The 57,671-nt window shown below is 71.2% G+C and carries 44 protein-coding genes (1 of these 44 running past the window's edge); 25 read left to right on the top strand and 19 right to left on the bottom strand.

The window, feature by feature from the left end; all coding sequences use genetic code 11:
• The 5 genes from pglX to ABD54_RS01930 form a co-directional block, all read left to right on the top strand.
• Nucleotides 1-2,819: the 3' portion of a BREX-2 system adenine-specific DNA-methyltransferase PglX gene (gene pglX / locus ABD54_RS26885; RefSeq protein ID WP_235431934.1), read on the top strand. The gene continues 910 nt to the left of window position 1, outside the view; the window shows 2,819 of its 3,729 coding nt (coding positions 911-3,729); its start codon lies beyond the left edge, outside the window; its stop codon occupies nt 2,817-2,819.
• 385 nt (nt 2,820-3,204) lie between these two features.
• Nucleotides 3,205-7,053, top strand: coding sequence for a DUF6079 family protein (locus ABD54_RS01945; protein WP_047867701.1), 3,849 nt, complete (start codon nt 3,205-3,207; stop codon nt 7,051-7,053).
• The gene (gene pglZ, locus ABD54_RS01940; RefSeq protein WP_047867700.1) at nt 7,050-9,947 is read left to right on the top strand and encodes a BREX-2 system phosphatase PglZ; all 2,898 of its coding nucleotides are present in this window, start codon (nt 7,050-7,052) and stop codon (nt 9,945-9,947) included. The genes ABD54_RS01945 and pglZ overlap by 4 nt, the downstream gene beginning before the upstream one ends.
• A gap of 2 nt (nt 9,948-9,949) precedes the next feature.
• Nucleotides 9,950-11,275 carry a BREX system ATP-binding protein BrxD gene (gene brxD / locus ABD54_RS01935; RefSeq protein ID WP_047867699.1) on the top strand — a complete coding sequence of 442 codons (1,326 nt, stop codon included), beginning with the start codon at nt 9,950-9,952 and terminating at the stop codon, nt 11,273-11,275.
• Entirely contained in the window at nt 11,272-13,434 is a 2,163-nt protein-coding gene (locus ABD54_RS01930; RefSeq protein ID WP_047867698.1) for a DEAD/DEAH box helicase, read from the top strand. Before brxD ends, ABD54_RS01930 begins: the two co-directional genes overlap by 4 nt.
• Nucleotides 13,435-13,444: 10 nt before the next feature.
• Here ABD54_RS01930 and ABD54_RS01925 read toward each other — a convergent pair whose 3' ends face one another.
• From ABD54_RS01925 to ABD54_RS01905, 5 genes are all read right to left on the bottom strand, one after another.
• Nucleotides 13,445-15,427: an ATP-binding protein gene (locus ABD54_RS01925; protein ID WP_047867697.1), complete on the bottom strand. Its 1,983-nt coding sequence runs from the start codon at nt 15,425-15,427 to the stop codon at nt 13,445-13,447.
• Nucleotides 15,424-15,987, bottom strand: a complete 564-nt coding sequence (locus ABD54_RS27700; RefSeq protein ID WP_152691971.1) for a hypothetical protein — start codon at nt 15,985-15,987, stop codon at nt 15,424-15,426. Before ABD54_RS27700 ends, ABD54_RS01925 begins: the two co-directional genes overlap by 4 nt.
• A complete protein-coding gene (locus tag ABD54_RS01915) occupies nt 15,984-17,033 on the bottom strand; it encodes a hypothetical protein (protein ID WP_152691970.1) in 1,050 nt (349 codons plus the stop codon). The genes ABD54_RS27700 and ABD54_RS01915 overlap by 4 nt, the downstream gene beginning before the upstream one ends.
• A gap of 740 nt (nt 17,034-17,773) precedes the next feature.
• Nucleotides 17,774-19,003 (bottom strand): McrC family protein, encoded by a 1,230-nt coding sequence (locus tag ABD54_RS01910; protein ID WP_053063503.1) that lies wholly within the window; start codon nt 19,001-19,003, stop codon nt 17,774-17,776.
• Nucleotides 19,000-21,087, bottom strand: coding sequence for an McrB family protein (locus tag ABD54_RS01905; protein WP_053063502.1), 2,088 nt, complete (start codon nt 21,085-21,087; stop codon nt 19,000-19,002). The genes ABD54_RS01910 and ABD54_RS01905 overlap by 4 nt, the downstream gene beginning before the upstream one ends.
• Before the next feature lie 226 nt (nt 21,088-21,313).
• On the opposite strand from ABD54_RS01905, the gene ABD54_RS01900 reads away from it, so the two are divergent.
• From ABD54_RS01900 to ABD54_RS28730, 3 genes are read left to right on the top strand one after another with little or no spacing between them, the layout of a single operon-like run.
• Complete coding sequence (locus ABD54_RS01900) at nt 21,314-21,727, top strand: hypothetical protein (protein WP_047867721.1); 414 nt, start codon at nt 21,314-21,316, stop codon at nt 21,725-21,727.
• Nucleotides 21,727-24,120: a caspase family protein gene (locus ABD54_RS29315; protein ID WP_268778165.1), complete on the top strand. Its 2,394-nt coding sequence runs from the start codon at nt 21,727-21,729 to the stop codon at nt 24,118-24,120. The genes ABD54_RS01900 and ABD54_RS29315 overlap by 1 nt, the downstream gene beginning before the upstream one ends.
• The gene (locus tag ABD54_RS28730) at nt 24,087-25,535 is read left to right on the top strand and encodes a DEAD/DEAH box helicase (RefSeq protein ID WP_235431933.1); all 1,449 of its coding nucleotides are present in this window, start codon (nt 24,087-24,089) and stop codon (nt 25,533-25,535) included. Before ABD54_RS29315 ends, ABD54_RS28730 begins: the two co-directional genes overlap by 34 nt.
• A 214-nt stretch (nt 25,536-25,749) precedes the next feature.
• Here ABD54_RS28730 and ABD54_RS01890 read toward each other — a convergent pair whose 3' ends face one another.
• Nucleotides 25,750-26,499: an SDR family NAD(P)-dependent oxidoreductase gene (locus tag ABD54_RS01890; protein ID WP_047867695.1), complete on the bottom strand. Its 750-nt coding sequence runs from the start codon at nt 26,497-26,499 to the stop codon at nt 25,750-25,752.
• Nucleotides 26,500-26,583: 84 nt separating this feature from the next.
• Here ABD54_RS01890 and ABD54_RS01885 point away from each other — a divergent pair, with 84 nt between their 5' ends.
• Entirely contained in the window at nt 26,584-27,201 is a 618-nt protein-coding gene (locus tag ABD54_RS01885) for a TetR/AcrR family transcriptional regulator (RefSeq protein ID WP_152691969.1), read from the top strand.
• A gap of 446 nt (nt 27,202-27,647) precedes the next feature.
• On the opposite strand, the gene ABD54_RS01880 is transcribed toward ABD54_RS01885, so the two are convergent.
• Both ABD54_RS01880 and ABD54_RS01875 read right to left on the bottom strand, forming a co-directional pair.
• Complete coding sequence (locus ABD54_RS01880) at nt 27,648-28,025, bottom strand: nuclear transport factor 2 family protein (RefSeq protein ID WP_047867693.1); 378 nt, start codon at nt 28,023-28,025, stop codon at nt 27,648-27,650.
• Nucleotides 28,022-28,840 carry a DUF1684 domain-containing protein gene (locus tag ABD54_RS01875; RefSeq protein ID WP_047867692.1) on the bottom strand — a complete coding sequence of 273 codons (819 nt, stop codon included), beginning with the start codon at nt 28,838-28,840 and terminating at the stop codon, nt 28,022-28,024. Before ABD54_RS01875 ends, ABD54_RS01880 begins: the two co-directional genes overlap by 4 nt.
• 98 nt (nt 28,841-28,938) lie before the next feature.
• Between ABD54_RS01875 and ABD54_RS01870 the strand changes: the two genes are divergently transcribed.
• Both ABD54_RS01870 and ABD54_RS01865 read left to right on the top strand, forming a co-directional pair.
• Nucleotides 28,939-29,298: an NUDIX domain-containing protein gene (locus ABD54_RS01870; RefSeq protein WP_235431932.1), complete on the top strand. Its 360-nt coding sequence runs from the start codon at nt 28,939-28,941 to the stop codon at nt 29,296-29,298.
• Nucleotides 29,295-29,549: a glutaredoxin domain-containing protein gene (locus ABD54_RS01865; protein ID WP_047867691.1), complete on the top strand. Its 255-nt coding sequence runs from the start codon at nt 29,295-29,297 to the stop codon at nt 29,547-29,549. The genes ABD54_RS01870 and ABD54_RS01865 overlap by 4 nt, the downstream gene beginning before the upstream one ends.
• A gap of 109 nt (nt 29,550-29,658) precedes the next feature.
• On the opposite strand, the gene ABD54_RS01860 is transcribed toward ABD54_RS01865, so the two are convergent.
• Nucleotides 29,659-30,942: an ArgE/DapE family deacylase gene (locus tag ABD54_RS01860; RefSeq protein ID WP_047867690.1), complete on the bottom strand. Its 1,284-nt coding sequence runs from the start codon at nt 30,940-30,942 to the stop codon at nt 29,659-29,661.
• 44 nt (nt 30,943-30,986) lie between these two features.
• Entirely contained in the window at nt 30,987-32,327 is a 1,341-nt protein-coding gene (locus ABD54_RS01855) for an MFS transporter (protein ID WP_047867689.1), read from the bottom strand.
• 132 nt (nt 32,328-32,459) lie between these two features.
• On the opposite strand from ABD54_RS01855, the gene ABD54_RS01850 reads away from it, so the two are divergent.
• Complete coding sequence (locus ABD54_RS01850; protein ID WP_200904024.1) at nt 32,460-33,590, top strand: CdaR family transcriptional regulator; 1,131 nt, start codon at nt 32,460-32,462, stop codon at nt 33,588-33,590.
• 128 nt (nt 33,591-33,718) lie between these two features.
• Here ABD54_RS01850 and ABD54_RS01845 read toward each other — a convergent pair whose 3' ends face one another.
• The gene (locus ABD54_RS01845; RefSeq protein WP_047867687.1) at nt 33,719-33,952 is read right to left on the bottom strand and encodes a (4Fe-4S)-binding protein; all 234 of its coding nucleotides are present in this window, start codon (nt 33,950-33,952) and stop codon (nt 33,719-33,721) included.
• A gap of 265 nt (nt 33,953-34,217) precedes the next feature.
• Between ABD54_RS01845 and ABD54_RS01840 the strand changes: the two genes are divergently transcribed.
• The 7 genes from ABD54_RS01840 (at nt 34,218) to ABD54_RS01810 (ending at nt 42,148) form a co-directional block, all read left to right on the top strand.
• Nucleotides 34,218-34,958 carry a MerR family transcriptional regulator gene (locus ABD54_RS01840; RefSeq protein ID WP_047867686.1) on the top strand — a complete coding sequence of 247 codons (741 nt, stop codon included), beginning with the start codon at nt 34,218-34,220 and terminating at the stop codon, nt 34,956-34,958.
• Nucleotides 34,959-35,084: 126 nt separating this feature from the next.
• On the top strand, nt 35,085-37,013 hold the full coding sequence (locus tag ABD54_RS01835; protein ID WP_047867685.1) for a S9 family peptidase: 1,929 nt from the start codon (nt 35,085-35,087) through the stop codon (nt 37,011-37,013).
• Between the two features lie 474 nt (nt 37,014-37,487).
• A complete protein-coding gene (locus tag ABD54_RS01830) occupies nt 37,488-38,138 on the top strand; it encodes a bifunctional 2-polyprenyl-6-hydroxyphenol methylase/3-demethylubiquinol 3-O-methyltransferase UbiG (protein ID WP_047867684.1) in 651 nt (216 codons plus the stop codon).
• 233 nt (nt 38,139-38,371) lie between these two features.
• Entirely contained in the window at nt 38,372-39,367 is a 996-nt protein-coding gene (locus tag ABD54_RS01825; RefSeq protein WP_235431931.1) for an ABC transporter substrate-binding protein, read from the top strand.
• A complete protein-coding gene (locus ABD54_RS01820) occupies nt 39,367-40,179 on the top strand; it encodes a trans-aconitate 2-methyltransferase (protein ID WP_047867683.1) in 813 nt (270 codons plus the stop codon). The genes ABD54_RS01825 and ABD54_RS01820 overlap by 1 nt, the downstream gene beginning before the upstream one ends.
• Nucleotides 40,176-41,324, top strand: a complete 1,149-nt coding sequence (locus ABD54_RS01815) for an iron ABC transporter permease (RefSeq protein ID WP_082166630.1) — start codon at nt 40,176-40,178, stop codon at nt 41,322-41,324. The genes ABD54_RS01820 and ABD54_RS01815 overlap by 4 nt, the downstream gene beginning before the upstream one ends.
• Nucleotides 41,321-42,148: an ABC transporter ATP-binding protein gene (locus tag ABD54_RS01810; RefSeq protein ID WP_047867682.1), complete on the top strand. Its 828-nt coding sequence runs from the start codon at nt 41,321-41,323 to the stop codon at nt 42,146-42,148. The genes ABD54_RS01815 and ABD54_RS01810 overlap by 4 nt, the downstream gene beginning before the upstream one ends.
• 58 nt (nt 42,149-42,206) lie before the next feature.
• On the opposite strand, the gene ABD54_RS01805 is transcribed toward ABD54_RS01810, so the two are convergent.
• On the bottom strand, nt 42,207-42,686 hold the full coding sequence (locus tag ABD54_RS01805; protein ID WP_047867681.1) for an NUDIX domain-containing protein: 480 nt from the start codon (nt 42,684-42,686) through the stop codon (nt 42,207-42,209).
• A 135-nt stretch (nt 42,687-42,821) separates the two neighbouring features.
• Here ABD54_RS01805 and ABD54_RS01800 point away from each other — a divergent pair, with 135 nt between their 5' ends.
• From ABD54_RS01800 to ABD54_RS01790, 3 genes are all read left to right on the top strand, one after another.
• Nucleotides 42,822-43,118 (top strand): hypothetical protein, encoded by a 297-nt coding sequence (locus ABD54_RS01800; RefSeq protein ID WP_047867680.1) that lies wholly within the window; start codon nt 42,822-42,824, stop codon nt 43,116-43,118.
• 273 nt (nt 43,119-43,391) lie between these two features.
• Complete coding sequence (gene dnaE, locus ABD54_RS01795; RefSeq protein ID WP_053063500.1) at nt 43,392-46,574, top strand: DNA polymerase III subunit alpha; 3,183 nt, start codon at nt 43,392-43,394, stop codon at nt 46,572-46,574.
• Nucleotides 46,575-47,294: 720 nt separating this feature from the next.
• Nucleotides 47,295-47,945, top strand: a complete 651-nt coding sequence (locus ABD54_RS01790; protein ID WP_152691968.1) for a hypothetical protein — start codon at nt 47,295-47,297, stop codon at nt 47,943-47,945.
• A 301-nt stretch (nt 47,946-48,246) separates the two neighbouring features.
• On the opposite strand, the gene ABD54_RS01785 is transcribed toward ABD54_RS01790, so the two are convergent.
• Complete coding sequence (locus ABD54_RS01785; protein ID WP_047867677.1) at nt 48,247-48,915, bottom strand: SWIM zinc finger domain-containing protein; 669 nt, start codon at nt 48,913-48,915, stop codon at nt 48,247-48,249.
• A 357-nt stretch (nt 48,916-49,272) separates the two neighbouring features.
• Between ABD54_RS01785 and ABD54_RS01780 the strand changes: the two genes are divergently transcribed.
• Nucleotides 49,273-49,965: a DUF1028 domain-containing protein gene (locus ABD54_RS01780; RefSeq protein WP_047867676.1), complete on the top strand. Its 693-nt coding sequence runs from the start codon at nt 49,273-49,275 to the stop codon at nt 49,963-49,965.
• A 118-nt stretch (nt 49,966-50,083) separates the two neighbouring features.
• Here the strand turns inward: ABD54_RS01780 and ABD54_RS01775 are convergent, their stop codons facing one another.
• The 5 genes from ABD54_RS01775 to ABD54_RS01755 form a co-directional block, all read right to left on the bottom strand.
• Nucleotides 50,084-50,968, bottom strand: a complete 885-nt coding sequence (locus ABD54_RS01775; protein WP_047867675.1) for an isocitrate lyase/phosphoenolpyruvate mutase family protein — start codon at nt 50,966-50,968, stop codon at nt 50,084-50,086.
• Between the two features lie 99 nt (nt 50,969-51,067).
• On the bottom strand, nt 51,068-51,391 hold the full coding sequence (locus tag ABD54_RS01770; RefSeq protein WP_047867674.1) for an STAS domain-containing protein: 324 nt from the start codon (nt 51,389-51,391) through the stop codon (nt 51,068-51,070).
• The gene (locus tag ABD54_RS01765) at nt 51,388-52,722 is read right to left on the bottom strand and encodes a PP2C family protein-serine/threonine phosphatase (RefSeq protein ID WP_047867673.1); all 1,335 of its coding nucleotides are present in this window, start codon (nt 52,720-52,722) and stop codon (nt 51,388-51,390) included. Before ABD54_RS01765 ends, ABD54_RS01770 begins: the two co-directional genes overlap by 4 nt.
• Complete coding sequence (locus ABD54_RS01760) at nt 52,719-53,531, bottom strand: alpha/beta fold hydrolase (protein ID WP_047867672.1); 813 nt, start codon at nt 53,529-53,531, stop codon at nt 52,719-52,721. The genes ABD54_RS01765 and ABD54_RS01760 overlap by 4 nt, the downstream gene beginning before the upstream one ends.
• Before the next feature lie 208 nt (nt 53,532-53,739).
• Entirely contained in the window at nt 53,740-54,912 is a 1,173-nt protein-coding gene (locus ABD54_RS01755) for an AI-2E family transporter (RefSeq protein ID WP_082166638.1), read from the bottom strand.
• 202 nt (nt 54,913-55,114) lie between these two features.
• On the opposite strand from ABD54_RS01755, the gene ABD54_RS01750 reads away from it, so the two are divergent.
• Nucleotides 55,115-55,804: an SMI1/KNR4 family protein gene (locus ABD54_RS01750; RefSeq protein ID WP_047867671.1), complete on the top strand. Its 690-nt coding sequence runs from the start codon at nt 55,115-55,117 to the stop codon at nt 55,802-55,804.
• Between the two features lie 372 nt (nt 55,805-56,176).
• Here the strand turns inward: ABD54_RS01750 and ABD54_RS01745 are convergent, their stop codons facing one another.
• On the bottom strand, nt 56,177-57,145 hold the full coding sequence (locus tag ABD54_RS01745; RefSeq protein ID WP_047867716.1) for an NAD(P)-dependent alcohol dehydrogenase: 969 nt from the start codon (nt 57,143-57,145) through the stop codon (nt 56,177-56,179).
• A 325-nt stretch (nt 57,146-57,470) separates the two neighbouring features.
• On the opposite strand from ABD54_RS01745, the gene ABD54_RS01740 reads away from it, so the two are divergent.
• Nucleotides 57,471-57,671, top strand: a 201-nt coding sequence (locus tag ABD54_RS01740; protein WP_047867670.1) for a DUF5685 family protein, incomplete at its 3' end; no start/stop codon positions are given.

The following is a 57,671-nucleotide window of genomic DNA, read 5'->3' as shown; positions in this document are numbered from 1 at the left end:
TGCATGGTGTTGACAAAAACCCTTACGCAGTGGCGATCGCGCGCTTCCGCCTTCTCATTGTCGCGATGAAGGAAGGCGGTATCAAAACTCTGAGTGCGAGCAATCCCGAGTGGCCGATCGTTATCGCTACAGGTGACTCACTAATTCATGGTCGTGATGTTCCGGGGGCGAGGGAACAGCTCTTCGCTGTGGGGGAGATTCATCGCTACACAGTTGAAGATTTTTATGAGTATGTAAACCACCATGATCTTCTTGGTGCTCAGAGTTACCATGTAGTTGTTGGCAACCCTCCGTATATAACGGTGAAGGACAGGCGAGAACGAGAAAACTACCGCGAGCGTTACTCTTCGTGCTCTGGCTCCTATGCCCTTTCTGTTCCCTTTGCCGAGCGGTTCTTTAATTTGGCAAAACGTGCTGGCGCAAACGAAGTGGGATCTGGTTTTACTGGTCAGATTACAGCCAACTCATTCATGAAGCGAGAATTTGGCAAGAAGATCATTGAGAATCTGTTTAGAAATGAAGTGCGTCTCACTTATGTGATTGATACATCCGGAGCTTACATTCCTGGGCATGGAACTCCAACGGTAATTTTGGTCGGTAGGAACGAGCCTAATAGCCACAAAGCGATTGTTCGGTCTGTTCGTGGAGTTCGGGGGGAGCCCGGTCAGCCTGCCGTGGCTGCGGATGGTCTGGTTTGGCGAGCGATCGCATCCCAGGTTGACGTGCCTGGCAGTGAGTCTGAATGGGTAAGTGTTGGAGATGTCTCTTGGGAGGACTTTAAGTCTCATCCTTGGAGTCTCTCTGGGGGTGGGGCAGGGGGGCTTGCTAGGAGGATCGAGAATTATTCTTTTGGTACTTTGAAGTCTCGCGTTTATCGAATGGGGTTCTTTGGCGATACGCACGCGGATGACGCATTTTCCATTCCTTCGTCAGGGTTCCTAGGGGATCTCGGCAAGAAGGAGCTTTTTGCCCATCCTGCTCCTCGTGGCGATGAGGTTCGAGATTGGTCGTCCTCGGCCTCGGAATCTTTGATATTTCCATATGACGAAAATCATAACCTCTTGCCCTTCTCCGCTTTGGGGAAGAATTTTTTGCTGAGGTTGTGGGTCTTGCGAACCGAACTTTGGGGTAGGGGGACCTTCGGTGGGGGCACCTATCTCTCTTCGGGTAAGTATTGGTGGGAATGGCACCAACTTCCTAAGGATCGAGGGGCGCATTTTTGGACTATTTCCTTCTCTTCTGTGGCTACTCATAATCACTATGTTATTTCTCGGCATGGTGGCGCGTTTAATCGTTCGGCTCCAGTGATCAAATTGCCGAAGGATGCGACGGAGGAGCAGCACCTAGAGTTGCTGGGGGTGCTGAACTCCTCGACGGCCTGCTTCTGGCTTAAACAGGTTTGTCATAACAAGGGGAGTCAGTCTGGGACTGGCGGATTCATGAATGACGAGTGGGAGGTGTTCTATGAGTTTACCGGAACCAAGCTCCAGAAATTCCCTCTCCCCAGGAGCCTTTCGCTGAGCCGCTCCAAGGAACTCGACTCCCTCGCACAGAAACTCTCTGCCCTCGAACCCTCTGCCGTAGCTGAGGCGGATACTCCCACCGCCGACCGGCTCAAGGCAGCCCACGCCGAGCACACCGCCACCCGTCAGCGGATGGTTGCCCTCCAGGAAGAGCTCGACTGGGACATCTACCACCGCTACGGGCTCATCACCGATGCCCAGCTTGCGGAACTGATCATCCCCGACACTGCCGATGTCCCCTCCGTCAATCTCGGGGAGCGAGCTTTCGAAATCGTCCTCGCTCGTAAGGTAGCGGCCGGGGAAACGACGTCCGTGTGGTTCTCACGCCACGGTTCCACCCCCATCACCGACATTCCCTCTCACTGGCCCGAGGCTTATCGGAATGTCGTGGCCAAGCGCATCGAACTCATAGAGTCCGACAAGAACATCGGCCTGATCGAGCGCCCCGACCACAAACGCCGCTGGCAGTCCGAGCCCTGGGAGAAGAAGCAGAAGGCCGCCCTCAAGTCCTGGCTGCTGGACAAGTGCGAGGACCGGCGTCTGTGGTTCACCACCGACGACCACGGTGACGAGCGCGCCCGTCCGCTCTCCGTGCGTGGGTTGGCCAACCGGGTGCGCGACCTCTTCCCCGAATCGGCCGAGGTCGCCGCGCTCTACGACCCTGACCAGGACTTCTCACAGGTCATCGCCGAGATCGTCACGACCGAGCACGTCCCGTACCTCGCCGCGCTGCGCTACAAGGAATCGGGCCTGCGCAAACGCGCGGACTGGGAGCACGTGTGGGACCTCCAGCGCCAGGAGGACGCCCTCAACGCCGACCTGGAGGAAGGCGAGGCGGAGAAGCGTCTCGACATCCCGGTTCCGCCCAAGTACACCTCGGCGGACTTCCTGAAGACCAGCTACTGGTCCAACCGGGGCAAGCTCGACGTGCCCAAGGAGAGGTTCGTCTCCTACCCCGGGGCCGAGGGCGAATCCGACCCGACCCTTCTCCTGGGCTGGGCGGGCTGGGACCACGCCCAGCAGGCCGACGCGCTGGCCACCCTGGCGCACGAGCGGCTCGAACAGGACGGCTGGGCGGAACAACCGGACAAGATGACCCCGCTGCTGGCCGGGATCGTCGAGCTGCTGCCCTGGGTCAAGCAGTGGCACACCGAGCCCGACGACTACGGAGACACCCCCGCCGACCACGTCGAGGAGGACCTCACCGCTCTGCGCAACTCCACCGGCATCACCGACTCGCAGATGCGGGGGTGGCGGCCCGCTCCCACCGCCCGGGGGCGGCGCAAGAAGGCCTGACCCGCTCCCCACGCCAGTCCTTCGGCTAAAAGTGTGCGGCCCCGCGATGACAACCCGCGGGGCCGCACACCCGTCCCACGGGTGTGTTCCACCCATCCCGCCTGGTGGCGGCTTCCCGGTCGTCTGGCTGCGAGCCAGTCGACCACGGCTGTCCGTACCCCTGGCAGTCTCCCCGGGCCGCAACGGTCAGCGACCTCCCGGCAGCGCCCTCCAACGGGGCCCTCCAACAGGGCCTTCCGGCAGTGCTTTTCGCGCTCTCGGCCGTGTCCCTCTGTCACCACGTCGGCATAGGCTGGAACCCCAGACAACTTCGGGAACCGCGTCCCACCCTCCCCGTGGCCCGCACGTGGTTCACCTCCCCCTGTAGACAGCAGAAAGGTGCACGGTGGCGACTCCTCCCCCTGGACCGGGCAGCGCTGGCAGCGAACGGGTCGGCAACGGCCGGGTCATCAGCGACCTCATCGACATCCCGGAAGCCGTCCATGAGGGCGATCTGGTCGTCAAGCTCACCGAGAGCACCTCGACCCGCCAGGCCCAGGCCATCGACACCTACGTCGTCACCGACCAGCTCGCGGAGTGCTTCGACCAGGCCCTGGAGATCGTCCGCTCCTCGGTCGCCGACGGCAAGTCTCAGGCCGCTTACCTGCACGGCTCCTTCGGCGCGGGTAAGAGCCACTTCCTGTCCGTGCTCTCCGCGGTCCTGGACCACCACCCCGACGCCCGCGGCAAGGAGGGGCTGGCCGACACCGTCGCCAAGCACGACACCTGGCTGGCCGACAAGAAGTTCATCGAGGTCAAGTGCCACCTCATCGACCCTGAGGTCTCCCTGGAGACCAACATCCTGGGCGGCTACGTCCGCCAGGTCCGCGCGGAGTACCCCGAGGCCCCCGTGCCGCCCGTCTACCGGGCCGACGGACTGCTCGCCGACGCGCGCGCCATGCGCGAGCGGGAGGGCGACGAGGCGCTCATCGCCCAGTTGCCGTCGCGCTCCGCCGACTCCGGTGCCAAGGGAACCGCCGGGGACGCCGGTGTCTGGGGCAAGTTCGCCGGTCCCGAACAGTGGACCGCCGAGACCCTCGACCGGGCCTTCGCGGTCCTGCCCGGCACCACCGACGGCGCCGAGCGGTCCCTACGCGAGGAGCTCATCAGCGCGCTGCTCAAGGGGCCCTTCCAGCGCTTCGCCGACACCGTCGGCGACTCCGGCGACGCCTATGTCTCCATCGACGAGGGCCTGTCCATCATCAGCCGCCACGCCAGGGAGCAGCTCGGCTGTGACGCCGTCGTGCTGCTCCTGGACGAGCTGATCCTGCGCTTCACCGCCTTCATCGGCGACGAGGGCCGCATCAACTCCGAGATCCAGAAGATCGCCAAGCTCGTGGAGTCCTCGCGCAGCGAGAGGCCCGCGCCCATCGTCAGCTTCGTGCCGCGCCAGCGCGACCTGCGCGACCTCGTGGGCCTGGGCGGCGGCACCGAGGGCGTCTCGCAGGCCATCAGCTACTGGGACGGGCGCTTCGGCCACATCAAGCTCGCCGACGCCAACCTCACCGAGGTGGTCCGCCACCGCCTCATCAGGCCGCGCGACGCGGAGGCCGCGGCCGAGATCGACGCGGCCTTCGAACGCGTGCTCAACACCCGCGCCGAGGTCCGCGACGCCCTGTTGGACACCGAGGGCGGTGACACCAACACCTGGGAGGACTTCCGCGCCCTCTACCCGTTCAGCCCCGCCCTGCTGCACGTCATGGTGGACCTGTCCGCCGCGCTGCAACGCCAGCGCAGCGCGCTCAGGCTCCTCCTCCTGCTGCTGGTCAGGCACCGCACCACCCTGCCCGTCGGCCAGATGGTGCCGCTCGGCGCGCTCTTCGACGTGCTCTTCGAGGGCGAGGAGCGGCCCTTCAAGGACCACCTCAGCTCCGAGTACGCCAAGATCCGCGCCTTCTACCGCAACAGGGTCCTGCCCTGGCTGCGCAAGCGGCACGAGGCCGACCAGGTCGAGATCGACGACCTCGACGTGCGCTCCCAGTTCCGCCGGGAGGACCTGCTCGTCAAGACCCTGCTGCTGAGCGCACTCACCCCCAACGTGCCCGCCCTGAAGGACCTGACCGCGGGTCGGGCCATCGCCCTCAACCAGGGCATCGTCAAGGCCCGCCGCGCCGGCCAGGACGTGCACACCGTCACCGAGTTCTTCAAGCTCATGGCGGCCCAGTTCGGCGAGGTGCGGGTGGGCGCCCAGAGCAGCGACCCCACCGTCTCCCTCAACCTGCTGCGGGTGGACACCGAGTCGCTCATGCGCAGCGCCTACCCGGCCGCCAACGACCACGCCCTGCGCCAGCTGTTCAAGCGCCTGCTGTGGAAGGAGCTCGGACTCGACGAGGGGGCCGAGCGCACCAACGTGGTCTGGCGGGGCACCCAGCGCACCGTCGAGATCGTCTTCGGCAACGTGCGCTCCACCGACGACATGGGCCGCGAGGAGTTCCAGCCCGTCACCCCCCACGCGGTGCGGACCGTCTTGGACTACCCCTTCGACGAGGGCGACCACAACCCCTCCGAGGACCGCCACCGGGTCCAGAAACTGCGCGAGGAGTTCCCCGAGCCGCCCGCCACCCTGGTGTGGCTGCCCACCTTCCTGTCCCCGGGCAGGCTGGAGGACGCCCGCCGCGTCCTGATGATGGAGTACCTCCTCCAGCCCGACGTCATCGAGGAGAAGGCGCCCGACTGGAGCAGCGACGACCGGCGCGAGGCGCGCGCCCAGCTCGACAACCAGCGCAACCAGCTCACCAACCAGATCAGCGCCCTGCTGCGCGGCGCCTACGGGCTGATCGAGACCGGTCGGGACAACAGTGACTACGGGGCGCCCGCCGAGCCCCACATCGAGCCGCTGACCCCGTCCCTGAACATCCCGCTGGAGGCCGGGAGCCAGTTCCCGGCTGCCCTGGAGCGCATCACCCGCAAGCTCCTGGACCACCTCTACCCCGAGCACCCCGACTTCTCCATCGGCACCGGCAAGACCCCCGTGCGCCGACCCGAGCTGTCCACGGTCCTGAACGCGGTCGAGGCGGCCAAGGCCGAGAAGCTGCACAACTACACCCCGCCCAAGACCGACCTGTCGGCCCTGCGGCGCATCGCCGACCCGCTGGAGATCGCCAAGGTCACCGAGGTGTTCGTGCTGCGCGACGAGTGGGTGCGCAGGCTCGACAGGTACGCGGGCCTGGACCGGGCCGACACCACGAACGTGAGCGTCGCCGACCTCAAGAGGTGGATCCGCGACCGCGAGGACGGCCGTGGCCTGCCCGAGGACGTCGTCGACCTGCTCGTGCAGGTCTACGCCATCCAGAGCGACCGGGCCTGGATCCGCGCGGGCAAGCGCTACACCGACATCGGATTCGGACGGCTCAGCGGCGACATCGTGCTGCGCCGCCAGGAGCTGCCCTCGCAGGAGGACTTCGACCGCGCCAACGAGCGCGCCGCGAAGATCTTCGGCCTCACCCGTCAGCCCGTCCTCAACGCCCGGGCCGTCCAGCGCATGGCCGAACAGCTCAAGGAGCAGGCCGGGCGTTGGCAGGCGGCCTCGGAGAGCCTGCTCAGGGAACTCAACCGGCACACCCGTGTGCTCGGCCTGAACGAACAGGCGCCACGGCTGCGCACGGCCAGGGCCTGCGACGAGCTGCTGAACCGGCTGCGCGGGCTGGCCGACGACACGGCCCTGGTCAGCGCGCTCGGACAGGCCGACCTGCCCGAAGAGGCGTCCGTGTACAAGACCAGCATGGCCGGGGCGGCCAACCTCGCCCAGGCGCTGGACGCCGTCCAGTGGGACATGCTGGACGCCCTCCAACAGATCGCCCAGGGGGGCGGGGACGACTCCGAGCAGGCCGCCCGCATCCTCGCCGACCTCCAGGAGGCCGCGCGTCACAACGAGCACGGCAAGCGCCTGGCCACCGTGCTCAGCGCCACCAACAAGGCCGTCGTCACGCTCCTGGTCAAGACCAAGCCCGGTCGCGGTTCCAACTCCCAGCACCCGGCCCGCGGCAACGGATCCGGCCCAGGCCAGGACCTCACCGGAACCGGCACTGGAAGCGGCACGGAAAAGGACGATCGGACCGAGCCGGAGCCCGTCTCCGACCACTGGGTGCGGATCGACCCCGACACCGACGTCAACGCGGCCGTCGCCGACCTGCGCACCGCACTCGGCATCGCCCCGGGCAAGAGCATCCAGATCACCATCCGGGAGGTCGGATGAGCACCATCACCCACGGCAGCGGACCCGCCCCGGCGGCCCCGGCTCTGGGCCGGGTCACCGAGGAGGCCGTGCTCAGCGCTGTGGAACGGGTGCTGAGGGCCGAACGCAAGCGGGTGTCCAAGGGCCATCCCGCCTCCGCCTCCCGCGCACTCGCCCTGTCCGCGGACCCGCACTGGGACGGGCCCGAGACGCTCACACTCCGGTACGAGGGCACCGACCTCACGGTGCGCGTGGCGGGTGCCGACAGCGTGCTGGCCGCCGTGCGCGCGCTCAGCCTGTCCGGCGGAGCGGACGAGTACCTGGTCCTGCTCACCCCGCGGGAACCCGCCGAGTTCGGCGAGGCCCTGCTGGGCCGCTTCCTGGGCGAGGACGTCCTGCGCCTCAACAGCTGGGAGCTGCTCGCCACCGACCTGCGGATCAGCGGTGTCGACCCCCGGCTGTACTCCCGGAACTGGAGCTGGCTCGCCGACACCCTGCGCGGCATCCGCGCCACCAGGCCGCTGCGCCTGGGCGCGGGCGTGCTCAAACTCGAACAGGCCCTGTCCATCGCCGTCTCCGTCCGCTTCGGCGGCGATCCGGGCGACCAGGTCGACGGGGCCGCGCTCCTGGAGTGGAGCCGCGACCCCAACGCCGTCGCCGCCTTCACCCGTCTGCACGAGGACGAGCGCGAAGCGCTGCGCGACGCCGTGGAGCGAAACCTCGGCGCCGTGCCCCGGGTGCTCTTCCGGCTGCTGGACCGGGGCCAGGTCCTGGACGCCGTCCCCATCGGGCTGGTCCTGTCCGAACTCGCCGACGCGGCCGGGAACGACCAGACCGCCCACACCGCCTGGATCCGCGCCCAGGAGCGCTACTTCGGCGCACACCAGCCCGGAGCCGAGGACACGGCCGACTTCTCCCTGGCCTGTGTCGCCGCCTTGCTGCGCCTGCTCGACGGGCACGACCAGGAACAGGCCGCCGAGACCATCCGCCGCGCCGAGGAGCTCCTCGCCGAGCTCGACGCCGTCCCCGTCGCGCGGGCCAGCCGCCTGCTCGACGCCGGCCTGCACAGCCGCCTCGCCGACCTCGGACACCAGATCACCCTGGCCCTGGGCGGTTCCGACGGCGCGGCGGAGGACTCCCCGCCCCTGCCGCAGGACCTGCGCGAGGTGGAGGCGGCACTGGAACGGCTCCGTGGCCACCGCCGCCACGACCCGGGGGAGGCCGAGGGCCGGGCCGCGCTCGACGCCGTCCGACTCCTGCGCCGCCTGGCGGGCGGGACCGCGCAGCGGCCGCTGGGGGCCGACACCCCCGCCACCGCCCACCAGTGGATCCAGACGCACGTGCACCACACCGGATGGGTGGACCGCGCCGCCTCCGGTATCTGGCACACCGGAACCCAGATCCCCGAACTCCACCAGGCACTGGAGACCCTCTACCGCAGGGTCCGAGCCTGGCGGGGCCTGGTCGACGCCGAGTTCGCCCGGGTGGTCAACCGGTGGAACGGCAACCACGCCCCCAGCGACACCCAGCCGCGCGCCGAGAACCTGCTCGCCCAGTTCGCCCGCCCCCTGGCGGGGGAACGCAAGCCCCTGGTCGTCGTCCTGGACGGGATGAGCGTCGAGGTCGCCGTGCAGCTCGCCGAGGAGGTCAACGCCCGCGGCCGCCTCGCCGAGATCGGCCGCGTCAGCGCGGGGACAGCCGGTCGGGAGGGGGCTCTGGCCACCGTTCCCTCCACCACCAACTGCTCCCGTGCCTCCCTGCTGACCGGCGGCCTCACCGTCGGCAAGCAGGACAAGGAGAGGTCCGGCTTCACCGCCCTGTGGGCCACACCCGCCTTCGGGCGCAGCCGAGCTGTCTTGTACCACCAGCGCGACCTGGAGAGCGGTGCGGGGCTGCACCTGCCGCCGAAGGTGCAGGAGGCGCTCGACGACACCGACACCGTCGTCGGCGTCGTCCTCAACACCATCGACGACGCCCTGGCCAAGGGGCGCGAGGGCAACAGCCAGATCTGGCGGCTGCACCACGTCGGCAAGCTCGGGACGCTGCTGGACGCGGCGGCCCGGGCCGGGCGTCCGGTCGTGCTGACCTCCGACCACGGGCACGTGTGGGACCGCGGTGACGGCGCCAAGACGCAGTCGGGGGAGTCCGCCCGCTACCGCACGGGGGAGGCGGGCACGGGCGAGGTCCTGGCGACCGGGGACCGCGTCCTGCTCGGTGACGGCCGCCTCGTCGTTCCCCACCAGGAGGGCATCCGCTACACCGACCGCAAGGAGGGCTACCACGGCGGTTTCAGCGCCGCCGAGATGGTCATCCCCGTGCTGGTGTTCCTGCCCGCTCCGGACCAGGCGCCCAAGGGTTGGGACCGGCTCACCCCCGCCCGGACGGAGCCTGCGTGGTGGTCCCAGGCACTGGAAGGAGCTTCCACCGGGGCCGCAGCCGCAGCCGCAGCCGCTCAGCCCGCAGGCGTCGCCGGTGCGGACCCGGATGCGCCCGGCAAGGCCAGAGGCACCGCCGGAGGCGGGCGCCCACGCAGGCAGCCCGTGCCCGACCAGACCCCCGCCCTGTTCGGAGACGACGCCCTCGCCCCGCGCACACTGGGCGCCAAGGTGGTCGGGTCGACCCAGTTCGAACTCAGCCGCAAGCGTGTGGCCAAGGCGCCCTCCGCCGAGGAGATCGCCGCCGTCATCGACGCCCTCGCCGCCGTCGACGAGACCCATCCGCGCCTGCCGGTCAGCGCCGTGGCACGGGCCGCGGGCAAGCCCGAGGCGGCCCACCGCGCCGTGCGCTTCGTGAAGATGGTCAGCAAGGTCCTCAACGTGGAGGCCTACCCCGTGCTCACCCTGCCCGACGGGGAGCGCAACGCCGAACTCAACACCGCCCTGCTCCGGCAGCAGTTCCTGAGCGGAGGGAGCTGACCGTGAACACCGTCAGCCCGGTGCGCCGGGAAGAGGTCGTCGGCGCGCTGCGCCGCGGCACCGTGCCCCACGGCGGACTCGATCTGTTCGCCGTCGGACTGCGACGCTTCGAGAGCGTCCTGGACAGGGAACTGGGCACCGTTACCGCCGGAGGCGCGGGCTTCAAGGCGGTGCGCGGCGAGTACGGCTCCGGCAAGACCTTCTTCGTCCGCTGGCTGGGCGAACGCGCCAAACGGGCCAACTTCGCCGTCACCGAGATCCAGATCTCCGAGACCGAGACCCCGCTGCACCGGCTGGAGACCGTCTACCGTCGCCTGACCGAACGCCTCACCACCGCCACCCAGCCGCCCAGTGCGCTGCGCGAGATCGTGGACAACTGGGTCTACGCCCTGGAGGAGGACGTCCTGGCCGCCGGGGAGGTGGACGAGGACGACGAGCAGGCGCTCGACGCGGCAGTCCTGGAGCTGCTGGAGCGGCGCCTGTCCGAGGTCGCTGCCACCAACCCCGGGTTCGCCGCCGCCCTGCGCGGCTACCACCGCGCCCAGGCCAAGGGCGAGGCCGCCATCGCCGAAGCCCTCATCGCCTGGTTGGGAGGGCAGCCCAACGTCGCCTCGGCCGCCAAGCGCTACGCGGGGATCAAGGGCGACCTGGACCACTTCGGTGCCCTGGCCGCGCTCAAGGGGCTGCTCGTGCTGCTGCGCGACTGCGGTCACCCCGGGCTGCTGGTGGTCCTGGACGAGCTGGAGACCCTCCAGCGCGCCCGCACCGACACCCGGGAGAAGGGCCTCAACGCGCTGCGCCAGCTCCTGGACGAGATCGCCAACAACCAATTCCCCGGGCTGTACCTGGTCATCACGGGAACCCCGGCGTTCTTCGACGGGCCCCAGGGCGTCCAGCGCTTGGCCCCCCTGGCCCAGCGGCTGGCCACCGACTTCCTACCCGACCCGAGCCACGACAACCTGCGCGCCGCCCAGGTCCGCCTCACCGGGTTCGACCTGGACAAGCTCCACGACCTGGGGGTGGCGGTTCGGGAGCTGTACGCCGAGGGCGCGGACGACCCGCAGCGCGTGCGCGGCCGGGTGGACGACAGCTACCTGCTGGGATTCGCCGAGGCGGTGGCGGGGGAACTCGGCGGCAAGGTGGGCATCGCGCCGCGGCTGTTCCTGCGCAAACTCGTGGACGTCATGGACCGGGTGGACCAGAACCCCGACTTCGATCCCAGGCGGCACTACAGTCTCACGGTCGGCGGCGGCGAACTCACCGAGGTCGAACGCGGAGCCCACGTGCAGCGGGCCGCCAGTGCCGACGAGGTGGAGCTGGAACTGTGACCGGGGCTCGTGACGGGGTGGAGGAGCCAGGCTCCAGCAGCCTGGACCTGATCCACCCCACATTGGCCCATCACGTCGTCAACACCCTGGGCTGGCCGGGCCTGCGCCCCCTGCAACGCGAGGCGCTGGCCCCGCTCATCGACGGCGACGACGCGGTCCTGCTCGCCCCCACCGCCGGAGGCAAGACCGAGGCGGCCCTGTTCCCGCTGCTCACCGCCATGGCCGGGCGGGCGGGGGACGGGTTGTCGCTGCTGTACGTGTGCCCCATCAAGGCCCTGCTCAACAACCTGCTACCGCGTGTGCAGGCCTACGCCGGGTGGATGGGGCGTACCGCTGAACTCTGGCACGGCGACGTCACCACGGCCGGGCGCCAGCGCATCCTGCGCAACCGCCCCGACATCCTGCTCACCACCCCCGAGTCCCTGGAATCGATGCTGGTGAGCACCAAGGTCGACCACCGGGGTTTCTTCGCGAACCTGCACGCGATCGTGGTGGACGAGGTGCACGCCTTCGCCGGGGACGACCGGGGTTGGCACCTGCTCGCCGTCCTGGAACGGCTGGGGCGGGTGGCCGGACGGCCCGTCCAGCGGGTGGGGTTGTCGGCGACCGTGGGCAACCCCGACGATCTGCTCACCTGGTTACAGGGGTCGATGGCGGGCAGGCGGCCGGGAAGGGTGATCGCGCCCGGGGTGCACCTGCCCCGGCCGGGTGCGGAGCCGGAGGAGCCCCCGCCCGGAGAGGTCGAACTCGACTACGTCGGTTCCCTGACCAACGCCGCCAAGGTCATCGCCGCGCTGCACCGGGGCGAGAAGCGCCTGGTGTTCTGCGACTCGCGCAAGTACGTGGAGGAACTCGGGCACGCGCTGCGCGGACTGGGCGTGACCACCTTCCTGTCCCACGCCTCCCTGGCCCTGGAAGAGCGCCGCCGCGCCGAGGCGGCCTTCACCGAGGCCCGCGACTGCGTCATCGTCGCCACCAGCACCCTGGAACTGGGTATCGACGTCGGCGACCTGGACCGGGTCATCCAGATCAACGCCCCCACCAGCGTCGCCTCCTTCCTCCAGCGCATCGGCCGGACCGGGCGTCGGCGGGGGAGCACCCGCAACTGCCTGTTCCTGGCCGTGGACCAGCCCGGGCTGCTGGACGCGGCCGGACTGCTGCACCTGTGGGGACGGCACTGGGTGGAACCGGTCGTCCCCACCCCCGAGCCCCGGCACATCGTCGCCCAGCAACTGCTGGCGCTTTGCCTGCAGGAACCCGAGGTGGCCGAGAACCTGTGGCCGGAGTGGTGGGGGGACCTGGAACCCTTCCACCGGGGCGCGCCCATCGCCGCCCACCTGGTCCGGGAGGGCTTCATCGACCTGGACGGCGGGCTGATGATGATCGGCCCCGAGGCCGAGAAGCGCTTCGGCCGCCGCCACTTCATGGAGCTGACCAGCGTCTTCACCGCACCGCCGCAGTTCACCGCCCTGCACGGTCGCACCGAGATCGGACGGGTGGACCCGGCGCTGCTGGCCGCCGACGAGGAGCGGACCGGACCGCGCCGCCTGCTGCTGGCCGGGCGCACCTGGGTGGCCACCTGGGTGGACTGGCGCAGGCAGCGGTGCCAGGTGGAGCCGGTCGAGGGCGGCGGCGGCAAGGCCAAGTGGGACTCGGGCGGTCACCTGGGCTCGGTCTTCGAGCTCACCCGGGCCGTGCGCGAGGTGCTGCTGGGCGCCGACCCCAAGGTGAGGCTCACCCAGCGGGCGACCAAGGCGCTGGCCCAGGCGAGGGAGGACCACCTCGACCTGGTGCACCCCGGCGGGTCGGTGATCGTGCGCGGAGTGGGCGGTGACCTGCGCTGGTGGACCTGGGCCGGGGCCAAGGCCAACCTGACCCTGATGGCCACCCTCGGGCCCGCGGCCGACCCCAAGCAGCAGCCGAATGACGCCTGCCTGCGCCTGAACGCCGACCTGGAGCCGCGGACCTGGGCGGCGGCCAAGAGCGCGGCGCAGGAGCGGATCACCCTGCCCGACGTGGGCGTGCGCGCCCTGGACGGGCTCAAGTTCAACGCCGCCCTGCCCAAGCACCTGGCCGAACGCACCCTGTCGGCACGGTTGGCCGACGTCGACGGCGCGAGGGTTCTGCTGAAGGAGCTCACCCGCTTCGTGCAGATGTGAACGAAATGGCTTACTCGCTGCCGAGGTCCTCGACACGTTCGCCTTCGACCGTGTGAATCCGCCTCGGTCCGGGATGCGTGATCGACCTGATACCTGGCTCGTCGTAGGAGACCCATGTGGGTTCTCGGAATGGGGTGAAGCCGTCGGGTAGGTTCGTGTCGAGGACGAAGATCTGGAAAGTCTCTTCTCTCTGCGCGGCCATGCCCTGGATGTGCCTATACATGTTCGTGCTCAGTTCCTGGCGCGGACCTAGCGATTTCTGAGGGCTGTCCAGGATCAGAAAACCGGGAAAGGGGTATCGGGGGCTGGTCAGTGCCTCTGCCTGCAGAGCCAGCCAGTACCCCACGATGAACGGAACCCGGTTTCCCCCGCTGATGCTCACGGCGTCGAACCTCTTGCCGTCGATGTAGGGAAGAAAATCCTTGGAGTAGATAAAGGCCTCTCGTACGTTGGGCGCGGCGAAATCCCTCCGCACCAGCCTGTTGTAGAAGTCCGTCAGATCGTCGAACAGGGTCCTGGACGTCGAATCGAGGTATTCCCAGTACAGACGGAGGCTCCCCATTGCATTCGCCAAATCATCGTCGGCTGTCTCGCAGTCGGTGACGAAACTCTTCGCGTGGTCGGCCGTGGAGATCAAAGCGTCGATCCGTTTGACCTCGGCCTCGGCTTCCGCTAACTGCTCCGCCACTCGGGCAAGTTCCTCCGAACCGGGGAACCCCAGTCGTGAAGTGAGGAGTTCCAGCTCGGCCTCCAACTCGCGGAGCTCCTCCGAGAGCTCGCCGCGGTATCCCCGAAGAGTCTCCTTCTCCCGTTCCCCCTGGAGCAGAAGCAGTCGTATCTCCTCACGTTGGTCGGCCAGTTGGGACTCCTGGGTGGTGGCTTCTCCTGGAATCGCGAGCGGGAGCCGATTCGGGCTGCTGTCGTGCTCTCGCGTACTTCGCCGGGGCTCTTCTTCGGGCACCTCCTGAAGGCACAGTCGGCAGGCCCCTGGTTCGGAGCGATGCTCGTCCAACGCCTGGAGGCACCGGGGGCACTGACTGAATTCGATGGGGGTCAGGAGAACGTTCGCGGTCCTGACGCGGTCCAGTCTGGCCAGCGCGGCCGCCAGCTCCTCAGAGCGGGCACGGCGTCGCTGCTGCGTCTCCTCGAGACGCTCCAGCTCTTCGTCCGCCCTGGCCATGGTGTTCCTGGTAGTGGTGAGCAGGCCACGTAGTGCCACGATCCGGTCATCATGGGCGCCGAGGGAGGAACGCATCCTCTCTGCGGTTCGGAGCAGTTGTTGCCGACGTCGCTCGGCCTCTGAGCGTTCGCTTACAAGGTCGTCTCGGGGAGGCAAGGCAGTGCGCCGCATCAGCGCCTCCACTCCCTGGAGGTGAGCCTTGGCCTGGCGCTGCTTCCCCCTGACCTCGTCGACGACCACCTCAAGGGTTGTGAGGTGTTCATCGACCAGACCGAAGAGCAGCTCGAACACGCGTTTTCGCCGAGGCGTCACCGAGGAGACGTCGTGTCGGGCGATGCTGTGGTCGATCTCGAACTGGGGCACGTGCATGTACTCCCACACGTGCTCGAAAGTCACCCTCCTGCGCCGACCGTTCACGGTGACCTCGATATCCGACGGGATCCCCAGCCACTCCAACAGGGCGGTTCCGATGCCGACCTCATCGTCGCTCGGATCGATCGGATACTCGCCGAGCGCCTCCTGGGATTCCAAGTCGATGACCCCAACGCTTCCAGGTATGTCTACCCGGCGTTCCAACCTGAGCCGATGCTCGCCGGCCACGATGTCCACGAGCACTCGCTGAACTTTCTGTTCCACCACAGGTGTTTTTTGGGCTTTCAGCCCCAGGCCGAACCGGATCAGTTCGATGATCGTGCTCTTGCCCGAACCGGGGGCCCCGATAAGGAGGTTCAGCCCTTTGTGAAAGGTCCTTCGGTCAGGCTCTCTCTTCTCGGTGCGAAGTTCGAGCGCTTCGACCCGGAATAGGATGCTCACGTGATCAGGTCTCCGAAACTGTGTTCTTCGTTCAGGGACAGTCGTTCCCGGATCAACTCGGCGATGCGGTTGCCGCTGAGTCCGTGAGCGGCTTCGGCCACGACGCGGCAGCGGTCGGAAACCGCGGACCACGCGGGTGCGTTCGCCGCTGAGCGTGCGACCTCGGTGCCGTGAATGCTCGGCCGCAAGGTCATTCGGGCTCGTCCGTCGGCGCCTCTGATCAGAAGGGCGCGCCCGAGCAGCGCGCCGACCACGGTGTAGTAGCGCTCGTCCCAGGGGCCGTATCGGTGCCTGCGCACCGGAGCCTCCACGGAACGAGCGTCAGCGTCCTCTGAATGAAGGCGTCGGTCGCGTGGATCGACATTGTCCAGGACCTGTGCGGCGAACAGGGGGTGACGCACCAGGAAGTCGAGCTTGGCCAACTGCCCCAGGCCATCGACATGTCCAGGACCGTTGGGAGCTGCGGCTACGGAACCGACGAGAAGGAGTACCCGCAGCTCGTGGTAATTGCGGTCCTCGAGGAAGTAGGTCCGGTTTCGGGTCGGGGCGGGCTGGCTCATACCTCTTCCCCTTGAGGTCGGTCCATGTCGGGGGACTCGCCGCGGGAAGCGGCGAGCAGGACGCGGTCGGCGTCGAATCGGTACGGAGTGAACCACACGCGGCACTGATCGGAGGCGTCGGCGAGAGCGCCGGTGAGGAGCGGCCGAGTCAACCGGAAGGGAAGCGGGGAAAAATTTTCGAGTGGAAGCCGGGTGGCGTTATGCCACAGCCGCATTCCGAACTCGGACTGACTCACTCCCTCGGCACGCAGGCCGACATGGAGATCGTCGACCTGGTCTTCCAGTTCGTCCGCGAACTCCTGTATTTGAGCATGGTTGCCGGGAGAGTCATCGACCTCCTCCGTGCAGGTCTTGCGCCATCTGACCATCCGGTCTTCGGCCCGCTGGATGGCGTTGGCCTCCAGTCCACCGGCCTCCATTTTCACTGTGACCTTGTGTTCGTAGGGCAGTGGAGGAGCGAGGTAGATCCCAGGTTTGTCCAGGGCCCGCTTGATCACCGTGAGAGCTTGCCCCGTGGTCACGGTGCGCTTTTCGACGGCTTCCTCACCAGGAGTGAGTGTTCGGGCGCCGAAAGAGCGGATCAGCCTGGTCAGTCCCGCGTCCTCTGTGGGTAACTGATCCTCCATGCTCTGTTCGACGTACCCGGTGAGCGCATGCCAGACCGACTCGGCGTGGATCGGCGGATGCCCGAGTCGTTTGAGTACAGGGGCGACGAACCTCAATGGTCCGCTGTGGACAATGTCCCTGCGGCCAGAGAGGTTCGTCTCCAGGGTCAGGGATGTGAGAAAGCGTGCTGAGGATTCGAGTAGATCGGAACCGGGGCTGCACTGGTGCACATGCTTTGATCTTCCTTGGGATTCCTCTTCGCTCAGCCCGGCATCCTTGTGGTACATCATCAGGTACCGAGCCAAGGTGTGGTGCAGGTCGGATCGTGCCTGCGGAGATACGGGGTTCCGAGGACTGGCGTCGGCTTCGTCGTCGAGTTGGCACAAGTCACGGAGGGAACGAGTCTCCGGGAGACTCCGGATGGCGTTGTTGGTCACCATGCGGCACCTGGGTGTCTGCGAGAGCCGACGGTGGTTCCGGTACAGGTGAGGGATGCCGCCGTCGCTCATGAGTGTCGACCAGGTCCACGCCCCCTGGTCGGCGTCGAGGTGTTTCGCGGAGACCAACTGGCACCGTTCACCCTCGACGAGGGCCCAGTCCTCATGGCGTTCGCTGACCAGTGCTCGTTGGGGCGATTTCTCGCCACGGTGCTGTTCGGCAAGGTCCAGGCTGACGAGGACGAGAAGGTCACGGGCCGCGACTCGCGACTGCCAACGGTAACGGTTGAGAGTTCTTGAGCCCGAATCTTCTTCGGAGGGTACGGCAAGGAGGGGGGTCTCGCTCAGAGGTATTCACCCTTTCCCGAGTTCTTCGCCATGTTTCTATCATCCTGCCTCACAGAAAAATCTCTGGGTTCCAGGAAATCTGCTGATCATTCGTGGATTCGAGGTGGTGAAGAACTTCCTGTTCGGGTGCGCCCACGGCTTTGAACAGGGAGGACTCCAGGCGGCAGGTATTTATCGAAAGTAAGTTCGATTAGGTGTCTGTGGGTTTTTGGCCGAATGTGGCCGTATGTAGAGCGAGCCCTTCCTGCTCAGGAGGCATGTCTCAGGTGCATGTGTGAGGGGTCCATCGAGAAAGGGTGGCTCGGGTGCGTATGCCGTCAAAGACCCGGTCGGAGAGGAGCCTCTTGCCTGTGTCTGAGGGCAGCTCCATCGCTCCCAGTGCCTTCGGAGGATTCTCACGAAGGGAGAGCTGCGGTCCTCTGACCTGGGTGGACGACCTCGGCGATGGTCTCGACCTGGGACAGCAGGGTCTCTGGATCGGTATCCAGATTCAGGACATGCTGGTGCACGGTAACGCTCGGATTGCCATGTAGGCGGTGTTGTCCGACCGTGGTCCCCAGGCCCGCCGCGTAGACCAGGTGTCCCTCAGCGAGGCCGAGCCGGGTGCAGTACGCCAGCATCTGGTACAGGTCGCCGGTGTGGCCGCTCTGGTCCCTGGCCCGCTTGTACTTGACGTCCACCACACCGGTCGGACCGGTGGCGCCCGGCGGCTCGTAGACGAGGTCGGGGCGCAGTTGGGCGGTGTGCGCGTGGTCCAGATGGAAGCGCCTGTCCTGGAGCAGGCACCTGCCGCCTCCGCCGCGCAGGGCGTCGGCGAGGGCGCGGGTCACGAAGTCCTCGAACACTTGCCACATGCGCAGGACGAGGCCGTCTGCGCGCACGGCCTGGTTCCCGGAGAACTCGTAGGAACCGGACCGGAGGACGAGTTCCGCCAGCCGGAGCGGGTTCTGAAAGCGGGTGTTCAGCCGACTGGGCCTCCAAACGGGCAACTCCCGGCCGGGCGGCAGAGGCTCCACCCCCTCCAGGCGGATGAGAACTCGTCGCAGGAGGGCGCGTGTACCGGCCCGCGTTCCCGTGGTGCGGAGGAGTTTGCGCGTGGCCGTGAGCAGGATCCGGTTCTCGGCGGTGTCCGTGGTGTGGTCGTCGTAGCGGATCTCCGCGGGCAGGGGCTGGCCGAAGCGGCGGCGGGCCTGGTCGGTGGTCCGCAGGCGACCGCGGAGGACCGGCGCCGCCTCCTCGACGGTCCGGTAGCCCTGGAGGACCCCCTGTCCGAGGGCCCGTTCGCACATGCGGGCGAATGCGTGGGCGACGACGGGAAGCAGGTCGTCGTTCTCGTGGACGTCCACCGCCTCCTGATGCCAACGCATGCCTCCCTGCGCGTAGCCGAGGAGGAAGAACAGGCGCCGGACGGGGAGCTTGGGCGTGATGACCAGGTCGATCACCTCCCCTCGGGAGGTGAGCCGCACGGACCCGACCATCTCGCGGTCGGCGCTGACGCACCAGTACCCCTCGGGCTCCGGTGTCACCGTGACCAGCCGCGAGGCGGTGAGGAGGGCGGCCTGCGCGGTGGTGAGCCGGACGCCCCGCTGCGGCCTGTGCTCGGTCAGCCGCAGGGTGACCGTCACGACCGCTCATCCAGTCGCAGGGCGCTGCGCAGGGAAGCGAGTCCGTACCTGGCCTCCACGTCCGTTCCGTCGCCGTAGTGGTGCTCTTCGAGGAGGGGGAGGATCTGGTGGCGCCACACGCGTTCCAGGCCGGTGGGGGAGGAGTGGATCGACGTTCGCATCAGGTACGACGGGCCGATGCGGAAGTCGCGGTCGTCGATCCGCTCGTTGAGTGCGTCCAGCAGGAGCGCCGGTGTCTCCGGCAGGTCGTGGTGTTCGAGCCATTTCCGCAGCACCGAGGACACGGGCGCGGAGCTCGGATGCAGCTCGGTGAACCAGAAGCGTCGGCGCATCGCGGTGTCGACGAGGGCGATCGAACGGTCCGCGGTGTTCATGGTGCCGATGATGATCAGGTTTCGCGGAAGGTCGAACCCGGCGTCTCCCTCGGACCCGTAGAGCAGCCGGACGGACCTGTTCCGGTACTCCAGCAGGAAGTAGAGCTCTCCGAAGACCTTGGCGAGGTTGCCCCGGTTGATCTCGTCGATGATCAGCACGAACGGCTCCGCCGGGTGTTTGCGCGCGGCGCTGGCGAGCGTGCGCAGGGGGCCGGGGGTGAGGGTGAAACCCGCGGACCGTTCGGCGTCACCGTGGTGGGGCCGGTACCCCTCGAAGAAGTCCTCGTAGGAGTAGGACGGGTGGAACTGCACGAGTTGGGAGTTCTCCGGTCGGTTCCCGGTCAGGTGGCGGGCCAGCTCCTGGGCCAGGTGGGTCTTTCCGGTGCCGGGAGGCCCGTAGAGGACCAACTGGGGTTTGTCGCGGAGCAGGTCGACGCACTCCGCGAGCCAGGCCCCGTCCATGAAGACGCTCCGCGCGAACTCCTCGGTGGGCTCGGGCAGGGCGAACTCCCGCTGCTTCTGGGGACGCTGTCGGGAGCCACCGACCAGGGCCTCCAGCTCCTCGCGGAAACCGGTGAGTTCGAGCAGGTCGCTGTTGGGCGTGCCGATCCGGGAGGCGAGTTCGGCCGACAGGTCCTCGAACAGGTCGAGCGGTGCGGAGCGGGTGTGCCACACGACCTTGCGGACCAGCCTGTGCGGGGCTGAGGGAGTGTCGGTGCCCAGCTCCTCGCCGTCCACCACACCGACGTGGACCTGTCGGCCGACGTTGGTGAGGACCAGGTCCCCGGGCCGCATCTTGGAGACGAAGCTGTGCAGCGCGAAGACGAGGCGTTCGCGCTCCTCGGCCGACCAGTGCTGGTGGAGGTGTTCGACGGTGTCACGGACCACGGCCTCGCCCACGCCCGCGCGCAGCGCGTCGGCTCCGTTCGCGGTCAGGCAGCACACGCCCCGTTCCACCCAGGACGTGTGGGCGGAGCCGTCCCCGTCCGGGTCCGTGCCGCGGACGAGCCAGGCGCGGGCGGGCGGCGGAGCCTCGTCGGCGGCCGTGTCGTCGGCGGAGACCTGTTCGGTGAGCTCGGACCAGGACAGGCGGTGGCTGCCCAGGGTCCAGCCGTTGGGGCCGAGGATGCCGTCAGCGTCCAGCAGTGCGTTCGCCGCAGACTGTTCCCCGTCCGTGAGGTGGGCGCACTCCGGTGTCCGGCCCTCCTCGTCCAGGACGCGGTGCCAGCCCTCGGTGCGTGCCGCCGACAGGTACTGCATCAGCGCCACGGGGTCCAGGCCGCTCACCTCGGCGAGGTCCTGCAGGCCGACCCAGCGTCCCTCCGGGAGCGACTGGAGGACGTTGCCGGCCAGGTCGTAGCTGTCCTTGGCCCTTTTCCACTCGTGGTAGCGGAGCTTGATGAGGGGTTTGAGGTCGGCGTCCTCATCGAGTTCGGCCAGGGTGTGGCGTCCGGCCCCCGTCAGTTCCCAGGTTCCGTCGCCGTCCTTGCGCATCCATCCGGCCTTGACCGCCTCCGTGGCCATCCAGCCCATGTGGGTGAACGGGGTCGTCTTGCCCGAAACGGCGTTCCTCCAGGCCTCCTCCAACCCGGGGTTCGCGCCCAGGACGAGGTTCCAGAGGGTGTTCTTGTGCAGGCCTTCGGGATGCTTGTCCAGTACCTCGAAGAGCGTGCGGGTGATCCTGGCGCTGAGTTCGCTGCGCGATGCCACGAAGGCTGCCTTCCGGGATGCGTGGGTCGGGGGAGAAGTGATGAGCGTACTGGCCGGACCGCCCCGCTGTATGTCCTTTTGTGGGCTTTCGTGTCTGGAGTGGCCGGAAGCGGCCAGAGACGGAAAACCCCGAACGCGCAGAGGCCCCGGTTGGTACAACCTGCGTGGCGGAGTGCCAGCGGGCCGCGACCGAGCGGCCCCCTCCCGCCGAGGGGAGCGTGTGCGGGTGCCTCTTACGGATGGCCTGGTGGCCAGGATCGACTTCCAGGACGACGTCACCGAGGAGGAGGCGGACCGGCACACCCGTGACCTGCTCCTCCTGCTCGAGGACTTGGACGTCGACGAGGTCCGCGCCGCGGAGGGGGACACGGTCCCCGGCACCCGGTCGGCCGACCCCGCGACCCTGGCCGGTGCCGTACTGGTCACCGGGATGCTGCTCAAACCCGTGCTCACCGCGCTCGTCTCCCTCGCCGGAACGTGGCTCGAACAGAGCGGTCAGAAGGCGGTGACGGTCGAGGTCGAGGGGGCCAAGGTCACCGTGCGGGGACCGGTCTCGCCCGGGGACGTGGAGACCTACGTCCGGGCCCTGCGCGCGGGCCCCGGGTCCGCGGCCCCCGGACCGGAGGGCGTCGACGCCTGATGCGCACCGCCATCCTCCTCGGGGTCAACCGCTACGACGACCTGGAGAACCTGCGCTCACCGCACGCCGACGTCGCGGCCCTGCAACGGGTCCTCAGGGACAACGGCCACTACGACCGGGTGGAGGCCCTTCTCGACCCCACCAGAAACGGGGCCATGGAGGTGCTGGAGGAGGCCCTGTCCACGGGACGCCCCGACGACCTGCTGCTCGTGTCCTTCTCCGGGCACGGCGTCAAGGACAAGAGGGGCCGTCTGCACCTGGCGGTCAAGGACACGCGCCGAACACGGCTGGAGACCACGGCGCTCTCCGCGGAGGTGCTCAAACGCCTCCTGGAGGACTCCCGGATGCGGAGCAAGGTACTGCTGCTCGACTGCTGCCACGGCGGCGCCTTCGCCGACGGGTTCGCCACCCGCTCCGCCGAAGACGAACCCCTGGACCTGCAGCGCCAGCTCAGCGACGGTGCGGGCACCTACGTCATCGCCGCGTCAGGCGCTCTGGAACGGGCCAGGGAGGGCGACAACACCCGCGGCGTCCAACCCTCGCCCTTCAGCACATCGGTGGTGCGAGGGCTCGCCGGCGCGGCCCCCGACGCCAACGGCGACGGATGGATCGACGCGGTGGACCTCTACCAGCACGTCCACCGCGAGGTGGACCACGTGGACGGCCAGCGCGTCACCGTCTCCTCCCTGGGAGTGCGCGGGGCGCTGGTGCTGGCCCGCCACACCGGTGCGGCCACGGCGACCGACCTGCCCGGCGGCTCCGGCCCCGGTAGCGCCGCGTCCCACGGGGCCGAGGCCGCACCGGAGGGCGCGGCGCCAAGGCACGCGCCCGGTCCGTCCGCGGGCCGCGGACCGGGCGAGACCGCGGGACGCCCCTCCCCGGGCGCCGCCGGGGGATGGCGCTGGGACTCCTACCTGGACTACCTGCGGGACTGCCTGACACGGCAGAGCGTCCTCCAACAGCTACCGGACGCCACCGGGCGGGACACGGCGGTCTGCGCCATGGGATCGGAGGTCCTCCTCAGCCGCGCGGCGGACCGGTGGGCGCTCACCGGGCGGGCCGAGAGCTTGGCCGGGGAGGCCGTCAAGGAGGGGCGTCCGCTGCGCTACGGCTACCCGACGGTGCTCTTCGACCCCGTCAGCAGCGACCGCCGCGGCACGAAGCCCAAACTCGCCCCCCTGATCGTCATGGACGTGGAACTGGCCCGGGAACACGATGGACCCTTCCTCGTCCCGGTCGGCGAACCGGAGCTCAACCGCGAACTGCTGGTCTCCGTGGCCGATCTCGACGAGGGCGACATCGAGGAACTGGTGGAGTGGTTCGAGGCCGACTGGGACGGGAACGGGGTCGCCGGTCTGGCGGACAAGGCGCGTGCCGTCTGCTCCCGCCTCGGCCTGCCGCGGGTGGACGACCTCGCGGCCGGGGAACTGCGTGACTCCGTGGACGTGCTGCGCGGTGCGCGCCGGGGGGCGCAGAACGCCGCCCTCCTGTACCGGGCCGACCCCGCCGGCGCGGCGGTCAAACAGCTCGTCGGCGACCTCGACCACCGCGAGGGACGGAAGGGCATCCGGATCCAGTCCCTGCCCGGCACGGCCCTGGCCCCGCTGTCCGACCCGCAGCACGCGGTCCGCTCGTGCGAGACCGCCCTGCCCGTGGTAACCGGCCGCAGCAACACCGCCCAGGAGGAGATCCTGGCATCGGCGATGAGCAGGACCCTGACCGTCGCCACCGGCGCGCCGGGCACCGGTAAGAGCGAACTCATCACCTCCGTGGTCACCACCGCCGTCGCCGCGGGCCAGTCCGTCCTGGTCGCCTCCACCAACAACACCGCCGTGGACGAGGTGGTCACGCGCGTCAACCGGATCGGCCCGGAGGCGGACCTGATGGTGCGTACCGGGAACCGGGCCAGGCGTGCAGCCGAACCCGAGATCCTCAACGCGCTGCTCGCGGCCGAGTGGGGACCCGTGGATTCGGCCACCGCGCACGCGCGCCTGAGCGCCCACCAGCGCGGACTGGAGGAGGCCCAGCGTGAGCTGGCGGACGTCGAGGAGACCGAACGGCGCCTGGCGTCGCTGGCCGACGCCCGCGAGCGACAGATCCGGCGCCTGCCCGACGGCGTCACCCCGGCCGATTTCGCGGGGCAGCGGCAGGTGGGCGACTGGGCTCGCAGGACCGGAGCGGCGCTGGAGTCCCGGTGGGCCCGATGGTGGCACCGCTGGCGGGTCCGCAGAGGACTCGGGATCGCCGGTACGGAGCGTGAGCTCGCTGAGGTGCTGGCCTTCCTGGTGATCGAGTGTGAGTGGAGGGAACTGCTCGAACGGAGGAAGGGCGTCCGTCGCCTGAGGAGACGGCTGAGCGTGTGCGCGCACTGCGCGCGGAGCGCCAGAAGGTGAGCAGGGAGTTCCTGCTGGGCCGGTTCGCGCAGTCCCTGGTCCGGGGGAGGGCCGTGATCGAGGATCGGCTGCGCAACCTGGCGTCGGGGGAAAGCGGTTGGAAGGGCATGAAGGCACTGGTACGCGTGGTGCGGGCCTGGGCCACCACCTCCAGGTCGGTGCGCGGGGTCTTCCCGCCGGAGCCGGGTCTGTTCGACCTGGTGGTGGTCGACGAGGCCAGCCAGTGCACCGTCGCGGACCTGGTTCCGCTGCTCTACCGGGCGCGGCGGGCCCTGGTGATCGGTGACCCGCACCAGCTCCAGCCGGTGAGCGCGCTGTCCGCGCAGGATGACCGCAGGCTCCAGGCCGTCCACGGGCTGAGCCGGTCCGAGGGGGAGGAGCGCTCCTTGACCTACACCGGTTCCTCCGCCTACCACGCGGCCGCCTCCGCTCTGGTGGCGGGCGGCGGTGAGGTGCTCTGGCTGGACGAGCACTACCGGTGCCACCCCGATATCGTCGACTCTGTGAACCGGCGCTTCTACGGTGACCGGTTGGCGGTGCGCACCGACACGGCCGCCCTGGCGGCACCGGAGGACCCGGCCGTTCGGTGGATCGATGTCCGCGGGGACTGCGAACGTCCCGAGGGGCGCTCCTGCCGCAACCGGGTCGAGGCGGACGCGGTGGTCGGCCTCCTGCGCGAACTGTGGCGGACGCTGCCCGCCGAGGTGAGTATCGGCGTGGTGTCCCCCTTCGCCGCCCAGGTGCGCCAGATCGAGCGGGCACTGGGTCACGGGGGACTCGAACGCATCAGGGTGGGCACCGCCCACCGTTTCCAGGGTGGGGAGCGCGACGTGGTCGTCGTCTCTCCCGCGGCTGCCACTGGGGTGCACCGGCACAGCGGCCAGTGGGCGCTGCGACAGCAGAACCTGTGGAACGTCGCGGTCACCCGGGCCCGTTCGCGCCTGTACGTCGTCGGTGACCGGCGGTACTGGGCCGAGCAAGGGGGCCTGCTCTCCGACCTGGCCGCCGAGAACGCCCTCGGTCCGGAAAGGACCCTCGACGAGGCCGGGAGCCGGTTGTTCGAGGCCTTGGCCGCTCACGGGGTCCGGGTGAGGGCCCGTCACCGCGTTCGAGGGTACGTCTGCGACCTGTGGTTCGCTGACACGGACGCCGACACGGCCCCGGGCGCTGACACCGACCGGGGGACGGCCGTGATCGTTGACAGTGCCGGTCTCGGCGGTACCCCGTCCCCGGCACCCGGCCGGACCCTCCAGCGGAGCCTTGACAGGGTCGCCCTGTTCACCACCGTCTCCGGGCTGCCTACGGTACGGGTCCCCGCCTGGCGCTGCCTGACCGACCCCGAGGCGGTGGCGGTGGAACTGCTCGGCCGACACGCGGACACCGAAGAGGAACAGGTGTACCCGGTGAGAGCGTGACCGCGTGACGCCGTCCCCTCCATCGAACCGGAGGGGACGGCGTCCGCGTACCTTCGTGGAATCGGCCCCCGGAGCCCGCTGGCCGGTCGGTCGGGAGCGGCCGGGGCGGCACTGCTCTGACGCGCGGGCACCCCGGTCGGTGCGACCCGAGCGGCGGAGTGCCAGCGGGACGCGACCGAGTGGTCCCCTCCTGCCGGCAGAAGGGGACACGTTGTCAGATCTGGTTCTCGCCGCCGTCGACGTACAGGTTGGCGCCCAGGAGGAAGCTGCTGTCCGGGGAGGCGAGGAAGGCCACGGCGGCGGCGACCTCCTCGGGGCGGCCCATCCGGCCGATCGGGAGGTCGGCGACCAGGCCCTCCCGGAAGGCCGCGGCGTTCTGTTCGCCGGCGAGTTCGGTGATGCCGGAGGTGTCGATCGGCCCCGGTGAGATCGCGTTGACCCGGATCCCCCGGTCCTTCAGCTCGTTGGCCCAGGTGCGCGCGAAGGACCGGATCGCGGCCTTGGAGGCCGCGTACGCGCCGAAGGCCGCTTTGCCGCGATCGACGGTGGTGGAGGCGTTCAGGATCACCGAGGCGCCGTCGTTGAGCAGCGGCAGCGCCTTCTGCACGGTGCGGAGCGTGCCCTTGACGTTGACGTCGAAGATGCGGTCGTACTCCTCCTCGGTGGTCTGTTCCAGCGTCGTGAACGAGGCGGTGGCCGCGTTGGCGAACAGCACGTCCAGGCCCCGGCCGCGCTCGCGCACCATGGCGTAGAGCCGGTCCAGGTCGGTCGGATCGGTGATGTCGCCCGGTACCGGGGTGACCGCGGAGCCGATGACCTCGGCGGCCTCGTCCAGTTCGGTCTTGCGCCGCCCGGTGATGAACACGTGCGCGCCCTCGGCCGCCAGCCGCGCCGCGGTGGCCCGGCCGATACCCCGGGTTCCTCCGCCGGTGACGACGGCGGTCCTGTCCTGCAGTCTCTGCATGCTCTGGCCTCCACAGAATTATGTTCCGATCGGAACAGAATGAGGCTACAACACTTCCAGCCCGATCGGTACAGAAGTGGTAGGATGGTTGATGTGGAGGGCATCAAGAGAGCGCCGGTGGGCCGGCCGAGGGGATTCGACGCCGAAGAGGCCCTGGAACGGGCCATGGCGATGTTCTGGGAGCACGGCTACGCCGGTGTCAGCCTGACCGACCTCACCCGGGCCATGGGCATCACCAAGACGAGCATGTACGCGGCCTTCGGCAACAAGGAGGAGCTGTTCCGCAAGGCCCTGGAGCGCTACGCCGAGGGTCCGGCCTCCTACGGCACCCGTGCGCTGGAGGAGCCGACGGCCAGGGAGGTGGCCACGGCATACCTCAACGGCTCGATCGCGGTGTCCACCCGGCCGGACTGCCCTGCCGGATGCCTGGGTGTCCAGGGCTTCCTGGCAGCCAGCCACCTCGGGCCGCCCGCCCGCGACACCCTGAGCGCCTGGCGCGTCGAGAACCTCTCAAGCCTTCGCGACCGGTTCCGGCAGGCCGTCGACGAAGGCGACCTGCCCCCCAGCGCCGATCCGGAAGTGCTCGCCCGCTACCTCATGACCATGGCGAACGGCATCTCCGTCCAGGCCATCAGCGGCGCCGACCGGGACGAACTCCAGCGGATGGCCGACGCCGCCCTGCGCACCTGGCCGCCCCTTTGACCCCTTTCCGGCCCCTGCCCCCGACCGGGTCCACCGGCGGGTGGTGGTGTCCCGAAGGGAGGCGCGGCGGCGATCTCCGCGCAACCCCGTGGTTTCGGCTCCTTCCGTCTGGCCGGGAGGGGGCAGCGCCCGCGTACCTTCGTGGGTCCGATCCCGGATCCAGCCGATCGTCCGGCCGCAGTGCCTCGGGAACGGCAGCGCAGACCCCGTGTGCCGCGTGGACAGGTGTCCGCAACGGCCGCGTTTTCGCAGGTTGTTAAGTGTGAGACCCGCGCACGCGGGGATGGACCGCTGAGGCGGTGACGCGCGTGCTTTCGTCTGCGGTCAGCCCCGCGCACACGGGGACGGTCCCATCCGATTGCCGCTCTCACTGACGGCGCGCCCCCCAACGCCGCGCCACGTACTTGTGCGCCGTGGCGTTGAGGGGTGTGCGCTGTCTGCCGCTGTTAGTCGTCCTGGTCGCCGACGGTGACGAAGTTGGCGTACTCCTCGATGCGCCTGATCCGACCGGCGTCGTCGAAGCCGAAGTAGACCGCGGCGTGGACCTCGCCGCGCGTGCCGTCGGTGGTGGCTACGTGGACCACGTGCTGCTGGAGGACCTCGCCCGGTTGGGAGAGCTGGCGCAGGACGTCGTAGCGCATCGACTCGATGGCCGCGATCTGCCCCTCCATCCCGGCGATGTTCTCCTCGATGGACTGCTCGCCCTTGCCGTCGTTGTGCCAGACGGTGGCCGTCTCGGCGCACATGGCCCGGGCGCTCTTCCAGTCGCGGTTCTCCAGCGCGCGGAGGTAACTGACGGTCTTGTCCTTCAGTTCCCGGCTCATGCGGGCCTTCCTTCCGTGCTGGTGGCGGAGTGGACCAGGGCGCGTTCGCCGGCCTCGACGCGCATCGGCAGGTGATTGCCGGGCGGTGAGAGCGGACAGACGAACACGTCCGGGTTCAGGTGGTGGTGCGAGAGCGTGGCCTTGTTGAAGTCGACCGTCAGGGTGCTGCCGGGTTCCAGCAGCGGCAGCACCAGCCAGCGGCCGATCGTCGGCGTCGAATCGCCGTTGGTCTCGTCGGTGAAGATGACCAGTCGCTGGCCGGGGAAGTCCTGGAGGACGGCCAGGACGTGTTCGGTGCCGTCGACGGTCACGGCCAGGTCGACGGGGGCCGGGATGGCTTCGGTACTGCGCGGGCTGGTCAGCCTCGGCACCTCGATCCGGCGCCCTTCGGGGGCTGCCCGGTACCGGCCGGTGAGGATCCAGGCGGGGTCGTGGGGAAAGGTGTCGACGCCGGTGAGTCCGGTGCGTTCGACGCGGTTCCGGTCCATGACGACCAGGCCGTAGGAGCCGTCCGATCCGCTGGCGAAGCCGATGCGGCCGTCGGGGAATCTCAGGGAGCTGCCGGATGGGACGGGACTCGTCCCGTCGACCGGATCGTCGGCCACCCGCACGCCGTCGGCGGCCTCGGCTGACACGGTCAGGTCGCCCGCTGCGGTGGTGCGCCATCGGCCGGGGACGCCGGGGATCGTGTGGGGACCCGGAGTGGTGATCCTGGCGTTGGCGACGACCCTGGCCTTACCGTCGGCTCCGGCGATCTCCTCCCACCGGTTCCGGCGCCAGGCTTCGTGTTCTACGGGCGTCTTCGGTGTGGTCATGGCGTCACTGTAGCCCCGCCATGCCTTTAGAGCACGGGTTCTTGCGTATTGCGCAAGGAGGTGGCCCGGTCCGCTGCCCGCCGCGCAATGCCGCGAAGGTGCGTGAGTGCGAGGAGGAGCTCGGCGTCCGGGTCCGTCCCTCGGAACTGGAGTTCGCGCACGTGCTCCACAGTCACGGGGACGACGGCTGGGTGCACTTCTTCTTCGTGTGCGGGAGCTGGGACGGCACCGCCACCAACCGCGAACCCCGAAAGCACGCCGAACCCGCGTGGTTCCCCGTCCACCGGCTACCTCGGGACACGGTCGGCTACTGCGCCCGGGCCGTCGCGCACTTCCTGCTCGGCGACCCCTTCTCCCACCACCGGACCCCGACGCCCTTCCCCGCCCGGCACCCGGACCGGGCGGACCGGGGCGTCGGGCACACTGGCGTGGTGACCACCCCAGGGGAGGACGAGTGAACGAGGCCGCGATCCGCGTCTACGGGGCCGACTGGTGCCGGGACTGCCGACGTACCAAGAAGCAGCTGACCGAGCTGGCGGTGCCCTTCGAGTACGTCGACGTCGAGCACGACCCGGCGGCAACGGAGCGGGCCCGGGAGATCTCGGGGCGCACGAACATCCCGGTGGTCGTCTACCCGGACGGGACCCACCACGTCGAACCGGACGACGCGCTGGTCCAGGCCAAGCTCCGCGAACTCTCTCTGCTCTGACGGCGGTGCCGCCCGCGCACGTGCGCGCCCCGCGGTCCGCCTCCGGCCCTGTCCGGGCCCGGTGCGCGTTCCGGGCGCCCGGAACGCGCCTCCCCGGTCGGGCCCGGCATCAGGCGGCCTCCTCCAGGCCGCACCACTGCGCGATGAACAGGGCGATGGACTTGGTGATCCGCCGCACGGACTCCACGTCCACGCGCTCGTCGTACCCGTGGATGGCCTCCGAGACCGGCCCGTAGACCAGCGCGGGGATCCCCTGGTACAGGGCGTACACGCGGCCGTCCAGGTAGCCGGGGGTGGTGAAGGTGCGCAGCTCGTCCTTGAAGACGGTCCGGTGGGCCTGGCGCAACACGTTCTCGGCGTCCGTGCCCTCGGGCAGGACGTAGCCCTCGGCGTAGAAGCCGGTCCGCTCGCCCACGGCCTCGATGGGATTGCCCGCGTCGTCGGTGGTGGTCTCCCGCAGCACCTCCCGGATCTGCTCCCAGGCGTCGTCGGCGCTCACCCCCGGATAGATCGCCGCCCGGACCTGGAGCTCGCACCAGGCGGGGACGCTCGACGGCCAGTCGCCGCCGCTGATGCCGCCGAGGTTGAAGTTGATGGGGTGGTCCAGGTCCTCGAAGTGGGGGTGGCCGCCCCTCTCGTCGTTCCAGCGCTGTTCGAGGACGCGCAGCCGCCCCATCACGTGGTGCGCCGCGTCGATCGCGTTGAACCCCGACGCCATCTCCCTGGGGTGCGTGGGGTGTCCCGCGACCCGCACGGTGAACCAGATGACGCCGACGTTGGCGCGGACCAGCATGTCCTCCTCGGGCTCGGGGATCAGCACGGCGTCGGCGGTGTACCCGCGCTGGACCGTCGCCAGCGCGCCGTTGCCGGTGCACTCCTCCTCCGCCACGGACTGGAAGTGGATGCGCCCGGCGGGGGCGAACCCGGCCGCGCGCACGGCGTCGTAGGCGAACAGGTTGGCCGCCAGCCCCGCCTTCATGTCACCGCTGCCCCGGCCGTGCAGCCAGCCGTCGATGACGGGGGCGTCCCACGGGGAGCGGGACCACTCCCCGACGGGGCCCTCGGGGACCACGTCGATATGGCCGTTGAGGATCAGCGAGCGGCCCCCTCCCTGAGCCGGGGTGTAGGTGCCCACCACGTTCTCGACGCCCTCGTAGGAGACCGTGATCTTCCCCGCGCCGGGGTGGGCGGAGATCTCATCCGGGTCGAGTTCCCACCGGTCCACGGCCAGCCCCCGCCGCTCCATGGCCTCGTGCATCAGGTCCTGCGCCGAGGACTCCCGGGTGCGCAGGGAGGGGTGGCGCACCAGTTCCCGGGTGAAGGCGAGCTGGGCGTCGAAGGCGTCGTCGACCGCCGCTTCGATGCGCGCGACGGCGTCGGGTGCGAGGTTCATGGGGTTCTCCTCCTGCGGGGCTGTGGTCGGTGCGGGCGGGCGGTTCACGCCGCGGTCCGGGCGTCGGCGGCGGCGCGGGCGTCCGCGGCCCTGATCCGCTCGCCGGCCAGGCCGCCGAGCGCGGTGACGGCGCAGATGCCGATGAGGACCAGCACCGCGGGCCAGGACGCGCCGTCGTCCACGGCCAGGAGCGCGGTGGCGATGAGCGGGAGGAACCCGCTGAGGGTTCCGGCGAGGTTGTAGCCCAGGGACACGCCGCTGTAGCGCAGCCGGGGCGGGAAGAGGTCGGCCAGCAGGGTGCCGGTGACGGCGTAGGCCAGGGTGATGAGGCAGATCCCGATGGTCACCGCGGCGGTGATCGCCCACGGGTCGGCGGTGTCGATGAGCCGGAACAGGGGGAACGCGGCCGCGGCGGTGGCCAGGGCGCCGATCACCGTCATCCGGCCGGGGCCGAAGCGTTCGGCCGCGCGCCCGGCGACCAGGGTCGTGGCGATCTGGAAGACGGCGGCGACGAGCGTGGCGTTCACGACCGCCTGGCGGTCGACCTCCAGCACAGTGGAGGCGTAGGAGACCACGAAGGTCGTCATCACGTAGAAGCCGCCGACCCCCAGCAGCGCCGCGGCCACCGCCACGAGCAGGCGGCCCCCGGCCTCGCGGAACAGCGCCAGTGCGGGCACCTTGGCGCGGTCCTCCATCCGCACCAGTTCCTGGAAGACGGGGGACTCCTCCACCTTGAAGCGGATGTAGAGGGCGATGCCCAGCAGCGGGAACGCGGCCAGGAACGGCAGGCGCCACCCCCAGGCGTCGAAGTCGGCCGCGGGCAGCGTCAGCACCGCGGCGAAGGCGGCCGAGGAGATGAGCGTGCCGACCGGCGAGCCGATCTGGACCAGGGCGGCGTAGCGGGCGCGCTGGCGTTCGGGGGCGTGCTCGATGGCGATGGTGATGGCGCCGCCCCATTCGCCGCCCACGGCCAGCCCCTGAAGGAGCCGCAGGACCGCGAGCAGGATCGGCGCGGCGATCCCGATGGCCATGTAGTCGGGGATCACGCCGATGAGCCCGGTCGCGCAGCCGATCATGACGATGGTCATCAGCAGCGCGGGACGCCGCCCGTAGCGGTCCCCGATCGTGCCGAAGATCAGGGACCCGATGGGCCTGGCGGCGAAGCCCACGCCGAAGGTCGCCAGCGCCGCCAGGAGGCCCGCGCCCGGGTCGAGTTCGGTGAAGAACAGGCGGTTGAACACCAGCGCGGCGGCCGTGCCGAACAGGAAGTAGTCGTACCACTCCAGGGCTGTTCCGACGAAGGCGGCGAAGGCGATGCGCCTGGCGTCGGCCGCTTCGACCTTCGGCGCTCTCGCGCCGGCCGGGGCCGGATCGGGCTGTGGCATTGGGAATCCTCCGGGAGATGTGCACCGGTCGGACGGGACGTCGGTGACCAGGTGTGATGTCGATCATCGTCTTGGAAAAAGCGCACTCCCACAAGCGCACTACCCAACGAGAACGCCGCCTAGAATGTGCACATGCACAAAACAGCGCCGTCGGACGTCATCCCCCGCGCCGCACAGGCGTGCCTGGAGGAGCTGGATTCCATCGCCTGGACCTACGTGCGCAGGGTCCGCGAGCTGACCGGGTACGCCGAGACCGTCATCGACGACGACGAGTTGTACGGCACGGCCCGGGCCACGCTCGAACTCCTCCTGGAACTCCTGCGGGGGCGGGACCGCCAGGGCGAGCTGCGCGCCCACTCGATCGGGGTCGGACGCTCCCGTGCCCGCCGGGGCATACCCCTGGAGTCGCTGCTGCGAGCGGTACGCATGGACTTCCGCTTCCTCTGGGAGGCGATGCGCGCCCACGTCGCCGAGGCCGACTTCCGCGACTTCTCCGAGGAGGTCATCTCCATCTGGGAGGCGGTGGAGGCGCACACCACCCACGTGCAGACCGGCTACACCGACGAGATCGCCCGGATGCGCGCGGAACTGGAGCTGGAGCACGCCTTCCTCCTGCGGCACCTGCTGAGCGGCTCCGGTGAGGACACGCGCCTGAACGAGCAGGCGGCGCGGGCGCTGGGCCTGCGACCCGACGGCGTCCACCTCGTCCTGGTGGCCAACGGCAACCACGCCCGCGACTTCCGGGGCTGGGTCGGCCAGGAGCTTCCGCGGGCCGTCCTGCTCCGCCTGGACGGGGTGGAGTTCGCCATCGTCCCGGCCGGGGACGCCGCGGGCGCCGCCGGGGAGACGCTGCTGGGCAAACCCGTCGGGATCTCCCCGAGCGCCCACGGCATCGGGGAGATCGCCCCGATGTGGCGGCTCGCACGCGAGCTGGCGGAGTGGGCGCGGCCCGGCGCTGCGGCCACGGTCGAGGGCCACTGGACCCGGCTGGCGGGCGCGCGCCTTGGCCCGGCCGCCGAGGCCTTCGCCCGGGACGTGCGGGAGGCGCTCGGGGGGTTCACCGAACGCGAGGTCGACCTGCAGTTCGAGACGGTCCGGACCTACTACCGGACCGGTTCGGTGACCGAGGTCGCGCGGGCCATGTTCTGCCACCGCAACACGGTGATCAACCGCCTGCGCCGCTTCGCCGGGGCCACCGGGCTCGACGTCACCAGACCGGTCGACGCGTCCGCGGCCCATCTCGCCCTGAGCACTCTCCGCTAGGCATCGGACGGCTCGCCCCTGCGGTCTTCCGGGGGAACTTGCCCGCGCGGTTCGAGGGCCTCGGGGCGTCCCGAGCCGGAACCGGCCCCGATGGCCGCCGGACTCGTCGACCGCGTCCAGCGAGTGGTCTACCTTGAGCCGTCCGCGAGCCGGTACTGCAGCGCGCCGGAGGGGCAGCGCCGGATCACCTCGGCCAGGCGGTCGGCGGCGGCGCCGTCCGGCTGGATCCACGGGCGCCGCCGGGTGTCGAACACCTGGGGCAGGCCGTTGACGCACACGGCGGCGTGCTGGCAGCGCTCCGCCTCGAAGGTGACCGTGATCGCCTCTCCCGCGTACGCCTTCTTCCCGTGTCCGCCGCTCACTCCGGTCCTCCTCCGCCCAGGCCTCACAGCCGCTCAATCTAGATGATGTGTCAACTAGGTTGGGTATGCTATCCGCTCCGAGGGCATATGTCGAGAACGCGCAAACCCGTGACGGACGGGCCCCTGCGCGGCTCCTCGCGTCCTTCCCCGTCGCGGTGTCGACCGCAGAACCCCGGGCCCGCGCTACCGTCGTCGACGCGGCGGGGCGGAACGGCCGTCCGGGGCACCGGCCGCCCGCGCCAACCGGAGCCGAAGGAGCCGACCGATGCTCAGCAGCGAACTCGCCGAACTGGCGGGTGTCACCGTGCGCACGTTGCGCCACTACCACCAGATCGGGCTGCTGCCCGAGCCGCCCCGCTCGGCCGGGGGCTACCGGCGTTACGACGTGGGCCACCTCGTCCGGCTCCTGCGCGTCACGAGGATGACCGCGCTCGGCGTACCGCTGTCCGAGCTGCCCGCGCTGCTGGACGATCCGGCGGCCGCGGAGGAACTGCTCGACGAACTCGACCGCCGGGCCGCCGCCGAGGTCGAACGGCTCCTCGCCCGCCGCGCGGACATCGCCGCGCTGCGCCGCAGCGGCGCCCCGCCCGACCTGCCGCCGGGGTTCTCGGCGCTGCGTTCCGACCCCGCCTCGGACACGCCCGAGGACATGGCCCGCTACGAGCACGAACAGCTCGTCCTGGTCGGGCATCTGCTCGGCGGGGACGGCCCGGCGGCACTCGCCGCCCTGCTCGGCGAGGTGGACGGCGGCACGGCCGCGCTCGCACCGCTGACGGAGCGCTTCTACGCCCTGGGCCCCCACACCCCGGAGGAGGAGGTAACGGCGCTGACCGGCGATCTGGTCGCGCGCCTGGAACCGGTGGTGGCGCGACTGGAAGGCCTGTTCCCGTCCGACGCGCGGGCCTCGGCCCTGATGGACGAACTGAACGGGCGGACCCTCCGCCCCGTGCAGCACCGCGTCCTGCGCCGGGTCCAGCGGCGGCTGGCACTGTCGGCCGGGGCCTGACCGGCCCCCGGAGCGCTTGGCCGACGAGCGGCTGTGGCGCGGGTCACTCCCCTCGGGCTTGAGTGTGACGCGACGTCGGGGAGTGGACTCGGGCGTGCACGAACCCGTCGACCACGAGGAGCCGCCATGACCGCCCCGTCCAAGCTGATCACCGTCGAGGAGTTCTTCGGCCCGCCCGCCCGCAGCCGGGCCCTGCTGTCCCCGGACGGCACGAGGGTCGCCTACCTCGCTCCGTGGCGCGGTCGGCTCAACGTGTTCGTCCGCGACCCGGACTCGGACTGGACCGCCCCCGACGAGGCGCACGGCGCCGACGCCCCGGGCGCCTGGCGGGTCACCTCCGACACCCGGCGCAGCGTCGACGCCTTCTTCTGGACCGCGGACGGCCGCTACCTGCTGTTCCAGCAGGACACCGACGGCGACGAGAACTGGCACCTGCACCGCGCGGACCCGAACCGGCCCGACGAGCCCGCCGTCGACCTGACCCCCTTCGAGGGCGTGCGGCTGCTCGGCGCGCAACTCCCGCCGGACCGCCCGGGCACCGCTTTCGTGCAGCTCAACCTGCGCCGCCCCGACCTGGCCGACCTGTTCGAACTCGACCTGGAGACCGGCCGCCTGACCACCGCCGCGGAGAACCCCGGCGACGTCCTCTCCTGGCTGCGCACCCCGGACCGGCTGCTGGCGTTCACCATGGAGGAGGGAGGCGACCACGTGCTGTCGGAGCACACCGGGGGCGCGCGGCGCACGATCGCCCGTTTCCCCGGCACCGACGCCCTCTTCGGAATCCTTCCGGCGGCGCCCACTCCGGACGGGAGCGGACTGTGGATCGGTTCGTCGCGGGGCTCCGACCGCACCCGCCTGGTCCGGCTCGACCTGGACACCGGCGAGCAGACCGGCGTGGACGGCCACCCCGTGTTCGACCTGGACACCCCGCGCCCCGAGGCCGACCCGCGTTTCCCGTCCTCGCTGATCCTGCACCCGGGAACCGGGGGCCTGCTCGGCGCCCGCTACCTCGGCGCCCGCCAGGAGGTCCACGCGCTCGACCCGCACTTCGCCGAGGTCCTGCCGCGACTGGCCGAGCTGTCCGACGGCGACCTGGCCCACGTCTCCTGCGACACCGGGGCGCGGCGCTGGGTGGTGGACTTCACCCACGACCGCGACCCCGGCGTCACCTGGTTCTACGACCACGCCACGGGGCGGGCGCACCGCCTGTTCCGGCCCTTCCCCCACCTGGACCCGGCCGAGTTGGCCCCGGTCGCCCCGGTCGCCGTCAGCGCCCGCGACGGCCTGACCCTGCCCTGCCACCTCACCCTGCCGGTCGGGGTCGAACCGCGCGGCCTGCCGACCGTGCTGCTGGTGCACGGCGGACCGTGGTACCGCGATAGCTGGTGCTACGACCCGGAGGTGCAACTCCTGGCCAACCGCGGCTACGCGGTGCTGCAGGTCGACTTCCGAGGCTCCACCGGTTACGGCAAGGCCCACACACAGGCCGCGATCGGCCAGTTCGCCGGGCGCATGCACGACGACCTGATCGACGCCCTCGACTGGGCGGTCGAACAGGGCTACACCGATCCGGACCGGGTGGCGGTCTACGGCTGCTCCTACGGCGGCTACGCGGCGCTGGTCGGTGCGGCGTTCACCCCCGACAGGTTCGCCGCCGCGGTCAGCTACACCGGAATGTCCGACCTGGTAGACCTCGTCGAGTCGGTCGTCCCGTTCGCCCGTCGAGCCGTCGAGAACAGCTATCTGCGCTACATCGGCGACCCGGACGACCCCCGCCAGAGGGCCGACATGCTCGCCCGCTCGCCCATCAGCCGGGTCGACGACATCACCGCGCCCGTGCTGCTGATCCACGGCGCCAACGACGTCCGCGTCCACCGGCGCAACTCCGACCGCGTCGCGGACGCGCTCCGCTCCCGAGGAGCCGAGGTCGAGTACCTGCTGAACGAGACCGAGGGCCACTGGTTCACCAACCCGGACAGCAACATCGAACTGTACGGGAGGCTGGAGCGCTTCCTGGCCCGCCACCTGGGCGGGCGGTCCGCGACCGGGTCCTGACCCGCGGCGGCGCGGCCGCGCGGTCGTTGCGGTGGACGCGGGGAGTCCCCCGGGGAACAGGTGGGCGCCGGTCCGCTCCCGGGGCCGGGCGAGAGGCCGGTGGGTGCTGGGCCGGGCGCCCACCCGTCCGGTCGGGGGCGTGCGGTGACCGCGCGTTCCAAGGCGGCGGGTGTGATCTGTCCGTCGTGCCTTGGGGCCGCGCGGTCGTCTGCGATGCTAGTCGAAAATGAAAATCGTTTTCTATGGGAATTCGTGTGACCCATGTCGCTTGATGAAGGGTCGCGGAGGATGCGGGGGCGCGACCCCGGGGTCGGCGACGCCCGTCCCTGGCCTGTCTGGCGGGTGCGGCCGGTGCCGCCGTGGCGCTGGCGGCGACCCCGGCCGGCCCTCCGGCCGGCCCGCCCGGGGCCTGCGCGTTTGCTGCTCCGGCAAAACTTTTTGCCCGGAACTGCGGGTGTCGGTGAGTATCGCCGCATGACACATGACGCTCAGGACCCCACCTCACCCAGCGCCGAGTTCTGGGAACCGCTGCACCGGTCGGCCGAGACCGTCGCGGCGCCCCCGCCCAACTTCCGGCTCACCGAACTGGTGCGCGACCTCGAACTGGTGCCGGGCCGCGCCTGCGACCTGGGCGCGGGCCGAGGCGGAGACGCCCGGTGGCTGGCCTCCCTGGGCTGGCGCGTCACCGCGGCCGAGGTCTCGGCCACCGCGGTCGGGCGCATCGCCGACATGGCCGCCGCGCAGGGCCTGGACCGCCTGCGGGTCGAGCGGCACGACCTGTCCCGTTCGCTGCCCGCCGGACCGTTCGACCTGGTCTACGCCTGCTACTTCCACAGTCCGGTGGCGTTCGACCGGGAGGAAGTCCTGCGCCGCGCCGCCCGGCGGGTGGCGGTCGGCGGGCGCCTGGTCCTCGTCGACCACGCGTCCACCGCGCCCTGGTCCTGGCGCTTCGGGGACGAGGAGCCCGTGTTCCCCGCGCCGGAGGAGACCCTGGACGCGCTCAAGCTCGGGGACGGCTGGACCACCGAACGCTGCGAGAGCGCCGAGCGGGTGGCCAGCGGCCCCGACGGCACGACGGCCGACGTGACGGACAACGTGATCGTGGTCCGCCGCCGTTCCGCCTGACGGCCCCACCGTCCGGACGCTCGTGGTGAAACGGGCGCTCCGGGCGGTTCGTCCCGCTTCTTCCGGAGCCGTGTCGCCGGGTTCCGGAGCCGCGCGGCCCTGGAGGCAGCCGCCCGAGGGGGTGCCGTGGCCGCCCCTCGGCCGTCACGCAGCGGAGTACGGGCTGGTGGTGGTGGAGGCGTTGTAGTCTACGGATCATGAAACTGAAAACCGTTATCAGAACCGTGGGGGTCGTGTCCGCTCTCACCCTGACCGGGTGCGCGGCGGCACCCGCCTCCGGGACCGGCTCCGCGGCTACAGCGGGCGAGGGCACGACCTCCTACCCCCTCAGCATCCAGAACTGCGACACCGAGCTGACCGTCGAGCAGCCCCCCGAGCGCGCGGTCTCGCTGAACCAGTCGGCCACCGAGATCATGGTCCAGCTCGGCCTCGCCGACCGCATGGCGGGCACCTCCTACGAGACCGACCCCGTCCCCAGCGACATCGCCGACGCCTACGAGAGCGTCCCCCTGCTCACGGACGGCCTGCTCAAGCACGAGACCCTCCTCGAAGCGCAGCCCGACTTCGTCTACTCGTCCTTCGCCTCGTTCCTCACCGCCGAGAACGCCGGTGAGCGCGCCGAACTGCACGAGCTCGGCGTCCCGACCTACCTGAGCGAGTTCGACTGCACCTACCACGAGGCCGTCGAGGGCGGCGCGACCTTCGAGATGCTCTTCGACGAGATCGAGACGATCGCCCGCGTCTTCGACGTGCCCGAGGCGGGCGAAGAGCTCGTCGCCGAGCAGCGGACCGTGGTCGAGGAGGGACTCCAGACCGCCGAACGGATCGAGGGCACACCGAGCCTGGTCTGGTTCTACTCCACCGCGGCGTCATCCTCCACCCCGTCGGTCGCGGGGCCCGGCGGGCTCCCGCAGACCGTGACCGAGATGCTCGGCGCCGAGAACGCCTTCAGCGACGCCTCCACCAAGTGGCCGGAGGTCAGCTGGGACGAGGTCGCCGAGCGTGACCCCGACGTGCTCGTGCTCGCGGACCTGAGCCGCGGCTACCCCGGCGACACGGCCGAGGAGAAGATCGATTTCCTCAAGAACGACCCCCTGACCTCGACCATGGACGCCGTCGTCAACGACCGCTTCATCGTCGTGCCCGGGCAGCACATGGACCCGTCGGTCCACAGCGTGCAGGCCGTCCCGACCATCGCGCGGGGCCTCATCGACATGGAGGTCGAGTGATGACGACCACGACCGCGAACACGCTCGAAGGGAACGCCCTCGAACGGCTCATCGGTGACTGGGACGCCCAGCAGGCGGCCTACATCACCCACCGCGAGCAGAGGTTCGAGATCATGCTCGACGTCATCGCGCGCACGTGCGCCTCCTCGGACGCGTTCGGGGCCGACGGGACCGGCATGACCGTTCTCGACCTGGCGTGCGGCCCCGGCAGCCTCTCGCAGCGCGTCCTCGACCGGTTCCCGGGCGCCCGGGTGACCGGGGTCGACTACGACCCGGTGCTGCTCGCGATCGCGGGCTCCTGGCTCGGTCAGCGCCACGGTTCACGCTTCACGCCGGTCGACGCCGACCTCGCCGCGCCCGGCTGGAGGGCCGAGCTGCCCGACGGGCCGGTCCACGTCGCCGTCTCCTCGACCGCGCTCCACTGGCTGGAGCCGGCACAGCTCGTCGCCGTCTACGGAGCCCTGGGCGCACTGCTCCCCGACGACGGCGTCTTCATGAACGCCGACCACCTGCGCTACGATCCGCGCTCGCAGCCGTTCCTCACCGGGGCCGCGGCCGCCGACGACGAACGCACCCAGCGCGACGCGCACTCGCGGGGTGTGCGGACCTGGGACGAGTGGTGGTCGGACGCCGTCGCGTACGACGCGTTCGGACGGCACCGCGCCGAGCGCGAGCGCCGCTTCGCCGACCGCCCGCCCACACCGCACGCACCGCTCGAACTGCACCTGCAAGCGCTCAGTACCGCCGGGTTCGCCGAAACCGGGGTCATCTGGCGGTACTACGACGATGTCGTGGTGTTCGCGCGGAAATGACCAGACTCACCGATCCTTCGCGGACCGGCCCGCCCCACGGGGACGCGCTCCCCGACGCCGACCCGCTGGCGGCGCGGGCGGCGGCGGGCGCCGCCGATGTCCCTCCCAAACGCGTACCGGGCAGGCTGCGCTCGTCCCTGGCCGTCGCCGTCTCCGTCCTCGCGCTGTGCGTGACGGTCCTCGTCGCGGCCTTCGTCGGCACGGCGAACATCGGGGCGCTCGACGTGCTCGGGATCATCCTGCGCAACATCGGACTGGGCGCGCTCGCCCCCGTCCCGGCGGCACCGCCGCTCATCGACGCCCTCATCTGGGAGTCGCGTCTGCCGCGCGTGCTCCTCGCGGCCTCGGTCGGTCTCGGGCTCTCGGTCTCGGGCGCGGTGCTGCAGTCCATCACCCGCAACCCGCTCGCCGAACCTTACCTGCTCGGGGTCTCCTCGGGGGCGTCCACCGGGGCGGTCGCGATCATGGTGCTCGGGCTCGGCTCGGGCGCGGTGACCCTCTCCGCGGGCGCCTTCGCCGGGGCGCTGGCCGCCTTCGCGATCGTGCTGGTCCTCATCGGGGGCGGACGTGTCTCCAACCCCGCCCGCGTGGTGCTCACCGGTGTGCTGGTGTCGCAGTTCTTCTCCGCGATCACCTCGCTCGTGCTGATGCTCGACGGCGACGCGGACGCCACCCGGGGCTTCACGTACTGGCTGCTCGGATCGCTCGGAGGCGCACGCTGGGAGCCGCTGCTCGTGGCGTCCGCCGTCATCGTGCTCGGAGCCGTGGGCTGCCTGTTCTTCGCCCCGGCCCTGGACGCGTTCACCTTCGGCTGGGACACCGCCTCCTCGCTCGGGGTCAACGTGACCCGGGCGCGGGTGACGCTCATGGTCCTCACCGCGCTCGTCACGGCGGCGGCCGTCGCGGCGTCCGGGGCGATCGGGTTCATCGGGCTGCTCGTGCCGCACGTAGTGCGTCTGCTGGCGGGGCCCGCGCACCGCCTGCTGCTCCCCCTCAGCGGGATCGGGGGCGCGATCTTCCTGGTGTGGGTCGACACCTTCGCCCGTTCGGCGTTCTCGCCGCACGAGATCCCGGTGGGAGTGATCACGGCGCTGCTCGGCGCACCGGTGTTCGCGGTCGTGCTGGGAAGGGCGGCCCGGCAATGACGGCACTGGAGGCGAACGGCGTCACGTGGTCGGTCGACAGGACACGCATCCTCGACGGGGTCTCGATCCGGGCGCGCTCCGACGAGGTGCTCGCCGTGCTCGGGCCCAACGGGGCGGGCAAGACCTCGCTGCTGCGCATCCTGGCGGGGCTCCGGCGCCCGGACGCCGGAACGGTGCTCCTGGGCGGGGAACCGGTCCGCTCCCTGCCCCGGCGCGCGGTCGCCCGGCGGGTGGCGATCGTGGAGCAGTCGCCCGAGGTGCACACCGACATCACCGTCGACGACGCCGTGGCGCTCGGCAGGACGCCCTACCGCGGCACCTTCGCCGGACTGGACGGTGCGGACCGCGCCGCGATCGAACGGGCGCTCGCCCTCACCGGGATGCGCGCCTACCGGTCGCGGTCGTGGCGGACGCTCTCCGGCGGTGAGCGACAGCGCGCCCAGCTCGCCCGCGCGCTCGCGCAGCAGCCGGAGGTGATCGTGCTGGACGAGCCGACCAACCACCTCGACATCCGCTACCAGCTCGACGTCCTCGCCCTGCTGCGCTCGCTCGACATGACGGTGGTGACCGCCCTGCACGACCTCAACCTGGCCGCACGCTACTGCGACCGGGTCGCGGTCCTGCACGCCGGACGGATCGCGGCGACGGGTGCGCCCGCCGCCGTGCTGACACCCGGTCTCGTCCGTTCCGTCTACGGGGTCCAAGCCGTCGTCGACACCTCCCCGCACACGGGTGCGCCGGTCGTGACCTACCTGGGCGGTGTGTCCGGACGCTCCTCGCCGTTGCTCGACCCCGGGTCGCACCGCCAGCAGCAGGTGGAGTGAGCCGCCTCGCGCGGCCGTGCGTGCGGGGCCTGCGTCCGGCCCGTCCAGGTCCGCGGACTCACCCCCCGGGCGGCCCCGTGCGGGAGTCGGCCACCAGCGCGCGCAATCCGCGCAGGTTGTCCTCCAGGAACCGCGCCAGCGGTTCCGGGAGCAGACGGATGCTCCCGAGGGCTTCGGCGGTACCGGGGAGGACGACGGTCTCGTAGGTTCCCCGCGCGGGATCGGAGAACTCCGGCCCGGTACGGCTGGAGGGGTCCGTCTCCGTCAACCGGGCGACGAACACGTGCTGGACGAGGGTCCCCTCGGGGCGTTCGTCGGTGATGACCACGACCTCGCGCACCCGGTCGACGCGTCCGCCGAGCTCCTCGAAGACCTCGCGGCGCAGGGCGGCCTCCACGCCGGCGTCCTCCGGCTCGACACCGCCCCCGGCCGTGACCCAGTAGGGGTCGCGGCCCGGACGGGTCCGCTTGATGAGCACCAGCCGCCCCTGCCGGTCGAACAGGACCGCTCGGGCCTTCCGCTTGATGATCTCGGGCATGTCCGTGATCCTGCCCCGGTCGGAGCCGGTTGTCCCGGTGGACGGGAGAACTCTGTCCCGGAGGCGACCGGGCCGGGGCCGCCCCGGGCTCCGCGGTCGGGGCCCGGCGCAGCGGGGCCCCGATGCCGGTGATCCGTGCGCCCTCCCGGACCCGGGCGTCGTCACGGCGACCGGGGGTCGGACGCGCACCGGACGCCCGAGCCCCCGGAGTTCGAGGAGGCACTGGAGACCGCCCGGGGGCTGGCGGCCCGGGGAACCCGGAACGGGGCCTGGGCCGTGATCGAGGCGGCCCTGCCCGGGTGGTACCCGACCGCGCCGAACCGGATCGCTCCCGTGGTGCTGCTCACCGGCCCCGCCCTGCGCGGCGTGGTCACCCGCGCCCGTGCCAGGGAGGCGGCGTTCATCGCCCGGGGCGTCCGCACCGCTGGTTGAGGCGGGTGCGCCCCGGTCAGAGGCGGGCCCGGCGTGTACGGCGGGTGGGCCACCGGCACGAACGGACCCGCGCCTCACCGTCCGGCCCACTTCCGCCGCAGAACCGCGAACGCCTCGCCGAAGCCGTCGGGGCCTTCCAGGCCGCCGTACGGCCGATTGGGGCGTAGTTCCAGCTCAAGGCTGCGGGGACCCCTCCTCTACGCTACAGTTTTCGTACGACAGTTCGAATGCGGCGTCTTCCTCCCCGGCCGCACGGCCAGGGGAGGGGTGTCGGTGTTCGCGCACCTGCGGACGGCGTCCAACTACTCGTTCCGGCACGGCACCGCCGCCCCGGCCGCGCTCGTGGCCCGCGCCGCGGCCGACGACCAGCCGGTCGCGGCGCTCACCGACCGCGACAGCCTCTTCGGCGCCGCCGAGCACGTCCACGCCTGCCGCGAGGCCGGAATCCGACCCGTGCTCGGCGCCGACCTGGCACTGGCCGCCCCGGGCGGCGGCCGCGCGGTCCTGCTCGCCCGGGGCCCGGCCGGATGGGCGTCCCTGTGCCGCCTGGTCACCGCCGCCCACCACCGCCCCGGGCCGGTCGCCACCACTCCGGACGAGGTCGCCGAGCACGCCCGGGGCCTGGTCGTCCTGCTGGGCCCGGACTCCGACGTGGGACGGGCCCTGGCCGGGCGGGAGGCGAGCCGCGCCCGCGCCCTGCTCCTGGCCTGGCGGTCCACCGGCGCCGAGATCGCCCTGGCGCCGCACGACCACGGCGCCCCGGGCCAGCGCGAGACGGCCCGCGCCCTGGTGAGCCTGGCCGACGACCACCGGGTGCTCGCGGTGCTGACCAACGCCGTCCGCTATCCGGCCCCGGCCGACGCCTCCCTGGCGCGGTCCCTGGACCGGATCCGCCAGTGGGCGCCCGGCGGCTACACCCCCGACCCGCCCACCGACCGGGCGCACCCGGCCACCGGCGCCGAGATGCTCGCCGTGGCCACGGCGGTGTGCGCGGGAGACCGGTCCCGGGCGCGACGGCTGCTCGCGCACACCGCCGCGCTGGCGGCCTCCTGCGCCCTGGACCCTGCCGCGGACCTGGGCATGGGACGCCTGCACCTGCCCGCACGCCCCGGCGCCGCCGCCGAACTGCGCGCCCGGTGCGCCTCCGGCGCCGCCCGCCTGGGCATGGACGGGGACGGCCGCGCCCCGGCCCGTCTGGAGGCCGAACTCGCCGTCATCGACCGCCTGGGCCTGTGGTCCTACTTCCTGACCGTGGCCGACGCCGCCGACGCCGTCCGCGCCAAGCACATCCGGGTCTCGGCGCGCGGATCGGCCGCAGGAAGCCTGGTCGTACACCTGCTCGGCATCAGCGCCGTCAACCCGCTGGAGCACGGCCTGCTCATGGAGCGCTTCCTCACACCCTCCCGGCCCGGACAGCCGGACATCGACCTGGACGTGGAGTCCGCGCGGCGCCTGGAGGCCTACGACGCGGTCATCGCCGCCCACCCCGGCGCCGCCGCGGCGGTCGCGATGGTCGACACCTACCGGGCCCGCTCGGCCCTGCGCGACGCCGGGGCCGCCCTGTCCCTGCCCTCGGCGGAGGTCGAACGCATCGCCGCCGCCTTCCCCCGGGTGCGCGCCGCCCGGATCCGCCAGGCCGCCCGGGAACTACCGGAGCTGTCCCGGGTCGGCGGCGCCCCCCTGGCCGGCGAGCACGTGGAGCGCCTGTTCACCCTGGCCGAACGGCTGGACGGGCTTCCCCGGCACCTGGCCATGCACCCCTGCGGGCTCGTGCTCACCGGCGCCGACCTGACCTCGCGCGTCCCCACCCAGCCCTCCGGCGCGGGGTACCCGATGGTCCAGGCCGACAAGGACGGGGTGGAACCCTGGGGCCTGCTAAAACTCGACGTCCTGGGCGTGCGGATGCAGTCCACCCTGGCCCACGCCCAAGCCGAGATCGCGCGCACCACCCGTACCGCCCCGGACCTGGAGGCCCTGCCCGACGCGGACGCGGCCACCGCCCACATGATCGCCGCCGGCAACACCCTGTCCTGCTACCAGATCGAATCCCCCGGTCAGCGCTCCCTGGTCACCCGGCTGCGCCCCCGCCGCCTGGCCGACCTGGTCGCCGACATCAGCCTGTTCCGCCCCGGCCCCATGGGCGTGGACATGGTCGCCGCCTACCTCGACGGCCGCGCGGGCGCCCCGGCCCCGGCCCCGCACCCGTGCCTGGACCCCGTTCTGGCCGAGACCGGCGGCGCCCTGCTCTGGCACGAACAGCTCCTCCAGGTCCTGGACGCCTACACCGGGTGCGGCCTGGACCGCGCCGAAGCCATGCGCCGCGCCCTGGCCACCGACCAGGGGCGGGCCCAGGTCGAGGCCGAGGTGCGCACGCTGGCCGCCCAGCGCGGCCACCCCACCCGGGTCACCGACCAGGTCTGGGAGATGATCGCCGCGTTCGGCGCGTTCGGGTTCTGCCGCGCCCACGGCACCGCGTTCGCCGCCGTGACCTACCAGTCCGCCTACCTCAAGCGCCACCACCCGGCCGCGTTCACCGCGGGGGTCATGGAACACCACCCGGGTATGTACCCGCGCCGGGTCCTGCTCCAGGACGCCCGGCGCACGGGCGTGCCGGTCCTGGGCCTGGACGTCAACGCCTCCCACTCCACCTGGCGCGTGGCGCGCGTCGGGTCGGAGGGGCCGCCCCGGTGGGGGGTGCGCCCGCCGCTGGACGACGTGTCCTCGCTTCCGGCCGCAGCGGTGGAGCAGATCCTGGCCCGGCGTCCCTTCACCGGCCTGGAGGACGTGCTGGAGCGCACCGACCTGTCCGGGCAGGGCCTGGACGACCTGATCCTGGCCGGAGGCCTGGACAGCCTCGTCGGCGGCCACGCCCACCGCCGTGACGCCCTGCTGCGCGCCCATGTCCTCCGGCGCCCCCGCGCCGCACGGACCGCTCGGGGCCAACTCGCCCTCACCGACGCGTCGGCGCGTTCCCGCCCGGCCGGGGCGGTGGCCGTGACCCGCGCCGACGCCGTCGCCGAGGAGTTGCGGGTACTGGGCTATGAGCTGTCGGGGCACCTGTTGGACGCCCACGCCGAGGACATCGCTCGCCTGGCGGCCCACCACCGTCTGACCCTGGCCCGGGACCTGCACCGGTGGGAGGACGGCGCCACGGTCACCGTGGCGGGGCTGCGGGTGAGCGTGCAGACCCCTCCCACGCGTTCGGGCCGCCGAATGGTGTTCGCGACACTGGAGGACCGCACCGGCCTGGTCGACCTGGCCCTGTCCGGCCGCGCCCAGCGGCACTCGGCCGCCCCGGTGTTCGGCGGCGGGGTGCTCGTGGCGCGTGGTCGGGTACGCCGGGCCGCTCCCGGTGCTCTGGCCACCGTGGACGCCGCCGACGTGCGCCCGTTGGGTGAGGTGGTCAGGGCGCCTCGCGCCCGTCGGAGCGGCCCGTTCCCGGGCGGACGGGAATAGCCCGGCGTCGGCTGCCTCCGGTCCGTCATGCGGTCGGTGGGCGCCCCGGTGTGGATATCCGGTACGGGATCCACGCTCCGAAATCCGCGTCTCCGCTGGAAGGCGTGCGGTTCCCAGCGGCGCGGAACGGTTTGTCGAGGGGTGCCGCTCGGCGTCCTTGAGTCGCTTTGGATTCCAGTTCGGGGTTTCGGTCGTCCGCCTTTCCGGGCCGGACGAGATCGGTATCCGAGCTTCACGTACACGGAGGCCGACCAGCTAGCGGAGCTGACGGACCTCTTCGTCGAGTGTGTTCCCCAGGGTGTTCGGCTAAGCGTGCGAACAGGGTGAACGGCACTGAAAGGGCAGTTCAGGGCGGGTCCGGGGTGTTCGTTCCGACGCCCCGGCTCACAGTGTCTTGTCATCCGTTCGCTGGGGTGGGCGGTTTGGGGGGTCTCGCCGCCGGAGTCTCCGTTTCAGCGGACGCGGTGGGAGGGCGGGCACTTCCCATGCGAAAAACCGGTCGCTTTCGTGATGCCTGTTCCTGAAGTGAAACCCGTGCTTGTTCTGGTGGGCAAGGCAAGTCGGTTCGGAGAAGAGGTGATCGGTGTTGTCTCGCTGAAGGCCAAGAGGCCCGACAGGCGGCCGTGGTTGTTTGCCCGGCTCCGATAAGGCAATGGGATGGATATGGCTGAGAAAACGAATACCCCCCGCATGGGCCGGTTCAATCCCATCCGACAGTTCATGCTGCTTCAGCGCTACGGCCAGAACCATCCTTGGCAGTACATGCTGAGGGTCACCCTGCTCGTGACCGCGTACGGTGCGGCCCTGCTCGCCCTCTGCTTCGTACCGATGGCCTTGTTCGGCGACACACCGCTGTCCCAGGTGTGGCCGTGGATGCTGGGCGCCCTGGCGGCCGTGGCCGCCTGCGCGGCCCTGGGTGCGGGCGTCGGCGTGCTGATGCTGCGGTGGACCACCAAGAAGGCGAAGGTCCCCCACGACGTCGACCCGGACGCCCTGCGTGCCGCGCAGCGCCACCTGCGCCGGGGCGAGCTCAGCGGTGACCCCCGGTTGGACCGGCTCGCCCGGTACCTGGCGCCCCAGTCCGAACGCGCCAACTCCAACAGGGTCTTCGCGCTGGTCGGTCTGATGGCCGGGGCGCCCTACCTGGTGTTCACGGGGATCCGGTTCGTGAACGGCACAGGGGACACCTTCCAGCCGTTCATGGCGCTGTTCGTCGTCGTGGTGTTCGCTGTGGCCTGGCCGTGGGCGCGCAAGCACAAGCGCAACGCGCGCAGGCTCACGGAGGCCTACGACGCCGAGTACGGGCCCTTCGACGCAGAGGCGAGCCCAAGCCGTGACACCTGGAGCCGTGGGGACGCGAGGATTTCGTAGCGCGTCAGCGCCCGCGTGCACGGGGCGGAGCGCTCTCGCCGCGCGGTTTCCGGTCTCACCGCACTGGGACAGCGCCACTCGCGGTTCCTGTGAGCGGAGCCGGATCCGAGTGGCCCTGCCACCGCGCCGGTCCGGGACAGCGCACACCGTCGGAGTGCTTCACCGGCGGTGCCGAGCGCATCGGTGCGGGTCGTGGCGACCCCTGTATGCGCGGGAACAGGTCCTCGGCCAGCCGGTGCGGCTCTCGCCTGCGGTGTTCGGGCGGGCGGCAGGCGCCAGGCAGGGCGCAGTCGTCCGCCCCTTACCCGTGCAGGCGTTCCAGCGCCGACATGACCTCGCCGTCGGGGTCCTCCACCATCTCCTCCGCCTCACCGGTGAAGGAGAGCACCGCGTCGAACAGCTCCATGGCGTCCTCGGTCCGGCCGGAACGCTCCAGCTCCCGTACCGCGTCCACGGCGCTGTGCACCGCCCGGGCGTACTCGGCCGCCTGTTCGCAGGGAACCGGTTCGGTGACGTGCAGGGCGCCCTCGAACAGGGCCCGCAGCGCCTCGGGGCTCCCGGACGCCACCGCCGCCCGTGCCTCCAGGTCCAGGGTGAGCGCGGGGGAGCGGTCGGCCTCCTCCATCAGCAGCTCCACCAGCCGTTCGCGGTCCAGGGTGTGCAGGTAGGAGGCGACATCGGGTACGGGGGACGCGGTTCCGCCGTGCTCGCGTTCGTACAGGTGCACCAGCCCCACCGCGACCACGTGCTTGCAGCAGTTGCCCTCCTCGGCCCAGGGGCAGTCGCAGCACCAGGAGAACGCCCCCTCGGCGGTGAGCCTCACCCGGTAGCGCCGCTGTCCGCGGACGGCGGCGTACACGGTTTCCGCGTCCCGGCGCAGCCCCGACACCCGTCCGAGGTAGTCCAGGCCCCGGTCGAAGGACTTGCGGCCAGCCAGTTCCAACAGCAGATCACGGGAGAGCTCAGGCATGTGCCCAGTCAATCAGAGCGGCACGGTAAGCGCCGGGGCGACGTGGAGACTCCCCTGCTTCCGACTTCCGGGAGGCGGTGCACAGCGCACCGTCATCCTCCGGGGCCCGGCCCTGAAGCAGGACAGTCACGCGGGTCGACTCCCGGGCCCGACCGCGGCGAGGGGAGCGGCCCGCGGCGGGCGCGGCGCGCACCGGCGTCCGGGGCCCGGGCGCCTTTGCACCGGCACACCCGCGGCCGTCGGCACGCGCGCCCGGTACCCTTCCCGTGACCCGCACGAGCGCCCCGGTCCCCGGCGCCGAGGCCCCACCGCACCGGCCGTGCGTCCGATCCGCCCGAACCCCGAGAGCGAGCCCGGTTGTACGCAGGCACCTTCTCCATCGTCGCGCACGACGCCGCCACCGGAACGTGCGGTGTCGCGGTCAGCAGCCGCTTCCCGGCGATCGGCGCGCTGTCGGTGTTCGCGCACGCGGAGGCGGGGGCGGTCGCCACGCAGGCGCTGATCAACCCGCTGCTGGGCGCGGACGCCCTGGAGCTGCTGCGGTCCCACTCGGCCGAGGACGCGCTGCGCCGGGTCCTGGACGCCGACCCCGACGCCGACTCGCGGCAGGTCGCGGTGGTCGACCGCCAGGGGCGCGCCGCCGCGCACACCGGCGGGCAGGCGCACCCGTGGTGCGGCCACAGGACGGGGAACGGCTACGCGGTGGCGGGCAACGTCCTGACCGGCGCCGACACGCTCGACGCGATGGCCGGGCGGTTCGAGGCCGGTGCCGGGGAGCGGATGGACCGTCGGCTGCTGGGAGCCCTGGAGGCGGGGCAGGCGGCCGGCGGCGACCGGCGGGGCAGACAGAGCGCCGCGCTGTACGTGCACACCGGCCACCCCTACCCCTACCTGGACCTGAGGGTGGACGAGCACCCCGACCCGGTGGCCGAGCTGCGCCGGGTCCACGGGGTGGCCGAGCGGGAGCTGCTGCCGTTCGTGGAGGCCATGCCCACCCGCGCTCACCCCGCGGGCCGCTTCGAACGCCTGCTGGACACCGGCGACCGCTGAGTCCGCCGCCTGCGGCCGCGGTCCTTCACCGCCGCGGGAAGCGTGCCAGCGGCCGACCGCGGCGGCGGCGCGGCGCCCCGCAGCGGTGGCGGGTTCGGGACCGGCGGCCGTCTCCGGTTCATCCGTCAGCCGGACCCCGGTCGAACCGCCGTGCGAGGTCCTGCACCGCCCCGTAGCCCGGGACGCCCTCCGGGAGGGGGAGGCCCGAAGCCACCGCCTCGGCCGCCGCCAGGGCCCCGTGCAGGGCGGCGCGGAAGAGCAGTGAACCGCAGCTCACCCGCCGCACGCCCAGGTCGGCGAGGACCCGCGGCGGCGGTCCGCCGGGGGAGTGGAGGATGTTGAGCGGAACACGCAGGGCGGCGGCCAGCGCGGCGATCTCCTCCTCGTCGCGCAGGCCGGGCACGAACACCCCGTCGGCACCGGCCTCCTCGTAGGCGGCTGCACGGTCGGCGGTCTGTTCCGCGTGGCCGGGCAGCCAGCGGGTGTCGGTGCGCGCGTTGAGGAACAGCGTCGGCGCCGCCTCCCCGACCGCGCGGATCACCGCCCGCTGGTGTCCGGTGTCGGCGAGCCCGCCGTCCGGGAGGCCGTCCTCCAGGTTGATCCCGGCGATCCCCGTCCGCTCCAGTTCGGCGGCCAGCGCGGCGACCCGTGCCGGTGACGAGCTGAAGCCGCCCTCGACGTCCACGCTGACCGGCACGTCCAGCCGGGACAGGCCCCGGGCGAGCCGCAGTGTCTCCTCGCGCGCGAGCCCCCGGGCGTCGGGCAGCCCGGCCGCCGCGGCCACACCCAGGCTGGTGGTCCCAACGGCGCGGAACCCGGCGGCGGCCAGGGCGGCGGCCGACGCGTGGTCCCAGGCGTTGGGCAGCAGCAGGGGATCGCCCCGCCGGTGCAGGGCGCGGAACCGCTCGCCGGGGCTCTGCGGCCCCTTCGAGGGGTCGGCGCCGGAGCGGGGAAACGGGTCGCCGGAGGCGGCGGGTCCGGTGGCGGCTGTTCGGGAATCCATACGGCGACGCTACGGCCGAGTCGTTTCGGTCGCCGCCGAAGCGACGCGGGGCGACGCCGCCGTCGGGGCACCGGGGCGGACGACCGCGCCGCGCCCGGGTCAGGCGGTGCCGGGGCGGATGGTGAAGACCCGGTTCAGGCCGACCATGGTCATGATGCGCAGGGTGTTGGCGGGGACGGAGAGCAGGGCCATGTCGGCCCCGGCGGCCAGGGCGTGCTGACGGGCGGCCAGCAGGGCGCTGATACCGCTGGAGTCGCAGAAGTCCAGGCCGGACAGGTCGATGGACAGGCACTGGCCGGGGTCCAGGGCCAGGAGTCGGACCTCCTGGCGCAGGGTCGCGGCGTGGTCGTAGTCCAGCGAACCGGTCACGTCCAGGACGGGACCCGTCGCGCTGTCTCGGCGGGTGATGGTCAGGGTGCTCATCGGGCGGTGTCCGGTTCCTGACGGGGCGGTGGAGCGGAGGCGGGGACACCGAGCGCGAGGAGGGCGGTGTCGTCGTCGAGGCCCTCGCCGAAACCCTCCAGCAGCTCGGCCAGGGCGTCGACGATTCCCTGGGCCGTGGAGGGGGCGTGCCGCTCGGCGAAGGTGAGAAGGCCCTCCTCGCCGTACATCGTGTCGGGCCCGGCGCCGGTGCGGGCCTCGGTCAGGCCGTCGGTGTAGAGCACGAAGGTGTCGCCGGGGGCGAGGGTGGTCTCGACGGTGGCGAAGCGGGCGTCGGGCAGCACCCCGACGAGCATCCCGCCGGAGGCGAACAGGAACTCGGCCCGGCCGTCCCCGCGCAGGACCAGGGCCGGGGGGTGGCCGCCGAAGGCTAGGCGGGCACGGACGCGCCCGGCGTCGCCGTCGGGTTCGAGGACGCCGAAGACGGCGGTGCAGTAGCGGGGATCGCCGTTGTCGGCGTAGCGCTCCAGGAGGGCGGTGTTCAGTGTGCCCAGGGCGTCCGCGGGTTCGGGGGAGTGCAGGGCGGTGGTGCGCAGGACGTAACGGGCCTGGGAGGTCAGGGTCGCGGCCTCGGGCCCCTTGCCGCTCACGTCGCCGAGGAAGAACGCCCAGCGCCCGTCACCGAGCGGGAAGAGGTCGTAGAAGTCGCCGCCCAGCCGGTAGGGGGAGGCGGTGTGGTAGTAGGCGGCGGCCTCCATGCCCGGAACGTCGGGCAGGGTGTCGGGCAGCAGGGCCCTCTGGAGGATGACGAGCGCCTCCCCCAGGCGCGCCCGGTCCGCCTCGGCCCGCCGGTGCGCCTCCTCGGCCTCGGCGCGGGCCCGTTCGGCCTCGGCGCGGGCCCGCTCCGCCTCCCTGCGGCGGCGCAGCAGTTCCTCCTCGTAGGCGCGGCGGTCGGTTGCGTCGAAGACGGTGGTGCGGATCAGCAGCGACTCGCCCCCGCTGTCGTGCTTGACGACGGAGGAGACCAGAACGGGCAGGCGGCCGCCGTCGGAGGCCCTCATCTCCAGGGCGATGCCGCTGATCTCGCCCCGCATGCGCAGCAGGGGCGCGAAGTGCGTCTCGTGGTAGAGCCTGCCGCCCATGGTGAGCAGGTCGGGGAAGCGCATGCGGCCCACCACGGCGCCGCGTTCCAGGCCGAGCCACCTCAGCAGCGTGGCGTTGATCCTGGCTATCGTGCCGTCCATGAGCGTCGACAGGTACCCGCACGGCGCGGACTCGTAGAGTTCCTCGGCGCTGTCCTCCAGCAGCGAACTGAAGGCCGCGTCGGTGGCGGAGCCGTTGCCGGGCCCACGCGGTCCCGTCTCCCCGTTCATCCGGCGTCCCGGAGGGGCTCCAGGAACTCCAGCAGCGCCGCCGCGGTGGCCCGCGGCGCGCTCAACTGCGGGCAGTGGCCGGTGGCGTCCAGGGTGACCAGCCTGGAGGAGGGGATCGCGGCGTGGACGAAGGCGCCGACCTCGGGCGGGGCGATGGCGTCCTGGGAGCAGTCGAGGATCAGGGTGGGAACCTCCACCTCCTTGAGGTCCTCGCGGCTGTCGGACAGGAAGGTGGTGCGGGCGAAGACCCGGGCGATGTCGGGGTCGGTGGCGCAGAAGCTGTTGGTCAGCTCCTGTCCCAGTTCGGGCCGCTCGGGGTTGCCCATGATCACCGGCGCCATCGCAGAGGACCAGCCCAGGTAGTTCGACTCCAGCGAGGCCAGCAGTTCGTCGATGTCGGCCGCGGTGAAGCCGCCGCGGTAGCCCTCGTCGTCGATGTAGCGGGGCGAGGGGGAGACCATCACCAGAGCCCCGATCCGCTCCGGTGCCTCCCGCGCGGCCATGACGCCGACCATGGCGCTGACCGAGTGCCCCACGAACACCGCCCGCTCCAGGTCCAGTGCCCGGCAGACCTCCACCGCGTCCTGGGCGTAGCCCTCCAGGGAGGAGTACCTCTCCTCGCTCCAGGCGGAGGCGTCCGACCCCCCGGAACCGACGTAGTCGAACAGCACCACCCGGTACCGGTCGGCCAGGGCGGGGACGAGCAGGCGCCACATGTTCTGATCGCAGCCGAACCCGTGGGCCAGCACGACGGTCGGACCGTCGGCCGCTCCGGTGACCGTGACGTTGTTCCTGCTCAGGATGTCCATGTCGATCGCTCTTTCCCTCACGCGGGCTCGCCCCAAAACGGTACTCGATCCCATGGGGCGTTTCCTGCGCCGAAGCGGACGTGTCCGTCATATCGTCAGACGGTACGGACAGGATCGGCCGGGACGGTCGGGACGGAGCTGTCCCCGCTCTACTCCGGGTCTCCGGATCACGGCCCCGCGTCGGCCCGGACGGCCCGGGAACGGGCGGTCACGCCCCCTCCCCGCCGTCCCGCTCGCGCGGACCGGGGGGACGCGCGTCGCCCCCGTCGCCCCCGGACTCCGGGGCCGCCGGAGCCGGGGATGGTCTCTCGCCCTTCCCGTCCTCCTCGGCGTCGGAGAGCAGGTGGTGCTCGGTGACCTCGTAGCGCCGGATGTAGGACCCCAGGAACGCCTGCATGCTCGCGCCCATCGGCAGCGCGAGCAGCGCACCGGGCGCCCCCAGGATGGCCACGCCCGCCAGGACCGAGCCGAACGCCACCGCGGGGTGCATGTCCAGGGTCTTGGCGGTGATGCGCGGCTGGAGCAGGTAGTTCTCGAACTGCTGGTAGACGACGATGAACACCAGCACCCACACCGCGGGCCAGACGCCCTCCACCAGCGCCACGAGGACCGGGACGACCCCGCCGATGTAGGTGCCCACCGTGGGGATGAACTGCGAGAGCACGCCCACCCACAGCGCCAGGGCGAACGCGAAGGGGATGTCCAGCGCCACCAGCACCACGTAGTGCGCGCCCGAGCAGACCAGGGCCAACAGCGCACGGGAGTAGAGGTAGCCGCCCGTCTTGGTGATCGCGATCTCCCAGGCCCGCAGCACCTCGCGCTGGGTGCGCGGCGGAAGGACCGAGCAGATCACGCGGCGGAAGCGCGGGCCGTCGGCACACAGGTAGAAGGTGAAGAGCGCGATCGTCAGCGCGTTGAACAGGAGCGCCAGGACGGTCGTCCCGGCGCCCCAGACGTTGTTGGCGATGCCGGAGGCGTACTGCTCGACCAGCCCGCTGGCACTGGAGATCTCGTTGAGCAGGGTGGTGGGGGAGTAGGAGGTGTCGAAAGTGGTGTTGACCCAGGCCAGCGCGGCGCGGATCATCGCGGGGATCTCGGAGACGAAGGCCAGGATCTGGCCGACCAGCATCGACCCGAGCAGGCTGAGGAACACCACGGTCAACGCCAGTACCAGCAGCATCGCCAGCCCGGTGGCGGGCCCGCGCGGCCAGCGGTGCCGGTGGAGCCAGTTGACCGCCGGTTCCAGCGCCAGGGCGAGGAACAGCGAGATCAGCAGCAGCATGATGAGGCTCTGCAACCGGACGAACAGCCACAGGGTGAGGCCGAACGCGCTGACCAGCCACAGTGCCAGCAGCATGGCCCGGGGGAGCCAGCGCGGCATGCCGCCGCCGCGGTCGGGGCGCGCGGACCCGGGCGGTGTGGTGCTCGTGTGCAAGCCGGTTCTTCCTCACTGTGTACGGCCGCGCGACGAGGCTCCCGCGGCGTGCCGGGACGGTTGCGGCCCCACCGGACGATAGCGCCTCCCGGCCGCCCCTCCGTCCCGTCGCCGCCGCACTGTCGGCGGGGCTTCCTACGATGCCGCCATGGACACGAGTACGGATGTGTGGGCGGGAGTCCGCGAACGGGTGCGGGAACTGGCGCGGGCGCCCGGTGCGGAGGAGGTCTTCGGAGCGGGTTCCCACCGCTTCGAGTTGCTTGAACCGCTGACGCCGGAGGAACTGGCCGAGGTGGAGGGGCAGGTGGGCGCGCGCCTGCCGGCGGGGTACCGCGAGTTCCTGCTCAGGGCGGGCGCCGGCGGAGCGGGGCCCGCACACGGTGTCTTCCCCCTGGTCAGAGGGGCGGACGGCCGGTGGCGGTGGCACGGCGACGGTGCGGACCTGGCCGCCCCGGCGCGGTTGGCGGAGCCGTTCCCGACCACCGGCCCCGATCCGCGGTCCCTGGCCGCCCTGCGGGCCGAGGAGCCCGTCGAGGAGGACTTCGGGGACGGCGAGGAGTTCGACCGGGTCTACGAGGCCTGGGACGCGCGCATGGCGGACCTGCTGTGGGCCGAGGAGCGCACCGTCGGCGCGCTGTGCCTGTGCCACCTGGGCTGCGCGCTGCGGCTGTGGCTGGTCGTGACGGGCCCCGAAGCCGGGCGCATGTGGAGCGACGGCCGTGTCGACGACGAGGACCTCAAGCCGCTCACCGGCGGGGACGGCGCGCCCCTGACCTTCACGGACTGGTACCTGGGGTGGCTGGAGGAGGCCTCCCGAGCCGTGGCGGTCCGGTCCTGACCGAGGTCCGGTGCGCTGCCCGCCCTCACCGGCGGCGCTCTGCCCGGACGGGGCCGGGCGCCTCCGGCCGCCGCCGACCGCCTCAGGCGGACGGGGCCGTGCCGGAGGGCGGACGCGTCCCGGGCGTCGGCGGGACCGGTCGCGCCGGGCGCTCGTGGTCGGTGGACACGTGTTCCTCCCCACGGCGGGGATCGCGGTGCCCCTCCGCGCGGCCGCTCCGCACCACCTGTTCTCCGGGCGCGGTCGAGGTGCCCCGCGCCTTCGCGGGAGGTACGGCAGGCACGCCGGTGCGCCGAGAAGTGGCGTGCGTGCCGCCCACGCGAACGGGCGGCACGCTCACGGACCACGGAGGACCGGTCGCGGACGCCGGGTTCAGGCCCGCGTTCCGACCACGCGCACCACCACCTTGCCCCTTACGCCTCCGGCCTCCAGCACCCGGTGGGCCTCGGCGATCTCGGCCAGGGGGAGGACCCTGTCCACGACGGGGCGCACGGCTCCGGACTCGGTCAGGCGGGTCAGCTCGGCGAACAGCTCGTGCCCGGGGTCGCCGCTGAACGCGCGGATCCGGCGCGGACCGAAGACGGCCGAGGCGGCGACGTAGGAGAGCGACGCGAGCGCGCGCTCGATGTCGAAGGTGATCGTGACCATGCGCCCGTTCCGGGTCAGCCGCCTGCGGTAGGCGCCCATCCCGGTCCCCACCGTGTTCAGGACGACGTCGAACGGCGGCAGGTCCTCCGGTTCGGTGCTCGCGTAGTCGAAGGCCTCGTCGGCGCCCAGCTCCCGCACGAAGTCGAGGTTCTCTGCCCCGGCCAGCGCGGTGACGTGGGCGCCGTAGGCCCGGCCGAGCTGGACGGCGACGCTGCCCACCCCGCCGCTCGCGCCCCGCACCAGCAGCCGCTCTCCCGGGGCGAGACGGGCCTTGTCCCGCAGCGCGGTCACGGCCGTCGTGCCGACGCCGGGCAGGGCCGCGGCCTCGACCAGGTCGATCCCGGCCGGTGCCGGGGCCAGCCGCCGGGGCGCGACGGCCACGAACTCGGCCGCGCTGCCGAACGCCCTGGGCAGGCCGCCCCACACCCGGTCCCCCGGCGCGAACTCCGAGACGCCGGACGCCGTCTCGACCACCTCGCCCGCGAAGTCGATTCCGGTCCGCTTCGGAAAGCCCCTTCCGGCCAGCCCGGTCACCGGGCGTATCCTGCCCGCACGGCCCAGCAGCTCGCCGCCGTTCACACTGGCGGCGTGCACGCGCACCAGCACCTCTCCCGGGCCGGCGCCGGGCTTGGCGACCGTGCCCTCGTACAGCACCTCCGGGCCGCCGTACCGGTCGTACAGGGCCGCGCGCATCCGACTCACTGTTCTGGTCCCCTTCGTCAGCCGCCGCACGTCGGTCCGCGCGGTGTCCTCGTCGTGCACGCTACGGCGTAAACGGACGCCATTCTCCACTTGGGGCCGATGTGAGAGACAGTGCCGTTCGTTCGTCTCGGATCGCCCCGCCGGACCGCCGCGGTCCCCGGCGACCGGAGTCCGGCCGCGCGAACGGGGACCGTGCCGCCGAAGCCGTGCGGAAGGAGTTCGAACGGCCGGAACCTCTTGCGCGGCTCGGGCATCGAACACCGGTGTTCAGCACAGTCCGCCACCACCGTGGCGTCGGAAGACGAGGTGTCAGCACGTGTTCGGAATCCTGCGTCCCTGTCGGCACACGTTGTCCGACGGGCTGGCCGAGGAGTGGATGTCGCACATGTGCGGGCTGTGCCTGGCACTGCGCGACGACCACGGCCAGGCGTCCCGGATCGCCACCAACTACGACGGCCTGGTGGTGTCGGTCCTGGCCTCGGCGCAGGCAGAGGAGTGCGCGGGCACGCGGCGGGCG

Source organism: Nocardiopsis sp. RV163, assembly GCF_001029525.1.
GTDB classification, from domain to species: Bacteria; Actinomycetota; Actinomycetes; order Streptosporangiales; family Streptosporangiaceae; genus Nocardiopsis; species Nocardiopsis dassonvillei.
The sequence above is the reverse complement of the archived record's forward strand: the minus strand, read 5'-3'. Positions and strand labels throughout refer to the sequence as shown.

Excerpts from the sequence above, each read along its gene's own strand:
- ABD54_RS01805 (WP_047867681.1), bottom strand. The coding sequence starts at position 42,686 with ATGCCCGAGATCATCAAGCGGAAGGCCCGAGCGGTCCTGTTCGACCGG.
- ABD54_RS01820 (WP_047867683.1), top strand. The coding sequence starts at position 39,367 with ATGACGACCACGACCGCGAACACGCTCGAAGGGAACGCCCTCGAACGG.
- ABD54_RS01745 (WP_047867716.1), bottom strand. The coding sequence starts at position 57,145 with ATGCGCGCGGCCCTGTACGACCGGTACGGCGGCCCGGAGGTGCTGTAC.
- ABD54_RS01785 (WP_047867677.1), bottom strand. The coding sequence starts at position 48,915 with ATGCCTGAGCTCTCCCGTGATCTGCTGTTGGAACTGGCTGGCCGCAAG.
- ABD54_RS01855 (WP_047867689.1), bottom strand. The coding sequence starts at position 32,327 with ATGCCACAGCCCGATCCGGCCCCGGCCGGCGCGAGAGCGCCGAAGGTC.
- ABD54_RS01815 (WP_082166630.1), top strand. The coding sequence starts at position 40,176 with ATGACCAGACTCACCGATCCTTCGCGGACCGGCCCGCCCCACGGGGAC.
- ABD54_RS01885 (WP_152691969.1), top strand. The coding sequence starts at position 26,584 with ATGGTTGATGTGGAGGGCATCAAGAGAGCGCCGGTGGGCCGGCCGAGG.
- ABD54_RS01810 (WP_047867682.1), top strand. The coding sequence starts at position 41,321 with ATGACGGCACTGGAGGCGAACGGCGTCACGTGGTCGGTCGACAGGACA.
- ABD54_RS29315 (WP_268778165.1), top strand. The coding sequence starts at position 21,727 with ATGCGCACCGCCATCCTCCTCGGGGTCAACCGCTACGACGACCTGGAG.
- ABD54_RS01790 (WP_152691968.1), top strand. The coding sequence starts at position 47,295 with ATGCTGCTTCAGCGCTACGGCCAGAACCATCCTTGGCAGTACATGCTG.
- ABD54_RS01890 (WP_047867695.1), bottom strand. The coding sequence starts at position 26,499 with ATGCAGAGACTGCAGGACAGGACCGCCGTCGTCACCGGCGGAGGAACC.
- ABD54_RS01750 (WP_047867671.1), top strand. The coding sequence starts at position 55,115 with ATGGACACGAGTACGGATGTGTGGGCGGGAGTCCGCGAACGGGTGCGG.
- ABD54_RS01875 (WP_047867692.1), bottom strand. The coding sequence starts at position 28,840 with ATGACCACACCGAAGACGCCCGTAGAACACGAAGCCTGGCGCCGGAAC.
- ABD54_RS01755 (WP_082166638.1), bottom strand. The coding sequence starts at position 54,912 with ATGCCGCGCTGGCTCCCCCGGGCCATGCTGCTGGCACTGTGGCTGGTC.
- ABD54_RS01830 (WP_047867684.1), top strand. The coding sequence starts at position 37,488 with ATGACACATGACGCTCAGGACCCCACCTCACCCAGCGCCGAGTTCTGG.
- ABD54_RS01860 (WP_047867690.1), bottom strand. The coding sequence starts at position 30,942 with ATGAACCTCGCACCCGACGCCGTCGCGCGCATCGAAGCGGCGGTCGAC.
- ABD54_RS01770 (WP_047867674.1), bottom strand. The coding sequence starts at position 51,391 with ATGAGCACCCTGACCATCACCCGCCGAGACAGCGCGACGGGTCCCGTC.
- ABD54_RS01760 (WP_047867672.1), bottom strand. The coding sequence starts at position 53,531 with ATGGACATCCTGAGCAGGAACAACGTCACGGTCACCGGAGCGGCCGAC.
- ABD54_RS01775 (WP_047867675.1), bottom strand. The coding sequence starts at position 50,968 with ATGGATTCCCGAACAGCCGCCACCGGACCCGCCGCCTCCGGCGACCCG.
- pglZ (WP_047867700.1), top strand. The coding sequence starts at position 7,050 with ATGAGCACCATCACCCACGGCAGCGGACCCGCCCCGGCGGCCCCGGCT.
- ABD54_RS01850 (WP_200904024.1), top strand. The coding sequence starts at position 32,460 with ATGCACAAAACAGCGCCGTCGGACGTCATCCCCCGCGCCGCACAGGCG.
- ABD54_RS01915 (WP_152691970.1), bottom strand. The coding sequence starts at position 17,033 with ATGGTGACCAACAACGCCATCCGGAGTCTCCCGGAGACTCGTTCCCTC.
- ABD54_RS01765 (WP_047867673.1), bottom strand. The coding sequence starts at position 52,722 with ATGAACGGGGAGACGGGACCGCGTGGGCCCGGCAACGGCTCCGCCACC.
- ABD54_RS01835 (WP_047867685.1), top strand. The coding sequence starts at position 35,085 with ATGACCGCCCCGTCCAAGCTGATCACCGTCGAGGAGTTCTTCGGCCCG.
- ABD54_RS01840 (WP_047867686.1), top strand. The coding sequence starts at position 34,218 with ATGCTCAGCAGCGAACTCGCCGAACTGGCGGGTGTCACCGTGCGCACG.
- ABD54_RS27700 (WP_152691971.1), bottom strand. The coding sequence starts at position 15,987 with ATGAGCCAGCCCGCCCCGACCCGAAACCGGACCTACTTCCTCGAGGAC.
- ABD54_RS01880 (WP_047867693.1), bottom strand. The coding sequence starts at position 28,025 with ATGAGCCGGGAACTGAAGGACAAGACCGTCAGTTACCTCCGCGCGCTG.